This is a genomic window from Alienimonas sp. DA493 (assembly GCF_043951915.1).
GTDB lineage: Bacteria > Planctomycetota > Planctomycetia > Planctomycetales > Planctomycetaceae > Alienimonas.
This window is the reverse complement of the sequence record NZ_JBINJD010000013.1, coordinates 1-57671: the sequence shown is the minus strand read 5'-3', so window position 1 is coordinate 57671 and position 57671 is coordinate 1. Positions and strand designations below refer to the sequence as shown.

The following is a 57671-nucleotide window of genomic DNA, read 5'->3' as shown; positions in this document are numbered from 1 at the left end:
AGGGCTGATCGCCGCTCCCTCGGACCCTGTAACGCCGAGGCCCCGCGGGGCCTCGGCGTTCTTTTTATTCGGTCAATCGAAAGGCCCGCAGGACGTTCTCGTCCCGGGCGTAAAGGACGCCCTCGCTGTAGGCCGGCAGGGCGCGGACGATGGAGTCGAACAGCGTGACCCGGCCCAACTCCCGATACCACTGCCGGTCGGCGGCGGCGAGGACGAGTTCGCCGTCCGTCTTGAGAATCACCAATGAGCCGCCGCCCTCGGCGTCCGGTAACGCGATCAACGTGGCGTGGCCGAAGCCGCGTTGGGTCCAGCGGAGTTCGTCGGCGTTCGGTGCGAGACAGACGAGGTTGCTCTCGCCCACGTCCTGTCGGCCGTCCACTCCGTAGAGGTCGGATCCGACCTGCACCGGCGTGGCGTAATGGGCGGCGAGCGTTTCGGAGCCGGCATACGCGACCGTCGCGGATTTGGCAGTCACGTCCAGCAGCGTGGCGCCGACGCCGTAATTCGCTGTGAGGAACACCGATTTCCATTCGCGTACGGACGCCTCGTTCCCGGGCAGCAGGACCGGGTTCGCACCCACCGCCGTCGGACCGCGGGCGCCGAAGGGAACCTCCCAGATCACCCGGCCCGTCAACGGATCGAGGCCGTAGTTCGACAATCGAGTCGGCGTCACGGCGAAGGCCCGTCCGTCGATTTCGGCCAACACCGGCGAACTGTACGCCGCCTTCGCGTCGGTCGCGGTCCACCGCGTCTCGCCCGTTTTCAAGTCGAAGCCGACGACGCCCGCCCCGTCCCGGTCGCCCCCGACGACGGTCAGCACGATCCCGCCGCCGTTCCCGTCCGGCACGACCAGCGGCGTGCTGCCGAAGCCGAAGTAGCCGGGGTCGGCGCCGTAGTCCGCCGCGGCGTCGCGGCGCCACAGCTCCTGGCCGTCCGACTGCTTCACGCACCGCAGCACGCCGGCGGCGCCGAAGATCACGACGCGGCCGCCCAGCAGCGGGGTGACGACCGGCACGCAGCGGGGGCCGGCGTCGCCGATGAAGCCGCCGCCGTAGGTCGCGGGGGCGTCGCTGGTCCACCTCGTCTCCCCCGTGGCGGCGTCGAGGGCTTCCAGTCGCTCGACGTCCTCGCCGTCCGCCGTCGTGGTGCGGTGAAACAGATACACCGTCCCGTCCGCGACCGCCGGGCCGGCGAAGCCTTGGCCGACCGATTTCGACCACCGCGGTTGCAGGTTCTCCGGCAACTCCGTTAGCGGGGCCTCGTCGGCGGCGACGCCGTTGCGGTTCGGACCGAGAATCTGCGGCCAATCGCCCGCCGCGGCGGAGGAGGATGCGATGAACAGCAGGGCGAGGGCGGTTCTCATGCCGCCATCCTAGTGTCCCGAGTTAGAAGTTCGCGGCTACTTTTCCGGCGGCCGGGACGGATAATGGGCGATCGCGAAGACCGAGGAGGTTGCGATGCCGTGGCGTGAACCGATCGAGGTCACGGCGGAAGAACGGGCGGCGTTGGAACGCTGGGCCCGTCGGCCGAAGACTGCCCAGGCGCTGGCGCTGCGGAGCCGGGTCGTGCTGGCCTGCGCGGATCCGGGGCGAATCGGACGCCGGCAGACCGACGTCGCCGTCGCCAAGGATTTGGGCGTGACCAACACGACCGTCCACAAGTGGCGCACGCGGTTCGAGATCGACCGGCTCGACGGCCTCTCCGACGAACCCCGCTGCGGAGCCCCCCGCAGAATCACCGACGAGCAGGTGGAGGCGGTCGTCACGCGGACGCTGGAGTCGACGCCGGAGAACGCCACGCATTGGAGCACCCGCGGCATGGCGGCGGCCTTGGGCCTATCGCAGACGGCGGTCTCGCGGATTTGGCGGGCGTTCGGCCTGAAGCCCCACCTATCGGAGACGTTCAAGCTCTCCAAGGATCCGCAGTTCGTGGAGAAGGTCCGCGACGTCGTCGGCCTGTACCTGGCGCCGCCGCAACACGCGATCGTGCTCTCGGTGGACGAGAAGAGTCAGCGCCAGGCCCTCGAGCGTTCGGCGCCGGTCGAGCCGATGCGGCCCGGACGGCCGGAGTCGCACACGCACGACTACGTCCGGCACGGGACGACGAGCCTGTTCTCGGCGTTGAACGTCGCCACCGGCGAGGTCGTCGGCAAGTGCATGCGACGCCACCGCAGCGCGGAGTTCGTGCGGTTCCTCAATCAGCTCGACGCGGCGATTCCCGCGACGGACGCGAACGGCGAGGCCGTCGAACTGCACGTGATCATGGACAACTACGCCACGCACAAGACCGACCGGGTGCGGCGGTGGTTCGCCAGGCGGCCGCGGTATCACGTGCATTTCACGCCGACGGGGGCCTCGTGGATCAATCAGGTCGAGCGGTTCTTCGCGGAACTGACGACCAGACGACTGCGGCGGGGCGTGTTTAAAAGCGTGCCGGCGTTGGAGCGGGCGATCAACGACTACGTCGCCCAACACAACCGGAACGCCAAGCCATTCGTGTGGACGACCGACGCCGATTTAATCCTCGACCGGGTCCGTCGAAGATGCGAGCGAACTTCCAACTCAGGACACTAGCGGGCGCTACGTGACCGGGACGACGCGGTGGAACCGCAGGGCGACCTCGCCGTCCAGCACGCGGCGGACGCCCTCGGTCAGCACGGCGGGTTCGTGCTCCGTTTCGCCCCGCCGCTTGATCTCCTTCAGCGGGGTGCCGGGCGGGACGGTGAAGGTGGCCTGGTGGACGATCTGCTCGCCGGCGTCCAGTTCGGGGACGATGAAGTGCACCGTCGCCCCGTAGGTCAGCATGTGGCGGGCGTGGGCGTCCTCGTAGGGGCGGAAGCCGGGGAAGGGGGGCAGCAGGCCGTGGTGCAGATTGAGGATGCGACCGCCGGCGTACTTCCAGCAAACCGCCGCCGGCAGGACCCGCATGTAGCGGGCCAGCAGGACGTAATCGACGGCGTGCTCGTCCAGCAGATCGACCAGCCGTTCGTTGTCCGGGGCGCCGCGGTCGTCGCCGATGTCGAAGAAGGGCACGCCGAACTCCTCCGCGACGCCCCGGCAGGTCGGGCGGTTGCCGATCACGCAGGAGACCTCCGCCTTCAGCCGGCCGTCGCGGACGGCTCGCAGCACGGCGGTCGCGGGCTCCGGGCGGTAGGTCGTGCAGATCGCCAGCCGCGGCGGGGTCCGCTCCCCCGGGACCCAGGTCCGCACGCTGAGGCCCCGCTCGGACCCGATCCGGTCCAAGTCCGCCCGCAGCGTGGCGGAGTCGGCGTCGTCCTCCCACTCGGCCCGCACCAGCATCGCGAACAGGTGCTCCTGATCGCGGTCGTACATCTGGATTTCGTGCAGGTTCGCGCCGGCGCTCGTGAGGTGATGGATGATCGGATCGGCGAGCCCGCGGTTGTCCGGGCCGACGGCGGTGACGACGGCGTGCATCTGGTCTCCTCGGTTCCTCCTGGTCGCCCCCGCGAAACTGCCAGCGTACCGCGGCCCGCTTGCGGTTTCGCGGGACCCCCGCCAGAAAACTCCCATGGACGAATCGACCCGCGCCCGCCTGTGGGCCCCTTGGCGGCTGGACTACATCAAGGACCCGAACCGGGCCAAGGCCCCGCGGGTTCCCGACGGGGGAGGGACCGGGTGCTTCCTGTGCGACGCGGCCGCGAACCCGTCCGAGGACGCGGAGCGGCTGGTCGTCGCCCGTCGCGGGCCGGCCGTCGCGGTGCTGAACCGCTTCCCCTACAACAACGGTCACCTGCTGGTCGCCCCGCTGGAGCACCGCGGGGACCTGACGGAGCTGTCGCCGGAGCAGTCCGCCGCCTGCCAGTCGCTGCTGGCCGACGCCGTGGTCGCCATGCGGGAGACGCTGAACGCCCAGGGGTTCAACGTGGGGCTGAACCTCGGGGCGGTCGCCGGGGCGGGGCTGCCGGGGCACCTGCACTGGCACCTCGTACCGCGGTGGCCGGGCGACGGGAACTTCATGACGGTCACGGCGAACGCCAGCGTGATCCCCCAGTCGCTGGGGACTTTGCACGAACTGCTGACCGGTCACGCCCGGCTGCGCGGGGACGCCGGAAGCGGGGATTGAATCGCCGCGCGGGGCCGTGCGGAAAGGAACGCCGTCGGCGGCCGCGGCGGGGGCCGCGGGGCGGAGTCGCCGCTTTACGCCCCGTCGGGCGCCTTTAGAATCGGGGGCTCCCCCGCGGCGCCGTGTCGCATGCCGCCCCGGCGCCGTCCCGTCGCTCGTTCTCCCCGGCGTTCCGCCGGTCAATCTCCATGTTGCTCACAGCGCTGCGGCTCCTGTACATCCTGGCCGCCAGCGGGGCGACCGCGGTGTTCGTCAATTCGTTGTCGACCGACCGCCCGGATCTGGTCAACGCGCACCCGTTTCTCACCTGGCTGACGGTGACGGCGTTGATGTCGGCGTTCGTGGTCGCCGACCTGGTGATCCGCCGCAAACGGATCGAGGACATCTCCGCCGTCTATTTCGGCGTGCTGGTCGGCTCCCTGTTGAGCTACCTGTTGTTGCAGGCGCTCTCCCCCTTCGTGGCGGAGACGAGTTGGGAAGGCCTGGTGGAGATCATCGTGCCGTTGGCGCTGGTATACGTCAGCGTGTCCTTCCTGCTGCAGACGAAGGGGGAGTTCCGATTTATCATCCCCTTCGTGGAGTTCAGCCGGGAGTTGAAGGGCGGCCGCCCGCTGGTGCTGGACGACAGCGCCCTGATCGACGGTCGCATCGTCGGTCTGGCGGAGGCCGGGCTGGCGGACACGCTGCTGGTCGTGCCGGACTTCGTCATCAACCTTGTGCAGTCCGTCGCCGACAGCCCGGAGAAGTCCCGTCGCGCCCGCGGCCGCCGGGGGCTGGACATGCTGCAAAAGCTTCGCGACCTGCCGGGGAACCACGTCCGCGTCGAAGCGACCGGCGAGGAGCTGACCGGCCAGGCGGCCGAGCACCGGCTGCTCTCCCTCGCGGACGAAATGGGCGCCCGATTAGTGACGAACGACCAGAACCTCGCCCGGGCGGCCTCGGCCCGGGGCATCGGCAGCGTGAACCTGAACGTCGTCGCCAACGCCCTCAAGCCTCGGCACCTGCCGGGCGATCGCTTCAACCTGAAGATCCAAAAACGCGGCGAGGCCCCGGGGCAGGGCGTCGGCTATCTGGACGACGGCACGATGGTCGTCTGCGAGGAAGCCGCCCCCAAGCAGGGTTACGAGGTGCAGGTCGAAGTCACCAGCGTGCTGCAGAACAACAGCGGCCGGATGATCTTTTCGAAGCTGGCCGTGTAGGGCTCGCTGCGCTGGAAACTCCAAGATCAAGAAATCAAGAACCCAAGGTGCCGAGCCCCGGCGCCCCTTTGGTTCTTGATTTCTTGGTCTCGGAGCTTCCCCCTACATTCGTTCGAGCACGCGGATGCCCAGCAGGCCGAGCCCCGCGGCCATCACGCGGGCGGTCGTGTCGGCGAGGATGAGTCGACTCGTCTTCAACTCCTCGGTCTCCGCCTTGACGATCGGGCAGGCGTCGTAGAAGGCGCTGAAGGCTTTGGCGGTGTCGAACAGATAGTCCGTCAGCACGTTCGGCCGGTGGTCGCGTGAGGCCTCCCGCACCGCCTCGGCGAAGCGGTTCAGTTGCAGGGCCATCGCCCGCTCCGAGGGGTCGGTGAGCAGCACGGCGCCGTCGTCGGCGACGAACTCGGCCCGCAGGGCCTCTCGGTCGACCGCGCCCTTGCGGAAGATGCCGCAGACCCGGGCGTGGGCGTACTGCATATAGGTCGCCGTGTTGCCGGTCGTGGACAGCATCTTGTCCCAACTGAACACGTAGTCGCTTTCACGGTTGTGGGCGAGGTCGGCGTATTTGATTCCGCCCATCCCGACGGCTTCCGCGACGGCCTGACGTTCGGCGGCGTCCAGTTCGGGGCCGTCCGGCTTGGCGTCGTCGTTTTCGGAGACGATCGCCAGCGCCCGCTCGACGGCTTCGTCCAGCAGCGACTCCAGGCCGATCGTGTCCCCGCTGCGGGTTTTAAACGGCTTGCGGTCCTCGCCCATCACCGTGCCGAAGGAGACGTGTTTGAATTCCGTCTCGTCGTAACCCCACCGCCGCGCGGTGGCGGCCACGTTGGCGAAGTGGTCCCCCTGCCGGCTGTCGACGACGTACAGCATCGCGTCGGCGCCGAGTTCGTCGACGTGATGCTTCACCGTGGCGAGGTCGGTGGTGCCGTACAGGAAGGCCCCGTCGCCCTTGCGGATCACGAACGGCCCCGGGATTGCCTTGCCGGCCGGGTCGACGTTCCCCCGCACGACGACCGCCCCGTCGGACTCCTCCGCGATGCCTTTCTGCAATAACTCCTCGACGACGTCGGCGAGCATCGGCTGATAGAAGCTCTCCCCGTAGACGGCGTCGTGTCGCACGCCGAGCCGGTCGTAAATGACCTGCAACGCGGCGAGACAGGGCGGGAGGAACTCCTCCCACAGCCGCTTGTTCTCGGAGTCGCCGGCGTGCAGCTTGGCCGTTTCGTTTCGGGCCGCGGCGGCGATCTCCGGGTGGGCGTCGGCGAGGGCTTTGAGAGACGGGTCGGCCTCGATCGCGGCGATTTTCGCCGTCGCGGACGCCAGAGCGTCCGCGGCGGACGCCGCCTCCTGCTTCAATTTGAACAACTGCTTCTTCGCCGCCTTATCGGCCGGCGGGGGGAAGTCCGTGACCGCCTGCCGCGTCTTCTCGACGGCGGCTTCCAGCTTCGGCCGCTTTTTCTTCGCGGCCTGATAATCGCCGAGGGCGTTCACCGTACGGTAGAGCCGGGCCAATTCCGTGACGGCGTCGGCTTGATACGCCGCTTCGTCGCGGAAGTTTTTATAACCGTACAGCAGCATGCCGAACTGGGTGCCCCAGTCGCCGAGGTGGTTGTCCCCGATGACGTGGTGCCCCTGGAACTTCAGGATGCGCACCACCGCGTCGCCGATGACCGTCGTCCGCAGGTGGCCGACGTGCATCGGCTTGGCGACGTTCGGGCTGGAGAAGTCGACGGTGATCGTCCGCGGGTCCGCCGCGACCGGCACGCCCAGCCGTTCGTCGGCGGCCAGTTGCGCGGTCTCCGCGGCGAGCACGTCGTCTTTCACCCGCAGGTTGATGAACCCCGGGCCGGCGACCTCCGGCTCCTCGAACAGGTCCGTCAACTCCGCGGCGGCGGCGATCTCCGCGGCCAACTCCCGGGGCGGCTTCTTCGCCCGCTTGGCCAGCGGCATGGCGAAGTTCGCCTGGAAGTCGCCGAATCGCGGGTCGTTCGCCGGGCGGATCAGGTCGAGGAAGGTCTCGACCGACGCCCCCTCCGGCAGATGCGGGGCGAGGGCGGGGGCGAAACGGGTCCGGGCGGCGTCGAGAAAGTCCATGCCGGCAATCTATCAGACCGGCGTCGATTCGCCCCCTCCCGCGGCCGCCCGGCGGCGATTCGTCGGCCGGGGCGACTCGTCCTCGCGACTACTCTTCCTCGGAGGCGGCCGGGCTCTCGTCCTCGACGGCGGCCTCCTCCGCCGGCAAGCCGAGTTCGGCCCGCCAGTCAACGTGTTCCGCGTCGCCCCAGAGCCCTTCCAGGTCGTACAAATCGCGGCTGTCGTCGGTGAGGACGTGCAGCACGACGTCGCCGTAGTCCCGCAGGATCCACAGGCCGCTCTCGTCGCCCTCGCCGCCGAGCTTCGGGGCGCCGGACCGCTTCATCACGAGGTCCGCCTCCTCGGCCAGCGCCACCATCTGCCGCTTGCTGGAGCCGGTGGTCAGTACGAAGTAGTCGAACACCGGCGTGACCGCGGTAAGGTCGAGCACCTTCGTGTCCCGGCCGCGGAACTTCAGGCACAACTCCGCCAGCTTCAGGGCCGTGGGGCGGCCGCGTTCGCTGCGGGGCCCGGCGTCCGGGGCCGGCGTGCGCGGCTGCGGCTCGGCGGCGGCCCGCTCGGGCGCGGCCTCCTCGGGGGCGTCGGTGTCGGTTTGCGGCGGGAGCGTTTGCGGCATCGGCAGGGCGGCGGGGTGATCGTCGAATGAAGGACGCTTCATTATCACCCCGAGCGCGGCCGCCCGCCACCGGCAAGAACGCCCGCCGCCCCCGCGGGGGGACCTCCGCGGGGGGACCTCCGCGGGGGCGAACCGGGGCGCTCAGCCGCGAATGATGTTGTTGCGGCGTTCGTACTCGAACTCATCGATCGCCTCCTCGCGGGCCGACGCGTCGGAGTTGTTCCACAGGTCGTACAGCGGGGCGTCCTCCGGCAGCTCGGCGGCGCCGGTGGTGAACTGCAGGGCGTCGCGGAGGTACACGAGGTCCACCATCCGCTCCGACAGCCCCAACACGTCCTCGGTCCCCAGCGGGCTTTCGGTGAGGACCTTCTCCCACAGTTCGAGGCCTTCCCAGAGCTTCTCCGCGGCGATCTTCTGGGCGCCGGGTTCGTCGCTGACCAGCGCCAGCTTGCCCTCGTAGACCAGCTGGCGGGCCTTCACCGTCTCCGGACGGGCCTCGAGCGTCGCCTTCTCCTTCCAGAAGTCGTAGTTGAGGGAGTTCCGCTTGCGGGCGATCTCGGCCCGGACCTCGTCCTCCGTGAAGCGGCGTTCGATGCCGTATTCCGCGAGGCGGGCGTTGACCTCCTCGGTCATCTGCCGGACGTCCTCCTCGTCCGCCTCCACGAAGACCGTCGCCCCGATGAAGGTGGGCAGCCGACGCTTGCCGAGCCCCTCGACCCAGTCGCGGCGGGCGTCGGACCAGGCGGCGGGGGCGTCGGCGAACTCGCCGGCCTCCTCGATCGCCTCGGCGTACTGCCGCTGCGCCTCGGCCGGCTTGGAGACGAACAGCTCCTCGATCATCTGCGATTGCCGGGGGAACTTCGGATTGTCGTTCGCCTCGACGCTGTACTGGTACCAGGACTTACTGGCGAGGTGGTGATGCGGGAAGCTGCGGGTCTCCGCCGGGTCCCGGTTCAGTTCCGGGTCGGTCTGGCCGCCGAAGGCGGCGACGTCCGGATCCTCGTTCCAGTACTCGCGGTAGTAGTTCTTCTCGTCGGCATTGCCGATCTTCTGACCGAGGATCTGGCCGACCTTGAACCGCAGGTCCGGGCTCTGGCTATTCCGGTCCACGCCGTCCATCACGAACTTCGTGCCTTCCTTCACCCAGTACCAGCGGTCCGGCACGCCGTCCCACTCCGCGGCGACGTTGTAGGCGAGGTTCCAGCCCTGGAAGTCCCACACCTTTTCGTAGTGGGGCTGGAGCAGGGTGATGCTGTCCACGTCGCTGCGGAGGCGGGCCCAGTCCTTTTTCTCCTTGGCGTCCATCGCGTCCTGCCAGAGGACGTTCGTCGCCACGCCCCGCAGGCCGAACAGCACGAGGTTCATCGTGCTGCTGGACGGGTCCACGTTGCCCAGGCTCGCCTCGCCGAGGGTGAAGGCGTCCCGCTTCTGGGACAGCATGCCGCCGGCGTCGTCGCCCTCCGCGCGGTCGGCGCTGGCCACGGAGGCCGGACGACCGAGCCAGATGATCGGGATCGACAACAACAGCAGGGCCACCGCGTAGGTGATCTTCCGCTGCCGGGGGGTGAACTCGTTCATCAGGGGGCGGGGTGGAATGGTCGGGGTCCGCCGAGATTACGACGGACGGCGGCGAAGCGTGGGACGGCGGGCGAGGTTTGCACGGAACCGGCGGGGCGATCCGCGGAACGGGCGGTCACTTCGCCTCCAGCTCCCGCGACCGCAGGCTGAGGGAGCCGACGATGTAGCAGGGGATCAGGAAGCCGAGCGTCACCAGCGCGGCCCAGGCGAGGTCGCTGCTCGGGATGGCGAAGCCCTCCGCGGTGCGGGCGGCGGTGTCGAAGGCGCTGAAGTCCGGAATGACCTGCGAGAGCGCCCACATCAGGTACAGGATGCCCTGGTCCAGCGTCTGGATGACCGTGGTGCCGACGCCCTCCGGCAGATCCTTGACGGTGTTCATGTGCGTGAGGATGCGGTAGGCGGCTTCGATCGGCCCGCCCTGGTCGCTGCCGTCGAGGTTCGTCGGGTCGAACACCCCCACGACCAGCTCGTTCATCAGCGCGTGGGCCTGCTGGCCGACAATCAGCAGGGTGAAGACCAACAGCGTGGCCACCGGCCCCTTCACGAACGTCCCCGCCGTCACCCCGAGGGCGACCAGCAGAATCATTTTGAGCCAGAGCGCGACGATGCTGCCGAGGTAGCTCAGCTCGAACGGGCCGTCGGGCGGGCGGATGAACAGGTCGGCCCGGCCCATGCCGAGGAGTTGCTGCGGGTCCAGCGACCGCACCTCGACGGTCAGCCGGCCGTCGTCGGTGACGAAGTCCCGCATCAGGTCGTAGTTCGCCAACTCGCCGGTCTCCGGGTCGCGGGAGGCGAACTGGACCGGCAGGTTGTGGACGTTGCCGTCGAACTCCTGCAGCTCGATCAGCTTCGGATCGGGCGCCGTCAGGCCGGTTTCCGGGTTCACGTAGGTGAACTGGATCAGCAGGCCCCGGTTCATGTTCCCCTTGATCGTCCGGAAGCCCTCGAAGTCGCTTTCGAACTGAAGCACCTGGCCCTCGGTCCGCTCGCCGGTGGCGGCGTCCTCCAGGGTGACGTCGCGGAAGACGTCCTCGGTGACGCCGTCGAAGGTGTAGGCGGCGAACATGCGGGAGGCGCCGTCGATATAGCCGCGGTACTCCCAGATGTTGCCGACGTTCAGCCCCTTGTCCGTCGGGCGGCCCTCGCGGTCCCAGAACTGCAGGCCGCGCTGCACCAGGACCTGCCGGCCGGTCTCCGGGTCGACGGCGTACTGATCCTCCATGGCGAACACCGGGCGGCGGGCCACCAGGGCGCCCTCCACGTCCGCCCCGTCGGCCTGGCGAACGATCCACACGTAGCCCACCAGGCCCATCACGGCGAGGATCACCGTGCCGATCAGCGAGTAGCCCAGCATCCGCCCCAGCACGACCTCGCTCCGCCGGGCCGGCTTCGTGACGACGGTGTGCAGGCTGCGGCGGCGGATGTCCTCCGGGATGCCCCAGCAGGACAGCAGGAGCATCACGAGTAGCGTGAGCCAGCCGACGACCGTCAGCACGAAGCTCACGTAGACCTTCACCTGGTCCGCGGGGCGGTTGCCGGAGTCCGACAGGAACCACCCGGCGAACATAAACAGCACGCCGAACAGGGCGAACACGTACAGCGCCCGCCGCCGCAGGGCTTCCCGCCAGGTGAGCTGGGCGATCGCCCAAACGTGCCCGCCGGAGACCTTCACCAGGTCCGCCGCCCCGGCGGCGAGGCCGCGGAAGAAGTTCTTGGCCCCGCGGCCGCCCCCGGCGATCACCGCGGCGATCAGGGCGATCGCCAACACGAGCAGCGTCAGCGAACCGAACACCTGCACCCAGGTGAGGACCGAGCCGGTCGGGTCGAAGAGGCGGGGGGTCAGGTCCATGCGGGGGACGCGAACGTCAGGGGTGAGTGCGGGCGGGCGGGGCGGGCGGCGGCGTCGGTCCGGGGGGACGAACCGGCGGGGCCGCGGTCAGGCCTTCTCGGCGGTCTCCGGCGAACCGTCCGCCGAGGCGGTCGCGGGCGGGCCGGCGTCGGCCGGCGGGGCCTCGCCCGGCAGGTCCTCGGCGCTGAAGGTCCGACCCGGACGGGCCTCCGCCTCGGAGACCGTCCGCAGGAACAGGTCTTCCAGCGTCTTCTTCGGTTGGGTCACGCCGGCGCTCACGTGGTGCTTGGCCAGCACGGCCTGCACCTCGGCGAGGGCCTCCGGCGACAGCACCGGCGTGACGATCTGCGTCTCGCCGCGGCTGCGGAGCAGCTCGTCCACGGTGCCCAGCAGCTTCAGTTCGCCGCCGGAGAGGATCGCGATCCGGTCGCAGACGTCCTCGATCTCCGCCAGCAGGTGGGAGCACATCACGACCGTCTTGCCCTGCTCCTTCAGGCTGAGGATCAGGTCCTTGACGTCCGCCCGGCCGTTCGGGTCCAGGCCGGAGGTCGGTTCGTCGAGGAACACGATCTCCGGGTCGTTGATCAGCGCCTGGGCCAGCCCGATCCGGCGGGTCATGCCCTTGGAATACTCCTTGAGCTGCCGTTTGCGGGCGTGCTCGATCTTGACCAGCTTGAGTAATTCGTCCGTCTTGGCCCGCCGCTGGGCCTTGGTCATCTTGAACAGGCGGCCGTAGAAGTCGAGCGTCTCCTCCGCGTTCAGGAAGCGGTAGAGGTAGCTCTCCTCCGGCAGGTAGCCGATCCGCTCGTTCTTGGAGACGTCGGTCGCGGACTTGCCGAGGATGCGAATCGAGCCCTCCGTCGGGAACAGCAGCCCGAGCAGCATTTTGAGGGTCGTCGTTTTGCCGGAGCCGTTCGGGCCCAGCAGGCCGAACACCTCGCCCCGCTTCACGTCCAGGCTGAGGGCGTTGAGGGCCCGCACTTTTTTGCGGCCCCAGAAGTCGCGGTAAACCTTCGAGAGGTTTCGCACCTCGATCACCGTCTCGCCCGGCGGGTGGGCCGGGCCGAGGGCGGCCTCGTCGGCGGCCGTCGGTGCGGCGGGGGCGGACTCGGCGGGCGGGGCGGTGAGAGTGTCGGCCACGGGGGGAACGGCTCGGGGTCGGCGGAGCGGGCGGCGCTGACGCTACGCGTCCGGCACGCGGCGCGTTGGGCGCGGACGGACAAAATCTTCAGCAGCGCGGATCGTACGGTCCGACGCGGCGATCCGCGACAACGCCGCCGCCCCGGGCGGCTCCCCCCGGCGGATCCGCCCCTGGCCCGCCGTTCGCCCCGTCAGAACCGCGCCTCGCGGTGCGACAGGTATTCCAGCAGCGCCTTGTCGAACTGCAGCCCGGTGTGCAGCGGCACGAAGTCCGCCCCCATTTTGCGGCACTCGGTCTGCAGGTCGTCTCGAAACTCTCGCACGGCGTCGCCGTATTCCGCCCGCATGCCGGCGGCGTCGAGAATCAAATTCTCGCCGGTTTCCGGGTCCGTCAGATCGACGGTGCCGGAGAAGGGGAACTCCACCTCGGCCGCGTCGAGGACGTGAAACACGATCACGTCGTGCCCGGCGTGCCGCAGGCGTCGCAGGCCCTCCAGCGTCGGTTCGCGGTCGGTCAGCAGATCGCTGAACAGCATCATCAGGCCGCGATGCTTGGCCATCGCGGAGACCTTCTTCAGCGCCCCGCCGACGTCCGTCCCGCCGGACGGTTTGGCCGCCGCGAGCAACGCCAGCATGTCGCCGAGCTGCTTTCGCTTGCTGCGGGCCGGCAAACTGGCCCGCAGTTCGTCGCCGAACGTCACCAGTCCGACCGGGTCCTGCTGGTGGACCATCAGGTAGCCCATCGCCGCCGCCAGACAGATGCAGTAATCCAGCTTGGTGAGCTTCTGGCTGTGCGTGTAGCCCATGGACTCCGACAGGTCCATCAGCAGCCAGCCGGTGATGTTCGTCTCGGCCTGATACTTTTTGACGTACAGCCGATCGGTCTTGGCGAAGGCCATCCAGTCGATGTCCTTCGGATCGTCCCCCTGGGCGTAGCGGCGGTGCTCCGAGAACTCGACGGAGAACCCGTGAAACGGACTGGCGTGCAGCCCCGCCATGAACCCCTCCACGATAAACCGGGCCCGCAGGTCCAGCCGGCTGACGGTCTGGATGACCTCCGGTTTGAGATAGCGCTCGGTGGGCGTGGGCATGGGGCGATGATAGGGGAGAATCTCCCGCGAAACCGCAAACGGTCAGCGAGGTCGCTTGCGGTTTCGCGGGTCGCGTCGGTGAGGACTCAGCCCCGGCAGCCACCCGTCGTAGTCCGTGACCCCGTCCCACTGCTGCGGGGGCCAGCCAATTTTGGCCGGGTTCAGTTCGACGTACCGAATCACCCGACGGATGTCCGCGGGCGTTTCGAGGAACACGACCCAACCGGGCCCGCCCCAAACCGGGTGTTCCTCGTCACGATGGCCGCGTTCCCGGAGCAGATCCCGAGAGGCGTTCTGCAGGTTGGCGATCATCGTTTCGCCGCGGTCCCGATGTTTGCGGATCAGCACGTGCACGTGATCCGGCATCGCCGCGGCGGCGTAGCAGGTGTACCCGTACCGGCGGACCGCTTCGCCCATCGCCTCCGCGACACATCCGCACTGAGCGGGCGAGAACGTCAACAGGTCGTATCGCAGCTTCTCGGCGGCTCGTTCGTAGAACTCCCGAATTTCCCGGCCCCGCGGCTGAACCGTCTTCCGCCCGTGATGCAGGGGGCCGAGTTCCCTCAACGAATGAACGGAGATCGTGTGCGACATGCTCCCCCGCGGGTCATTCGGAAGCCACCACCCGTACGCCGTCCAGATGAGGTGGTATGCGGCGACCATCGCTCGTCCCTGCAGGGGAAGTCACCCGCGAAACCGCAAGCGGGCCAGCCGTACGCTTGCGGTTTCGCGGGTCCGTCACAACCGACGACTCACTCCGGAAACCGGTCGAACTTGCCCAGCACCGTCAGCCCGCCCTCGGTGACGGTGAAGCCGCGGGCCCGGTCGGCGTCGGGGTCGACGCCGACGCTGGCGCCCTCCGGGACGGTCACGCCCTTATCCAGAATCGCCCGGCGGACCACCGCCTTGCGGCCGACGGTCACGCCGTCCAGCAGCACGCTGTCGGTCACGTGGGCGTAGCTGTTCACCCGCACGCCGGGGCTCAGCACGCTGCGTTCGACCCGCCCCCCGCTGACGATGCACCCGGTGCACACCAGGCTGTCCAGCGCCACCCCGCTGCGGGGCGGGTGCTCGCCGTCGGACTCCTCCTCGGCGAACACGAACTTCGGCGGCGGGTAGTTCTCCCGCCAGGTGCGGATCGGCCAGTCCGGGTCGTACAGGTTCAGGTTCGGGCTGACCGAGACGAGGTCCATGTTCGCCTCGTACAGGGCGTCCAGCGTGCCGACGTCCCGCCAGTAGCCGGTGCCCTGGCCGCTCGCCCCGCGGTCGCCGTCGCCGAACGGATACGCCCGAACGTGGGACCGCGTGATGATGTCCGGCAAAATGTCCTTGCCGAAGTCGTGCGAGCTGTCCGGTACGGTGGCGTCGCGGCAGAGCTCCTCGAACAGGAACGCCGCGTCGAAGGCGTAAATGCCCATCGAGGCCAGGCAGGTGTCCGGTCGGCCAGGCATCGGGGCGGGCTCGGCGGGCTTCTCGGCGAACTGAACGACCCGGCGATCCTCGTCGATTCCCATCACCCCAAACGCCCTGCCCTCCTCCAGCGAGACCGGCAGGCAGCCCACCGTTGCGGCGGCCCCGGCGTTGAGGTGATCGCGGATCAGCGCCGCGTAATCCATCTTGTAGATGTGATCCCCGGAGAGGATCAGCACCACGTCCGGCCGGCTCTGCTCGATCGTGTAGATGTTCTGGTACACCGCGTCGGCGGTGCCCTGATACCACTCCTCGCTGAGCCGCTGTTGGGGGGGCAGCACGTCCACCCACTCGTCCAGCTCCCGACTGAGGAACCGCCACCCCTGGTTGATGTGCCGGTCGAGGCTGGCCGCCTTGTACTGGGTGAGCACCAGCGCCCGCCGCAGGCCGCTGTTCAGGCAGTTCGAGAGGGCGAAGTCGATGATGCGGTAGCACCCGCCGAAGGGCACCGCCGGCTTGGCCCGGTCGCGGGAGAGCGGTTCGAGTCGACTGCCCTTGCCGCCGGCGAGAATCAGCACGGTGACCCGCGGCAACGAGGCCGGAGCGGCGACGCCGGCGCCGGGCGGCACGGTGGGCAGGCCGGGGACGGGGGGCGAAGAAACAGTCACCGGGCGGGTCCGTGCCGCTGGGGGAAGGGGGCGATTCGCTGCGGGCGCCCCGTCAGCCTACCGCCGGCCGCTCCGACCGGCGACGGGCGGTCCCCCTATCTTGCCGGCCCCACGGCGGATCGCGCCCGCCCCGGCGTCGGCCTCGAGACCGACGCCGCGAACCGACGGCGGGCGGGGCGTGTCCGTCGGTCGTCCCGCCGCGACCGGAGACGATCGGACCGTTTCGGCTTGACCGTCCGCCGCGGCGTGATACCCTCCCCGGCCCGATCGCTCGCCCGGTGCGAGTCGTCGGCCAAGCGCCCCTAGCTCAATTGGATAGAGCGTCGGTCTACGGAACCGAAGGTTGCAGGTTCGAGTCCTGCGGGGCGTATTTTTCTTTGTCGGAAGGGACGGGGCGAAGCCCGCCCGCTGCTGGGGGAACGATTCGGGGGCGTGCCGTTCCCCGTCGGTTCGACGCCTCAGATCTTTTGCCCCCGCAGGCGGAGGGCGTTGCCGATCACGCTGACGCTGGACAGGCTCATCGCGGCGGCGGCCAGCATCGGGGAGAGCAGCCAGCCGGTGAACGGGTACAGCAGACCGGCGGCGATCGGCACGCCCAGCGCGTTGTAGACGAACGCGAAGAACAGGTTCTGCTTCACGTTCCGCACCACCGCCCGGCTGAGGCGGACGGCCCGGACGATGCCTCGCAGGTCGCCCTTCACCAGCGTGACCCCGGCGCTCTCGATGGCGACGTCCGTGCCGGCGCCCATCGCGATCCCCACGTCGGCGGCGGCGAGGGCGGGGGCGTCGTTGATCCCGTCGCCCGCCATCGCGACCGACGCCCCCCCGGCCTTCAACTCCGCGACGCGGTCGTGCTTCCGCTGCGGGCTGACGCCCGCCTCCACCTCGTCGATGTTCAACTCCCGCGCCACGGCCCGGGCGGTCGCTTCGTGATCGCCGGTCAGCATCACCAGCCGCAGACCCAACGCGTGCAGGGCGCGGATCGCCTCGGCCGTGGTCTCCTTGATCGGGTCGGCGACCGCCAACAGCCCGGCGGCGGCCGGCTCGGCCTGGGCGGAGGGGGCGACGGCGACGAAGAACGCCGTCCGGCCCTCGGCCCGCAGGCGGTCGGCCTCGTCGGTCAGGGCCGTCGGCAGATCGACGCCGCGGTCGGCCAGCAGCGCCGGGGCGCCGATCAGGACCGCGCGCCCCTCGACCGTCGCCGCGACCCCGCCGCCGGTGATGGATTCGAACTCGTCCGCCTGGGGCGCGGCCGCCCCGCGGGCCTTCGCCCCGTCGACCACCGCCCGGGCGAGCGGGTGCTCGCTGCGGGCCTCGGCCGCGGCGGCGAAGCGGAGCAGGTCGCGCTGCTCAACGCCGTTCGCGGTGCGAACCTCCGTCAGCGTCGGCCGGCCCTCGGTCAGGGTGCCGGTCTTGTCCACGACCAGCACGTCGCAGGACCGCAGCGTTTCCAGGGCGGCGGCGTCCTTGAACAGCACGCCCTCCCGGGCGCCGCGGCCGACGCCGACCATCACGCTCATCGGCGTGGCCAGGCCGAGGGCGCAGGGGCAGGCGACGATCAGCACGGCGACGGCGTTCACCAGCGCGAAGGCGAACGCCGGTTCCGGACCGACCGCCCACCAGGCGACGAACGCCAGCGCCGCCGCGGCGAGCACGAACGGCACGAAATAGCCGGCGGCCCGGTCCGCGACCCGCTGGATCGGGGCGCGACTGCGCTGAGCGGATGCGACGAGGGCCACAATGCGGGAGAGGACGGTGTCCTCGCCGACCTGCTCCGCCTCGATCAGCAGGGCGCCGGCGCCGTTGACGGTTCCGCCGACCACCTCGTCGCCGACCTCCTTATTCACCGGGACGGGTTCGCCCGTGACCATCGATTCGTCCACGGCCCCGCGGCCGTCGATCACTCGGCCGTCGGTCGGCACCTTCTCGCCGGGGCGGACGCGGAGGCGGTCGCCGGTGCGCACGTCGTCCAGCGGGACTTCGCGCTCCGTACCGTCTTCATCGACGACCCGGGCGGTGGGCGGAGCCAACGAGAGCAGTTCCCGCAGCGCCGCCCCGGTCTTGCGGCGGGCCCGCAGTTCCATCACCTGACCGAGCAGCACGAGGACGACGATCATCGCCGCGGCCTCGAAATAGACTCCGATCAGGCCGGTGTGCTCCTCACGGAACGTTTCGGGGAACAGGGCCGGGGCGACGGCGGCCGCGACGCTGTAGACGTACGCCGCGGCCACGCCGATCGCGATCAGGGTGAACATGTTGAGGTGCCGGTTCACGACCGACCGCCACCCCCGCACGAAGAACGGCCAGCCGCACCACAGCACGACGGGCGTCGCCAGGGCGAGTTGGAGCCACTGCGCAACCCGGGCCCCGACCCAGTCGTGAACCGGCAGGCCGATCATCGGCCCCATCGCCAACAGCAGAATCGGCAATCCTAGGGTCAGGCCGATCCAGAACCGGCGGGTCATGTCGACCAACTCCGCGTCCGGCTCGTCCTCCGCCCCGCGGACAGCGACGGTTTTCGGCTCCAGCGCCATCCCGCAGATCGGGCAATCGCCGGGGGCGTCCCGTTCGATCTGCGGGTGCATCGGGCAGGTGAAGACGGTCGTCCCGCCGCCCGGTTTCGCGGGCACGCCGCTCGGTTCCAAGGCCATGCCGCACTTCGGGCAGTCGCCGGGGCCGTCGGCGACCACCTCCGGATGACAGGCGCAGGTGTAGGTCCCCGACGCCCCGCCCCCGGCCGGCGGGCGGGACGGCGGCGCGGAACGGCTCGAACAGCAGGATCCGCCGTCGGCCGCGGGCGGTCGACGCTCCGGAGCCGCTGTTCCCCCGCCGCAACAGCCTCCCGCCGGTTTCTCCCGTCCGTCGGACCCGTCGAGGTATCGTTCCGGGTCGGCGGCGAACCGGTCACGGCAGCCGTCGGAGCAGAACCGGTACGTTTTGCCGTCGTGCTCCGCGACGCGGGGGGCGTCGGCCGGGACGGTCATCCCGCAGACGGGATCGACGACGGCCGCGTCGGACGCCGCGTCGGCGGACGGGGATCGCTCGGAGGCGTCGAGAACCGGGAGGTCGGCGTTCATCGGACCGCTCTGGGAAATGCGGTAACGCTGAGGCCCGGCCGGGCCTCAGCGTTCGAAAGGGCGGAGAGAGACGCGCCTCAGGCGGCCATCGCGGCGCAGGTTTCGGCGCACTTGCGGCACTGGTCCGCGCACTCGGTCATGCCGACCTTCTCGCAGCTGTCCGCGCACTTCTTGCAGACCTCGCTGCACGCCCGGCAGACGTAGCCGTGCAGTTCGCTGCCGCGGATCATGAAGTCGGCGCAGGTCGCGCAGATCTGGATGCAGTCCAGCATCAGCCGCGCGTGCGTTTGCTCGACGTGCTCGCCGCCCTTCTCGAGGCAGACGTTCGAGAAGTGGTCCAGGCAGGTCCGGTGGCACTCCTGGCAGGTGTCGATGCACTGCTGCATGTTGGCGTCGCTCATCGTCAGTCCTCGTCGTCACGGGGGGAACGGGGGAATCGCGCCGGCCGGTCCGCCGACCGGCGAGCGTCCGTTCTAGTGATACCCCGCGAGGGTATGGACCGTGGAAGGCGGAACGCCGGGATGGGGCCGCTCCCGTGCCCGGCCGCGCCGCCGCCGTTCGCCGGCGGAGCTCAGCGGCCGCCGAAGTTGCCGTATTTGGCGAAGACGCTCATCAGCTCGCGGATCTTCTCTTTACGGTCGGCGTCGTCTTCGGCTTTGAAGGCGGCGGCGACGCAGGTGTCCATGTGGTTCTCCAGCACGATGTGCCCCACCTTCCCAAGGGCCGCCATCGCCGCCCGGACCTGCATCAGCACGTCCACGCAGTACTTGTCCTCCTCGATCATCCGCCCCACCGCGGCCACCTGACCTTCGGCCCGGCGGAGACGCTTGCGGAGGGCCTCCTTCTGTTCGTCGTCGAGGTTCACGGATTTCGAGGGCGACCGACGGACGGGGCTCTGGAAAAGATCTGCGCCGACCGCGGGACCGGTCGTTCGGCATTCTAGCGATCGGGGGGATCACCGACGAGGGGAACGTCGCTCGCCGGGGGACTCAGCGGTCCCCCTCCAGGTCCGCGATGAGGCGTTTCATCTCGGCGATCTCCTCCCGCTGGGTCTTGATGATGCGGTCGGCCAGATCGCGGACGCGGGGGTCGTCGATCTCCGCCCGCTCGCTGGTGAGGATCGCAATCGAGTGGTGCGGGATCATCGCCCGCATCCAGGACTCGTCCTGCACGGTCTCCTGGGACCGCACCAGCCACAGCGTGAGGCCGAACACGACCGCGGCCGCGGCGAGAACGCCGAAGTTCGCCTTTTTGTTCTCGTGCATCTTCCACATAAAGCCCATCATGATTACGGCCATCGTCGCTCCCATCAGCAGGGCCATATAAAGTCGCGTCTCGCTGAAGAAGACGTGATCGAGGGCGTAGGTGTTCAGATACATCAGGACGAACATCACCGCGGTGGAGGTGGCGATCATCAGGCCGAAGCGGACGTAGGCGTTCATCAGGTGCGATCAAGCGGGGGCGGGCAGGAAAAGAGGCCGCCCGGGGGTTCCGGACGGCCTCAAACGGCGGGGCGCCGTCTCGAGCGGCGTCTCGCTCAAATATAGGTGCGGCACATCTCCGCGCACTTCCGGCTGGACTTCACGCACTCGGCGACGACGGCGGACTTGTCGGAGGAGTCCTCCAGCGCCTTCGCCGTTTTTTCGCAGCATTCGGCGCTGGCCCGGTGCATCGACTTCGACAGCGGGCTCTCGCGGACCATGAACGCGGCGGTCGTCTGGCAGACCGGCACGCAGTCCATCACGTATTCGTGGTTCTGCGCGTGGTCGGTCACGTCGCCCTGCTTCTCCTTGATTTGCTCCAGGCAGTGCTCGGCGACCCGGTTCAGCAGGACGACGTGCTCGGTCATCTGCTGAACGTCGGCCTTTTTCTTGCCGGTGAGCTTATGGCTGTGGTCGCCGCTCTGCGTCTCGTGATGGTCGGCGCGGGCGGCGGGCAGAGCGGCGAGTCCGGCGGCGCCGGCGGCGGCGGCGGACAGGACGTGGCGGCGGTTCATAAAAAGCTCCTTAGGCGCGGGGAGGGCGGCGAGGGAGCGACGGCGTCCCTCGCCGGGGGAAACACGCTGACGGATCCGGCCGGCGGCCGGCACGGGGACCGGGTCCCTTCGCTCATGGGGATACGCCCCGGGGGTATCTTCGGCGTCGACGCGGTGGGTCTTCCCGTCCCCCGCCGGCGGACGTCGTGTTGGGCTGAGGGGGGCCGCATTCGTCGCCGATCGCGTCGCCGGGTGCGGCGTTCGCCCCTTTTTGCAGGAAGCCCCCATGTTCACGCTGCCCCGCGCCGTCGCGCCGCTGGCGCTCGCCGGCCTCTGTTTCGCCGCGCCCGCCGGCGCCGCCCCGCCGGAGCCCGATCCGGCCGCCGCGGAGACGGCGGAGGGCTACCGGATCGAGGTCTTCGCCCAAGACCTCGACTATCCCACCAGCGTCGAGCCGGACGGCGCCGGCGGACTGTTCGTCGCCCTTTCCGGCGAGGCCCCGGGCGACCCGTCCGCCGAGCCGGCCCTGCTGCATTTCGCCGCCGACGGCGCCCGCCGCCGCGTGCCCGTCGACGGACTCCAGCCGCCCGTCACCGATTTGCTGATGCGGGACGGCGACCTGCTTATCTCTCACAGCACGAAAATCTCTCTTTTAGAAGACCCGCGGGGAGACGCCCCGACGTTGCGAGACCTCGTGACCGGGCTGCCGAGCCTGGGGGACCACGAGAACAACCAACTCACCGTCGGACCCGACGGCGGGCTGTACGTCGGGCAGGGCACGGCGACGAACTCCGGCGTCGTGGGGCTCGATAATAAAAAGTGGCTCAAGAAGCACCCGGACGTCCACGAACTCGCCCCCGCGCCGCTGCGCACCCGCGGCGAAGTCTTCCCGACGAAGGATCCGCTGTCCGAAGGCGCCGCGGACGACACGGCCCGCACCTCCGCCTATCAGCCGTTCGACGTCGCCACGCCGGACGGGGCGACGATTCCGGGAACGGCGAAGGCGAACGGCACGGCGCTTCGCTTCGACGCCGACGGCTCCAACCCGACGGTCTACGCCTGGGGCCTGCGGAACCCCTTCGGCCTGCTGTGGGTCGGCGGCACGCTGTACGTCACGGAGAACGGCTTGGACGTCCGCGGCAGCCGCCCGGTGGCGAACGATTTGGAGGACTTATACGTCGTTAAGGAGGGCGCGTTCTACGGCTGGCCGGACTTCGGCTCCGGCGACCCGGTGACCGACCCGCGGTTCAAGCCCGACGGGAAACCGCAGCCGACGTTTCTGCTGGCGGACCACCCGCCCGTGGAGCGGCCCGTGGCGACCTACCCCAAGCACTCGGCCATCGCCAAGCTGGACGCCTCCCCGGGCGGCGCCTTCGGATTCGAGGGGCAGTTGTTCATCGCCTTCTTCGGCCACATGACCCCCCTCACCGGCACGCCGCCGGAGGAGCACGGCGGTCACCGGGTCGTGCGGTTCGACCCGGCGACCGGCCGGTCGACCACCTTCTTCGGACCGAAATCCCACCACCACGGCGGCCACGCCGAGGGCGGTCAGGCCGAGGGCGGCCACCACGGCGGCGACCAAAAGAACGACGGCCGTCAGGAAAGCGGTCACGGCGAAGGCGCCGGGCACGGCGGGAGCGGTCACGGCGGGCACGCCCCGGGCGGCTCGGCGGGGCCGCGGCGTCCGATGGACGTGCGGTTCGCCGCGGACGGTTCGGCGATGTACGTCGCCGACTTCGGTCTGATGCCGGTCGACGAGAACGGCCCGCACGCGAAGCCGGGGACCGGCGTGATCTGGAAGATCAGCCCCGCGGACTGATCGCGGCCGGACCCGCCCCCGTCAGCCCGGGACGCCGGGGGCGGCGATCGCGTCCCAGTCGTAGCCCATGAACGCGGCGAACCGGCGGACGACGGCGTCCCACTCGGCCCGCTGCGCCGCGTAGCGGGCGAAGCCGGCGTCGTCCGCCCGACAGGCGACGCCCGCCGCCCGCAGCGTCGCCGCGGCCCGGTCGTAGTGGGCGCGCCACCGGTCGCGATCGGATTCGTCCGTCGCTCCGTCGGACGCCCGGTCCGGCAGGAACAGCGGCGCGAGTTCGTGAACCGGCCGCAACCCCGCCCGCCACAGCGCCTCGACCGCCGCGGACTCCGCCAGGGTCTCGGCGTCCGGCCCGTCGGGGGCGGAGCGGATCAGCGAGGCGGCGTCGAGCGTGACGAACAGGATTCGCGCCATCGCGTACCGCGGCTTCGGCAGGCGGAAGTAATGCAGGACCGGGTAAAAGTGGTGGGCCTCGAAGAGCCGCGCGAGCCCCGTGGAGAGCGTCGTCAGATCCTGCGAGGTCGCCGCCGTCGGTCCGGGCAGCGTTCCGGCGAGATAGGCCGCGGCGTCGCCGGAATCGCCGGTTCGCTGGTGCAGGCCGAGGGCGAACGCGTTCCGCCGGTGCAGGGCGTCGTACACGGACATCACGTAGGTCAGCGCCAGCGTGAGATAGCTGAAGCCGACCGCCGCCTCCGCGATCATCAGCACGCGGTAGGCGTCCGTGCGGGGGACGAGGTCCCCGGTGCCGAGCGTCGTGAGGTTAAATCCGGAATAGTAGAGGGCGGCGAGGAAGTCGGTGGGCGTGTCGGCGTCGCCGCTGGCCGTCACCCCCTCCCCCAACGCCGGCCAGGTCGCCAGGGCGAATCCGACGACCAGGAGGGCTCCCCAGGCCGCCACGCCGAGAACGACCGTCAGCGGGCCGGCGTGGGCCATCAGGCGGTCCCCGCCGCGCGAGGCGCCCCCCCACACCCCGCGGCAGACGCCGCGCGTGACCGGCCCGCCGCGGCCCCGCGGCAGGAGCACGGTGCGATACAGGTCGTACGCCGCCAACAGGACCAGGGCCCCGCCGGCGACTCGCAGCAGCGCCTCGCTCATCGCGTCCGCTGGTCGCCGTTTCCGCCGCCGCCGTTCATCCCCGGCATCGGCGCCCAGTCGTAGCGCTCATAGTCGCCGAAGCGGCGGACGATCTCGGCGAACACGGCCCCCTTCTCGACCGGTTCGTCAGTCTCCATCACGAGGCGATACAGGTCGTCCGGCAGCACCCGGACCGCGGTGAACAGGCCGTGCAACGTCTTGGGAGCGGTCGCCCGCATCCCTTTCATCTCGCGCCGGTTCCAGACTTTTTCCATCTGCTGCGGGGTCATTTTCATGCCCTGCATCATCTGCGGATAGCCGGGCGGAACCTCGCCGAGGGCCTTGGAGTTCAGGTCCACCGCGGGGCGAGTGTCTAAATTCGCGGTGTATCGATCCGTATCGGCCTGCCCCCGCAGCCGCGGGCCGACGTGCTGGACCATATGGTTCATCATGTGATGCACCATGTGGCAGTGCAGGGCCCAGTCGCCGGGGTTGTTGGCGATGAACTCCAACGACGAGGCCTGAGCCACGGCGATCAATTCCGTGTTCCGCGGGATCCAGGCAGTCTTGGGGATGCGGGCCCCCTCGTGCCCCGTCACCCAAAAGGTGTGCCCGTGCAGGTGGATCGGGTGATGCTGGATCGGGCTGAAGTCCATGATGCGAATCCGCACCCGCTCCCCGTGCCGGCAGACCAGCGGGGTCGTATACGGCCCGCTGCGGCCGTTGATCGTGTGCCAGTTGAAATCCATCCCCCAGCTGTCGACCACCGTCGTCATCGGGTCGATACGGAAGTTCTGAAAGATCAGCCCGAAATCCCGGTCGACCGGCGGGTCGAACGGTTTGCGGGGGTGAATAATAAACCACCCCACCATCCCGAACGCCTCCTGCATCGGGACGTGGGAGTGATAAAAGAACGTACCCTCCTCGTGCGGGCGGAGTTCGTAGACGAACTCCGCGCCCGGCTCGATCATGTTCTGGGTCAGATGCGCGGCCCCGTCGTACTGCACGCTGAGCTCCAGCCCGTGCCAGTGGACGGCGGTCGGTTCGGGCAGATCGTTCTTCACGATCACCCGGATTTTATCCCCCTGCGTCGCCTCGATCGTCGGGCCGGGCATCGACCCGTTGAACCCGTAGACGTTGATGTAGTAACCCGGCAGAAACTCCCGCGAGACCGGCTCGCAGGTGAGGCGGAAGACCTTCCACCCGTTCTCCATCGTGTACGGCAGCTTCTCCACGTCCGGGGCGATAAAGGGGGCGGGGCCCTCCTCGCCTTTGCGGAAGCCCGGCACTTCCTTGCCGAGATACCACTTGCTGTCCGGGTCGTGGCCGCGGCTGGGCTGATAACGGGAGAAGCCGTCGTAATCGGCCCGCACCTCGTTATCGTCCCGCGGCTGCGATCCGCCGGGGGGATCGGTCGGGGCGCCGGGGGCGGGCGTGGGGTCCTGCCGCGGGTTCTCCTGGGCGCCGGCCCGGGCGGCGAACGCGCCGGCCGCGGCCGCGGTCCCGGCTTTGAGGAAAGAGCGACGAGCTTCGGATGCGGACATCACGCGGTGCGGCAGGGGGGAAGCGAGGGGGAGCAGTGTACCCCGCAGGGGTATGCGGGGGTTCACTGATTCCGGCGCGAGAGCCGGATCACCGCGGCTGGGCGGTCACGTCCAGGTGCCCGGGCGGCAGCGGCGCCGGCACGGCCAGGCCGTCCCGGAGCAGGTAGCCGCGGATCAGCGTTTCGCTGGTCCGCAGGGCGACGAGGTGCCCGACGTAGCGCTGCCGCAGGTCGAAATAGCTGCTCTGCACGGTCAACACCTCGGGCCACTGCTGGCGGTCTTCAGCGTAGGCGTCGAGCTGGTTTTTATACGCCGAACGCGCCTCGGGCAGGATCACTGCGGCGAACTGCTCGACGTGCTGCCGGGCGGTGAGGTAGCGGCGGTACTGCATCGCCAGGTCGCGGCGGAGCAGCATCTCCGTCCGCTGGATCTCCCGGCGCTGCCGGACAAGGTCCGCCTCGGCCCGGCGAATGTTCCCCTGATTGCGATCGAACAGCGGAACCTGCAACCGCACGCTGGCCACCGCGGTGGTCTCCAGCGCCTCGAAGTTATAGCCGCTGCCCGCCTCGACGACGACGTTGGGGATCGGCTCGACCAACTCCCGCTTCAACGCGATCTGATCTTCGCGCAGCTTCTGCTTGGCCATGACGACCTGCGGCGCCTCGTCCAGGTATTCTTGGAAGACCTGCTCGAAGTCGATTTCGGCCGCTTCGCCGTCCAATTCGCCGACGACCGCTCCCGTCTCCAGCGGCAGCCCGATCAGGGAGGCGAGGGTCTGGAACTGCTCCAGATAGTCGTTCTCCGCCATCAGGAGGTTCAGCCGGGCCTCCTGCAGCGCGACGTTGGCCAGGTGCAGGTCGGACCGCGTCGCCTGGCCGAGGTTCCACTGCTCCCGGGCGGTCACGACCGCGTCCTCGGCGGCTTTGAGCAGGTCCTCGCGGATCGCAACGGTCTCCTTCGCCCCCAGCGCCTGATAGAAGTGGATTCGCACGTCGTTGCAGACCCGCCACTGCTGCGCGACGGCGGCCCACTCCGCGACCTTGGTGCGCTGCAGGAACTTCGCCCGGCTGATGTCCCGCTTGTCCGCGGTGACGAACTCCTGCGTGATCGTCGCGCCCTGGAACTCGCCGGGGGTGTCGGTTTCCCCCTCGCGGTCCACGCCGATCTGCTCGCCGACGTAGCGGAAAACGGGGTTCGGCCACAGCCCGGCCTCGACGGCCAGCCCCAGCGTGCCCTGCACCTGGGCCCGGGCCTGCACGAGCGTGGGGTTGTTGGCGGCGGCCAGTTCCAGCGCCTGATCGAGCGTCAGCGGGGCCCCGGCGAACGCGACGTTCGTCTCCCGGTCCACCGTCGTCCCCAACCCCGGCGGGGCGTTCGGCACCGGCGGAGGCTCTACGAAAGAACGCCCGACCGGATCGTCGTCGTCCGGCCGGAGTTCCGGAATGTCCGCCGGCACGGGAAGGTCGCCCCGACTGGGCAGCGGCGGCGGGGCGGCGAGCGGGCCGTCCAGGGGCGCCCGGCCGGACTCCTGTGCCCAAGCCGGCGTCGCGAGCAGTCCGGCGGCGACGGCCGAGGCGGCCAGGCGGAGAAGCGGGGGGCGGGGCATGGGGACGTCCGTGTCCGGGGAAGGGCCGCGGCGGGCGACCGCGAGAAAATCGCCGGGGAACGGCGGGCAGCGGCGGAGCGGTCTCAGCGGGTCCAGGGCAGCCAGCCGCGGCGGCCGCGGGGGGCCGCCTCGTGGCGCCGGGCGTGGCGGGCGACCTTGGCGGCGCCGGGCTCGCCCTCGCCGGCCACGCAGGTCGTCCAGGTGTGGTTCAGGCTGTCGTCGTCGCAGGCCGGCGTGCCGTAGTAGAGAAAGCCGGAGTACGGCAGGCCGACGCACCGGTCCGCCGGCCCTACTCCGCACGCCGGCGGCGGCCCGAACGGCAGGCAGGTTCCGCCCGCCATCCCGTACCGCGACCGCAGCGCCGCGTCCGACGGGCGATCGCCGCCGGCAAGCGGCCGCGGCAGCGGAAGCGACCGGTCGGCCGTCGGCTCCTGCGAGACGAACGGCGGCGCCGCCTCCTCGGCGTTCATGCCGCCCCCCGACATATCGCCTCCCGACATGCCGCCGGCGTCGGCGGGACGCTCCGGCAGATCCGGCAGCGGGGGCTGGGCCGCCCCGTCCTGACCGGACGCCGCCCCGGCCGTCAACGGCAGCAGGACGGCGACGGCGACCGCTTCCCGGCGGACGCGGCGGAATGAACGGGCGAGCGGGCGAGGCATCGGGGCGGCCGGCGGGGGGAATGTATAAGGAACTATCGGGTCGTACGGCGGGGGGGTATGACCTCGATTCCGCCGCGGCGGTCGTTTCGCCGCCATCCGTCTTCGGTCGTCCCGGCCAGACCGGGACCCGCTGGACCGGGACCCGCCGCGGCGGCCGGGAGCGTCGGCACGTTCCCGTCCGCAGGAGGCACGGCGGCGGGGCGCTGCGAGGCAGTGGGTTCCGCGGCGTCGTCCTCCGGCAGCGATTCCGGGGCTTGCGGGGCGTCCGCCGCGGGCTGCGGCATGGGGGCGGGCTGCGGCTCCGGCGCCGCCGCGGCCGGCGGGGGCGCGAGGGCCGCCACATCGCAGCCGACGGCCCGCTCCAGTTCCGCCAGCGCCGAGCCGACGTCCGCCCGCAACCGGGCCCGCTGGAGTTCCACCCGCAACAGGTCCGCGTAGCTGTTGGAGACCTCGGTGAAGCCGACGCGTTTGCCCCGGTAGTCCGCCAGGCTCACGTCTAACGTCTGCTCCGCCCGCGGCAGGATGCGGTCGTCCAGCAGCGTGAGTTGGTCCGCGAGGGTCTCCAGCCGGAAGGCCAACCGCCGGATCTGCCGGAGGGTGTCGTCCCGCTCGGCGTCGAGGGCCCGGGAGTCCGCGGCGATGCGGCGGTCCGCCTCCGCCACGCCGGCCCGAATCTTGTCGCGGTAGATCGGCAGGGTGAGGCCGAACGCGACCGAGACGTTGTCCCGCCCGTTGGCGTTGCCGGCGAGGGCGTCCTCCTCCGTGACGACGGCGTAGCCGAGGCCCGCGGTGAAGTCCGGCTTCGCGGCCAGGCAGGCGACCCGCCGCTGAGCCCGGTCGCGGGCGATCTCCCAACCGATCCGCTGCAACTCCGGCCGGCACTGCTGGGCCGCGGCGAACAGGGCGTCCACCTCCGCGGCGGCGTCGAGCGACGGCAGGTTCTCTGCGGCCGTGGGCAGCTTCGACCCCGGCGGCAACCGGAGCGTCGCGGCGAGGTCCGCCCGCGCCAGGTCCCGTTGCCGACGGAACGTCAGCAGGCGGTCGTCTAGGCGGTCGATTTCGAGCTGCGTCCGCAACACGTCCGTCTGCCCGCCCCCCGTCCGCACCCGGGCGACGGCGACGTCGAGGAGCTGTTCGAGCAACTCCCGGTTTCGCAGCGTGACCTCCACGGCCCGATCGGCGAACCAGGCGTCGAACCAGGCGGTTCGGGCGGCGAGGGCGGCGTCCAGTTCGGCGCTCGTCGCCTCCGTCTGTGCGGCGAGCGCCTCCCGCCGCACCACCTCGCCCCGAGCGCCGAGCTTTTCCGGCCACGGGATGCGCTGCGTGACCTGCACGCCGGTCTGCACGCGACCGGCGGCGGTTTGGAGGGCCTGATCGCGGAGCGGGTAACTGGTGCTCATCAGCGCCGGGTCGTCCAGCGCCGTCACCTGCGGGATCCGGGCGGCGGTCGCCGTGGCCCGGTCCCGTGCCGCCTGCGCCCGCGGCGACCGGGCGACGGCGAGGGCGACGGCCTCGGCCAACGCGATCGTGGGGGCGTCGGCCGGGACGGGGGCCGCCCCGTCCGGCCCCGCGGCGTTCGGTCCGTCGGCCACCGGTTCGGACGCTGGTGCGTCCAGCAGCGGGTCGGCGAACTCCTCGCCCGGCCCGTCGTCGTCGGGGCTCCGACGGTCGTCGGAGGCGCCCGCCGGCGCGTCCAGCAGCGGGTCGAAGAAGGCGTCGCCGTCCTGCCCGGCGGGCTCGTCCTGGTGGGAGGCCAGCCGGATCGCGGAGCCGCGGGATTGCGAGGCCTCCGCGACCGTCGGCGCTCCCGAAACCGCCGGGGGCGCCGCCGTTTGGCGGCAGCAATCGCCGTCGGCGACGCACCCGCCGGCGAAGGAAACGAGGCCGGCGAACGGCAAGGACGCCGCCAGCGCCAGCGACGGGCGACGGCGGAACTGATCTTGCATTCGGTGGCCGGTCTGCAAAACTCGAAGATACCCTCTGCGGGTACTTCGACCCCGGCCGACCGTCGCATTGAGCGCCCTCCGCACCGCCGTTACAGCTTGCCTGACGCTGGCGGTCTGCATTGCCGGCGGTCCGGCGACGGCCGCGCCCTTCGGCCCCTGCGAGGCGGAAACCGTCCGTCCGACGGCCCCCGCCGATCCGACTCCGCACGCCTGCTGCGGGGCGGAGTCCGTCTCCGTCGCGCCGGCCGCCCCCGCCCGCGGATGCTGCGGCGAGAACTGCACGTGCGGCGCTGCCGAGACGGCCGCCGAACGCTCGGTTCATCTGTGCGGCTGCGGCTCACACCGCCCGGCGCCGGTCGCGCCCGAACCTGCCCCGCGTCAGGTCGTGTCGCCCGTCGACGGTCCCCCGGCGGAACGGCCGGAAGAAGCTTCTCGCCCCCGCCGCGCGACGTTCGTCGGCGAGGGCGTCCTTCGCGTGCGGTCGGCCCGCTTCGGCCAACGCGTGTTGAGCGTCTGGCTCACATAGCGCCGCCGCCCCGGGGCTGACGGTCTGCGCCGCCTGTCCCGCGGGGCCCTCTGCTGTCCGCGTCGCGTGAGGCGACGCCCTCTTCCACGCTGCGGCCCGGACCGGGGTCGCCGCGCCTTCCGGAACGGCCCCCGCCGGGCGGCCGTTCGTTCCCGACTGCTTTCTGCCGCCCGTTTGAAGGATCGTTCGATGACCTTGCGCACGCTGCTGTCCCTTCCCGTCGCCGCCCTCGCCGCTCTCGCGGTCGGATGTGCGGTCGAATCCGCTCCCGACGCCGTCGACGAGGTGACGGCGACCGACGCCCCCGCCGCGACCCCCGTGGCGATCGTCAACGAAACCTGCCCGCTGATGGGCGGCGACGTCGACCCCGCGGTCACGACCGAGTGGAACGGCCGAACCGTCGGCTTCTGCTGCGCCCAGTGCATCCCCGAGTGGAAGGAACTGAGCGAGGAGCAGAAGGCCGCAAACCTCGCCGCCGCCCAGGCCGGCGAGACGGAGAACGAGATGTCCGGCGACGACGCCGGCGAGGCCTGATTCGCTCCCGTTCCTCGCCCCCCCGTTTCCTGATGAGGAGCCGCGCGATGCTGGCCGCCCTCCGCCGCCGACTGTCCCGATCCGCCGCGTCGACTCCGGGTTCGCCGGAGTCGTCGCAGGAGTCCCCCGCGTCCGATACCGCCGCGCCCGCTCCGTCTGAAACGGCGGGGGCGGGGCGGTCCGGCGGGCGGCGGTGGGTCGGCACGGCGGTGCGGACGGCGGCGTTTCTGCTGGGCGTCGTCGTGTTGCTGGCTGGGCTGGGGCTCGCCCAGCGGGCGGGGTGGATCCCGACCGCGGAAGTCTCCGCCGCGACGCAGGGGGACGGCGAAGCTCGGTACATCTGCCCGATGATGTGCACCCCGCCGTCTTCGGAGCCCGGCCGCTGCCCGGTCTGCGGAATGGAACTGGTGAAGTCGGCCGACGGGAGCGGGGCGGGGGACGGCGTCTCCGTGATGCTCACCCCGGCGGCCCGCCGGCTGGCGGGGATCGAAACCGCCGAGGCCACGCTGGAACCGCTCACCCGGCAGATCCGCACCGTCGGCGAACTGTCCTTTGATGAAGGCCGCGACGCCACGATCGCCGCCTACGTCGACGGCCGTTTGGAACGGCTGTTCGCCGATTACGTCGGCGTGCCGGTGCGGGAGGGCGACGACCTGGCCGTGCTCTACAGCCCGGATCTCTACACGGCTCAGCGGGAATACCTCGCGGCCCGGCAGGCGGTCGCCGCGGGGGCGAACGCGAACGATCAAATCGCCCGGGAACTGGCTCTCGCCGCCCGCGACAAGCTGATCGAACTCGGCATGACGGCCGACCAAATCGAAGCCCTGCGGGAGCGGGGGACGGCCGAGACGCGACTCCGCATTCGCTCTCCGCTCGGCGGCACAGTGGTGGAGAAACTCAAAACCGAGGGCCAGTACGTCGCCCGGGGCGAGCCGATTCTGAAGATCGCCGATCTGTCCGCGGTCTGGTTGATGCTCGAACTCTTCCCGGAGGACGCCGCCGCGGTGCGGTTCGGCACGAAGGTCCGGGCGACGCTGCGGAGTCTGCCGGGCGAGGAGTTCGTCGGGCGGGTCGCCTTCGTGGACCCTGTCGTCGACCCGCAGACCCGCACCGTGGGCGTCCGGGTGGAGATGCTGAACCCGGACGGCCGCCTCCGCCCCGGCGACTTCGCGACGGCGGTCGTCGAAACGCCGGCCGTTCCGCCGCCGCCGGGCGAGCCCGTCTACGACCCGGACCTCGCCATGAAATGGGTCAGCCCGATGCACCCGCAGATCGTGCGGGACGAGCCAGGAGAGTGCCCGGTCTGCGGCATGGACCTTGTCCCCGCGAGCGAACTGGGCTTCGCCGAGAGCCGCACCGCCGACCGCCGCGTCCTCACCGTCCCCCGCGACGCCGTCCTGCGGGCCGGCGGGAACAGCGTGGTGTACGTCGAGACCGACCCCGGCCGATTCGAGATCCGCAACGTGGAGCTCGGCCCCACGGCGAGCGGCCGCACGGCGATCCTCGGCGGCCTGGAGGCGGGCGAGAAGGTGGCGACCGGCGGGAATTTCCTGATCGATTCCCAGATGCAGCTCGCCGGGAACCCCTCGCTGATCGACCCCGTTCGGGCGAACGCCTCGGCCCCGACGAAGGCGGAGGGCCCGCTCACGTTGCCGGAGGAGCCGGTGTTGATCGTGGAGGGCGAAACGGGCGAGGCGTTGGACGCCCTGTTCGCCGCGTATTTCGACGTGCAGACGGCGCTGGCCGCGGACGAACCGCCGCCGGCGGACGCGGTCGCGGCCCTCGACGCGGCCGCCGACCGGCTGGACGCCGCGGACCTCGCCGCCGCGGCGGACCAGATCGCCGTGGTGGAGCGGCACGTGCCGGAATTAAAAACGCAGGATCTGGACGCCGCCCGCGTCGCGTTCAAACCGATCAGCCATGCCGTGCTGCGGCTCTCGGCGGCGGTGCGGGGGCCGGATTCGCAGGCGGAGTTCACCCACTTCTTCTGCCCGATGGTCGAAGGGGGCGGGGGCGACTGGCTCCAGCCCGGCGGCCTGCCGCGGGACGCCCTGCGGAACCCCTATTGGGGGTCGCAGATGCTCAAGTGCGGGAAGAAAGTCCGCGAGGTCGCCGCCCGAACCGCGGGGGACGGCGCGAACGCGGGGACGAATTGATGCTCGCCGCCCTTGTCCGCTTCTGCGTCCGCGAACCGTTGATCGTCCTGCTGGTCACGGCGGGGCTGATCGGGTTCGGCGTCTACAGCGTGAACACCGTTCCGATCGACGCGATCCCCGACGTCGGCGAGAACCAGGTGATCGTCCTGACCGACTGGCCCGGCCGGTCGCCGAAGGACGTGGAGGACCAGATCACCTACCCGCTGAGCGTCAACTTATTGGCCGTCCCCGGGGCGGAGAGCGTGCGGGGGAAGAGCCTGTTCGGCGTGAGCTTCGTGCAGGTGACCTTCGACGACTCGATTGACTTTTACTGGGCCCGCAGCCGGGTCAGCGAGCAGCTCGGCGTGGCCGCGGCGAGTCTGCCGGACGGCGTAACCCCCCGCATGGGCCCGGACGCCACCGGGCTGGGGCAGATTTACTACTACGTGCTGCGTCCCCCGCCGGGCGGCGGCGTGAATCTGGCCGAATTACGATCGTTGCAGGACTTCGTCGTCCGCTACGAACTGCAGGCCGTCGAGGGGGTAAGCGAGGTCGCCTCGATCGGCGGGTACGTCCGCCAATATCAAGTCGACGTGGACCCGGACCGGCTGCGGTTCCACGACCTGCCGTTGGAGGCGGTCGTCACCGCGGTGAAAGGCAGCGGCCGGGACGTGGGGGCGAAGACCGTCGAAAGCGGCGGGATGGAATATATCGTTCGCGGCCGCGGTTTTATCGGCGGCGGGGAGGACGGCGACGCCGTCCGCGATCTGGAGGAAACCGTCGTCGCCGACCGCGAGGGCGTGCCGGTGCGGCTGGGGGACGTCGCCGACGTTCAGCTCGGCCCGGACTTCCGCCGCGGGGCGCTGGACCTCAACGGCGCCGAGGCCGTCGGCGGGGTTGTCGTGATGCGGTACGGCGAGAATCCACGGGCCGTTATCGACCGGATCAAGGCGAAGATCCGCCAGATCGAGCCGTCGCTCGGCGGGGTGACGATCCGCGGCGTCTACGACCGCAGCGGATTGATCGACGAAACCGTCGCCACGCTGACCGAGGCGCTGTGGCAGGAGATCGTCATCACGGCCGCCGTGATTTTATTGTTCCTGCTCCACGTCCGCAGCAGTTTGACGGTGGCCGGCACGCTGCCGGTCGCCGTGCTGCTGGCCTTCGGGGCGATGCGGCTCGGCGGGGTGGACGCCAACATTATGTCGCTGGCCGGGATCGCGATCGCGATCGGGACGATGGTCGATATGGGCATTATCGTCTCGGAGAACGTTTATCAGCACCTCGCCGAGCGGGCGGCGACGCCGGACGATCGCTCCAGCGTCGAGGTGATCGAAGATGCCGCCGCGGAGGTCGCCCCGGCGGTGTTCACGGCCGTGGCGACGACCGTCGTCAGCTTTTTGCCGGTCTTCTTCCTCACCGGGCGGGATCACAAATTGTTCGTCCCGCTGGCCTGGACCAAAACCTTTTCCATCGTGGCGGCCCTGATCGTCGCGGTGTGCCTCGTCCCCCCGATCTGTCGGCTGCTGCTCGGCGGTCGGCGGCGGTCGCGGTGGACCGCCGCGTTCGCCGGGCTGGCCGGGGCGACCGTTTTTGCGGGGTCGGCGGTCCTGTGGGCCGACCGGGCCGCCGGGTGGCTCACGGCGGAGCTCTTCCCGGGCGGCGGGTACGCCGTCTTTCCAATTCATCTCGCCCTCGCCGCCGCGGCGATTGGGTTCGCCGTGGGCTACCAAATGGCCCGGGAACGACTCAAACCAATCGAGGAGAATCCGGTCAGCCGGATCGTCGTGGGGATCTATGAACCGACGCTGCGATTTTTCCTGCGGCATAAAGGCGCCTTCCTGCTGGCTCCGGCGTCGATCGTGCTGCTCGGCCTGGGGGCGTGGTTCGGTCTCGGCTCCGTATTGAAACCGGTCGAGCGGGGGGCGAACGTCCTCGGCGCCGACCTCAACGCCGTTCCCGGTTATCTGAACGCGAAAAGTCGGTTCATGGGGGTGCCCAGCGACGACTGGATCGCGCTGGACGAGGGTTCGTGGTTCTATATGCCGACGCTGTACCCCGCCGCCAGCTTCTCCGAAGCGATGCGGGTTTTGCAGACGCAGGACGTGCTGATCGGTCGGATTCCCGAGGTCGCCGACGTACTCGGCAAGATCGGCCGGGTGGAGAGCGCCCTGGACCCGGCCCCCGCGGCGATGGTCGAAACCTACGTGATGCTCAAACCCCGCGAGCAGTGGCGGCCGGGCGTGACCAGCCGGGACGTCTGGGAGGAAATCAATTCCGTCGCCACGCTGCCGGGCGTCACGCCCGCCTCGCCCCTGCAACCGATCGAGGGCCGCGTCGTGATGCTGCAAAGCGGCATTAAGGCGCCGACGGCGGTCCGCATTTACGGCGACGACCTCGGGGAACTGGCGCAGGCCGCCCGAGCCGTCGCGGCGAAATTAAAAGGGAGTCCCTACGTCAACGCCGGCACGGTGAATCCGGACATCGTGCTCGGCAAACCGTACGTCGAGTTCGACGTCGATCGCGAGGCCGCCGCCCGCTACGGCCTGTCGGTCGAGAGGGTGAATCGCGTGATCGAAACCGCCCTGGGCGGAATGAACGTCGACCGCACCGTCGAGGGCCGGGAGCGCTACCCCGTCCGCGTCCGCTACCGCCGCGATCTGCGGGAGGACGTGACCGCCCTGGGCGAGCTGCCGGTCGTCGCGCCCGACGGCGAAACGGTGCCGCTGTCCGAACTGGCGACGCTGACGACGACCTGGGGGCCGGGGGCGATCAGCAGCGAGAACGCCCGGTTGGTCGCCCACGTGGCCTTCGCGGTGAGGGACGGAATCGGCGACCTGGAGGCGGTCGCCGCCGTCGAGGAGGCCCTGCGGGACGCCGCCGCCCTGCCGGAGGGCGATCCCGACCGGCTGGACCTGCCGGCGGGTTATTCGTTCGAGCTGGTCGGCAGTTTTCGCAATCAGATCGAAGCGAACCGCCGGCTCATGTGGCTCGTTCCGCTGGTCATCGGCATTAATCTGCTGCTCATTTATTTTCAGTTCCGGGCCGTGCCGCTGACGTTGGCGGTGTTCGCCGGCATCCCGGTGGCGTTCGGCGGGGGGATGATCTGCCTGGCGCTGGCCGGGACCGAGATGAACACCGCGGTGTGGGTCGGATTCATCGCCCTGTTCGGCATCGCCGTGGACGACGGGGTCGTGATCGCAACCTACCTCGATCAGGTCTTCACCCGCCGCCGCTTGCGGACGGTGGAGGACGTGCGGGCCGCGACCGTCGTCGCCGGGGCCCGCCGTATTCGGCCCTGCCTGATGACGACCGCGACCACGGTGCTGGCCCTGGCGCCCGTGCTGCTGGCCGACGGCCGCGGGGCGGACGTGGCCCGGGCGATGGCGTTGCCGGTGTTCGGCGGGATGACCGTCGAACTGGTGACGCTGTTCGTCGTGCCGGTGCTGTTCTGCGGGTTCAAGGAGTTCAAGCTGCGAGCGGGCCTCGCCGACCGCCACTGGGACGGGATTGAGGACGCAAGCGGTCAGGCCGTCTGAGCGTTCCGAGGCCGAGGCCCGCCCGATCCGCAGGCGGGAGACGGTTCCCCGGGACGTGAGGGGCAACGACCCGCCCCCGATGCGGGGGCGTCCTTCGGAACCGCTTCCCGAAACGATGTGGATCGCGTGGTAACGCCGAAAGCGGTCTGCCCGACCGTCGATTCGGCGGCGCTGGACTTCCTCTTCGTGGGGCTGGCCTTCCTCTTCGTGGAGAACGTGTCCGTGGGGTTGGGGGCAACCTCGTCTGCCCGGCGACGTGCGACCTGGGCGAGGAGCTGCGGGCGGCGCCGTTCTCCGCCGCCGCGGCCGAGTTCGCCGTCCCCCCGCCCACCGCGGCGTTCAGACGGTTCGCCCCGGGATCGAGGCGCTGGAGGTCTCCGCGCAGACGGGCGCCGGGATGGACGTCTGGCCGGCGAAACTCCAAACGTTCCCGACGGCTCCGAATTGAACGCCGACGCTCGGCTCAAGGCGTCGCGCCGGAGCGGAGGTAGAGCAGGACCAGGCCCGACAGGTAGGCGACGAGGGCGCAGGCCGAGTCGATTCCGAGGTTCAGCACGGTTCGGTTTCGCCGCTCCAGCAATCCCCACAGGTAGATCGCCGTCAACACGATCGCCAGCCCGGCGGTGAGGAGGGCGGAGGCGTCCGCGGCGTCGACGATCGGCCCGGCGGTGTAGGTCAGATCGCTGGGCAACAGCAGGGCGATCTCCAGCGTGTTCGTGCCGAAGATGTTGGCGATCGCCATGGTGTACCGCCCGGCCCGCACGGCCGCGGCGGTGGTGCTGATCTCCGGCAGGGAGGTCGTCAGCGCCACGAGCGTCGCCCCGACGAAGCCGCCGCCGAGGCCGGTCTGCTCCGAGAGGGCGTCGGAGGCGGAGGCCACCGTCCAGCCCGCGACCAGCACCAACGCCGCCGCGACCGTGAACTGCACCCCGGCCGACCAGAGGGACGGCTCCCTCTCCTCCGCGTCGTCGCTCTCGTCGTCCTCCGGCCCCCGGGCGTCGGCCGGTTCGTCCCGGTCCGAGTCGCGGTCGGGCAGGACCTTGGGAGTCCACACGTCGCGCTTGGCGTAGCGGTCCATGAAGTACAACGAGGCAACGTACAGCCCGCCCAGCAGGAACGGCCAGGCGCCGACGTGGGCGAACAGCGTCACGTCGCCGGCGGCCACGGCGACGATCGAGACGGCGACCTGCAGGACCAGCAACACGCCCCCCAGCAGCAGGGTCGAGTCCGGGGAGAAGTAGGTCAGCGCCCCGCGGACGAACCAGAAGTCGATCAGGGCCAGCACCGCCATCTGCATCGCCACGCCGCCGAACAGGTTGTTGACCGCGAGGGCCGCATTGCCGAGCAACCCGGCCGAGACCGTCGTGGCGATCTCCGGCAGGGAGGTCGCCACGCCCAGCAGCAGGGCGCCGGCGACGGCCTCGGACATGCCGGTCGCTTCGCCGATGCGGTCGGCGTTGTCGGCCAGGCGCCCGCCGGCCCGCCAGACGACGAGGCCCGCCCCCGCCAGCAGCAACGCGTTGCCCCAGAGGGGGAGGGCGGTGAAGTCCATGAGCGGAGCCGTGGGCGGCGGGATTGCGGCGACGGATGATTGTGCGGACCGTCGGCGCCCGCTCATGGGACGAACCCGCGCCCCGGGACGGGGCGATCGACCGCCTGCCCCGCCGGCTGTCTCCGCCGGCCCGCCCTGTCGCTCGTGAACGGCCGACGGACGCGGACCGATCGCGGGGCCGTCACTCGGCCGGCACGGCGGCGTAGTAGGCGGCGACGTCGGCCATCTGGTCCTCCGTCAGCGTGTCGGCGACCTCGTGCATCAGGTTCGCCCGCTCGGTCCCGGCCCGGGCCCCGCTGGCGAACAGCTCCAACTGCGTGACGAGGTACCACGCCGGCTGCCCGGCGAGCCGCGGGTACTCCTCGTTCTCCACCGCCTTCCCGGGGCCGTGACAGTCTATGCAGGAGGGAACGTGGCGTGCGGGAACCCCCTCCCGGGCGATGAGCGCCCCGCGGGCGATCGCCTGCCCATCCGGCGACCGGGGCTCAGAGGGCCGGGGCGTCTGGGCGGCGAAGTACTCGGCGAGGGCGTCGACCTCCGCGGCGGTCAATTCGGCGGCGATCGGCTCCATCATCCCGCTCGGCCGCCCGCCGGAGGCGTACGCCCGCAGGGACGCGGCGAGGTACTCCCGGCTCTGCCCGGCCAGCAGGGGGAAGGCTCCCGCGCCGCGGCCGTTGCCGTCGACGCCGTGGCACCGCACGCAGGTCTGCACGTGGGCCCGCTCGATCCCCGCCGCGGACAGCGCCGCCCGGCCCTCTTCAAGATCGCCCCAGACCAGTTCCCGGTACTCCGACTCCGACAGCCCCGGGAACGCCCGCAGAAAGGCGACGACGGCCCAGACCTCGTCCTCCCGGGCGTCCCGAGCCTCCGTGGGCCAGGCGGGCATGCCGGCCATCTTCACGCCGTGCTTGACGATGGTGAACAGCTCCTCCGGCTCCCACTGGGCCGTCACGTCCGGCAGGTAGGGCGGCGGCGGGAGCATCGCGGCGGCCACCCGCGGGTGGGGCGTGGTCGGGTTGCCGTGACAGGCATAGCAGCCGGTCTGGTAGTGCCCGGCGCCGCGGAGGATCATCGCCGGGTCGTCCAGCGTCTCCGGGACCGTCACGTCGAGGCTGTCCGTCGACACGGACCGGGCCATGGAAAAGCTGAGGAACCACCGGGTGATCGCCCAGTGTCCGCTGCTCGCCCGCACCGACACGACCCCGGAGACCGCCACGAGCGCTCCGATCATGGCGAGCCCCGCGGCGACGATCGCCACCGGCGTGAGAAAGCGTTTGACGGACGGCGGCATCACGGCGAACGGCGGGGCGGGCGGGAAGCGTGCGGGGGCGGGGAGCGAGGTTCAGGCGGGCCGTTCGGTCGGCCGCGGCGGGGCTCTGAGCAGGTCGGCGGACAACGCCAGCCCGCCGGCGAGGTAGGCCGCCCCGCCGACGATCAACATCACCGCCCCGCCGAGGTGCTGATCCTGCAACGCCGTCAGCCGCCCCCACCCGGGCAGCACGAAGCCGTCGTGGTGCGGGTAGACCGCCCGCGGGGCCAGCCCCAGCAGGGCGCCCAGCAGGGTCATGTGCATCGAGGTGAGCAACAGCCCGATCACCCCCGCGGCGCTGCGGCCCCGGTCGCGGGCCCCTCCCCCCGTCCGCCCGCCGAACGCCGAGAGCCAGACCCACAGGCCGGACAGCAGGAACGTCGCCTGCTCGGCGACCAGCCCCCAGGCAGATGTCCGGGCGAGGTGATGCGGAGCGGGAGCGTGCCAGGCCCAGACGATCAGCAGTTCCGCGACCGACGCCGGGATTACCGCGAACAGCCACGGCGCCGCCGGCACCGGATCGCACCGCGTGCCGGCGATCCCCAGCGCCAGCAGCGGGGCGGCGATCGCCACATTCAGCATGTGCATCGTCATGTGCGCGGTGAACGCCCCCTCCGCGGCTCGCGGCAGCGGCCCGATCCAGGCAACCGCCAGGGCGCCCAGCCCGGCGGCGATCAGCAGCGGGGGAGCGAACGCGTTTCTCAATCGCAGACCCCCGCCAGCAGGAACGCCGCCGCGGTGAACAGCGTGGCGAACGCCGACAGTCCCGACAGCAGGGCCGTGGCGAAGCCGAGGAAGCGGTGCCGGTCGATCGGGGCGTCGAAGTCGTGCGGGACGGCGCCGGTCGTCCCGGTCCGGTGCCGCCGCCACCCGCCCCAGCCGGTCCACCCGATCGCCGCCAGGGCCAGCGCCGTCACGACGGCGATATAAACCGGCAGCCGGCCCAGCGTGCCGAACTTCGCGCACCAGATCGCCGCCGGCACGTAGCAGGCCAGAAAGTGAAGCGACCAGATTGTCGGGGAGAGCGCCAACCCCCAGAGCAGGGCGGGCCGCTCCGGCAGATCGGCGTCGAGGTTCGGTTCCCCGGTGCGTTCGTCCGCTGGTTCGGGGGGCGGGGCGTTCACGGCAACTCTCCGGCGAGCAGCGGGAACCCGGCGAGCGTCGCCGCGGTGAGGGCGACGGTGAGGGCGAGGAAGTGCCAATACAGCGTGACGTTGCACAGGTCCGCGTCGTACCGGGCCGTCATGCGTCCCGCCAGCCGCCGGGCCACGCAGTACAGCTGCATGATCACGCCGACGACGGCGTGCAGCCCGGTCCAGCCGACGAGCACCCAGACCATCGCCGGGTAGACGTGCTCCGTCGGGTCGAGCCCCGCCCGCCACGGCGCCGCCCACAACGCCGCGGCCCCGCCGAGGGCCAGCGCCGCCGCGGTCCCGGCGGCGGCGTAGAAGGCGCCGGCCCGGTCCCCGCGGTTCCAGCGGCGGGCGAGGATCGTCGCCCCCCAACTGCCCAGCAGCGCCCCGCCGCCGACCAGCAACAGGACCCGGTCGGGGTCGGCGATCCCCGGCGGGGGGAACTCGGGATGCACGGTCCAATAAAAGAGATAGCCGAACACCAGCGACACGAACGCCGTCATGTCGCCGATCATCGTGATCGTCATCGCCCACCAGCCCACTGCCCGGGGGCCGGAAACGTAAATCGGCAGCGACAGGCCCAGCCCGACGTCCTTCTCGTCCTTCTCCGGAATGCGGGCGGCGCCGGTCCACAGCCAGACGAGGATCGTGCCCACGCCCAACAGTCCGCTGCCGCCCGCCCACCACCACCATTTATAGGTCGCGAAGATAAAAAATCCGCCGGTGAACAGCGCCGCCAGCGCCGGCAGGAACGACGGGCCGGGCACGCGGAGGCACTGTTGCGGTTGGGCGTCGACGACGGAGGTGACCAGCGTTTCCCGCAGTTCTTCCTCGGCGTCCGGCAGATAGAAGCGTCCCTCGTCCACGTCCCGGACGAAGTTCGGCTGATCCCACAGCGGATACCGGCTGTCGATCTCCGGAATCGATCGCACGCCCCAGGGGCGGCCCTCCGCCTCGGCCAGCCACTCCAGCGTGCCGGCCTGCCACAGGTTCCGCGGGGCCGTCGGTTGCTTCCCCTTCGGCCGCAGCACGTCCCACACGAACACCAAAAAGCCCGCCGCCAGCAACGCCGCCCCGCAGGAGGAGATCAGGTTCAATAGGTCCACGCCCATCCCGGCGGGGTAGGTGTAAACCCGCCGCGGCATGCCCCGCAGACCGCTCCAGTGCATCGGCAGGAAGGTGACGTTGAAGCCGACGAGCAACAGCCAGAAGGCGATCCGCCCCAGCCGCTCCGAAAGCCGTTTCCCGCCGCTGGCCAGGGGGAAGAAATAATAAAACGCCCCGACGATCGGGAAGATCGTGCCGCCCACCAGGACGTAATGCAGGTGCCCGACCACGAAATAGGTGTCGTGGGCCTGAAAGTCGAACGGGGCCACGGCGACCATCACCCCGGTCAACCCGCCGGCGACGAACGTCACGAGGCTGGCGAGGATGAACAGCATCGCCGCCGAACGGGCCGTCCTGCCGACCAGCAGCGTGGCCAGGAAGCAAAACAACTGCACCCCCGTCGGCACGGCGATCGCCATCGAAGCCGCGGAGAATATGGCGATCGAGACTCCCGGCAGGCCGATCGTGAACATGTGGTGCACCCACAGCCCGAAGCTGAGAAAGCCCGTCCCCACCGCGGCCAGCACGATCCAGCTATAACCGACGACCGGCGTGCGGGCGAAGGTGGGCACGATCGTCGCCATCAGGGCCACCGACGGCAGGAAGACGATATAGACCTCCGGGTGTCCGAAGATCCAAAACAGGTGTTGCCACAACACCGGGTCCCCGCCGCGGGCCGGGTCGAAGAACGGCCAGTCGAAGGCCCGCTCCATCTCCAACAACACGTCCCCCGCGATGAGCGGCGGGAAGGCGAACAGAATCATCGCCCCCACCACGAGGATATACCAGGCGTACAACGGCATGAGGTTCGCCCGCATCCCCGGCGGCCGGCACTTCAGCGCCCCGACGATCAACTCTACCGCCGCCGCGATCGAGGCGATCTCGATGAAGGACAGCCCCAGCAGCCAAATGTCCGCCCCCACGCCGGGCTGATAGTCGGTCGTCATCGGCGGGTACATAAACCACCCGCCCTTGGGGGCCGCGTCGAAGAAGATCGACCCGCAGACAAAGATTCCGCCGATTAAATAACACCAGAACCCGAACGCCGAGAGCCGCGGGAAGGGCAGGTCCCGGGCCCCCAGCATCTGGGGCAGAATCAAAATTGAGAACGCCTCGAAGATCGGCACGGCGAACAGAAACATCATCACCGAGCCGTGCAGGGTGAAGACCTGGTTGTATCGGTCCGCCGAGAGGAAGTCGTTCTCCGGAAAGGCGAGCTGCACGCGCATCAGCAGGGCCAGGACCCCGCCGAATAAAAAGAAGGCGAACGCCGCCAGCGTGTACCACAGGCCGACCTCGGTGTTGTTCACCGCGGACCAGTAGCGGAGCCCTTTGGGGGCCCGCCAGACCTTCATCAGGCGCTCCTCTTGTGCGTCGCGAACCTCTTTCGGCGGGGCCTGCGGCAGCGGGTCGATGTCGCCGGGGCGCTCCCGCTCGGGCCGCACGCGGTCCCGCTCCGGCACGCCGCCGCCCTCGCTGCGGGGGTCGTCCTCGGGGCGGGGCCCGTCGACCGGTTGGTCGGGCGTCTCGTTCACTTCAGGCTTTTCAGATACACCGCGAGCGCCCGCAGTTCGGCTTTGGGGAGGTGATCGAAAGCGGGCATTTCGGCGCCAGGCTTCAATCCGTCGGGCCGGGCGATCCAGCGGACCAGGTTCGCTTCGTTGTTGGGGAGCAGGCCGGCGCCGATCGTGGGGCGGCCGCCGACGTGCGTGAGGTCCGGCCCGACGACGCCGTCGGCCGGAGTCCCGCGGATTGCGTGGCAGGCCCCGCAGCCGGAGCGGAGGAACACGCGGGCTCCGAGCGCCGCGGTCTCCGACGTCGGCTCCGCGGCGGGGGCGGCCTGAGCGGCGAGCCAGGCGTCGAACTCCTCCCGCGGCTGCGTCGTCACGTCGAAGTTCATCAGGGCGTGGGAGGCCCCGCAGTACTCCGCGCAGGCGCCGCGGAACGTGCCGGCCCGGTCGGCCTCCAAGGCCAGGCGGTTCTCCCGGCCGGGAATCATGTCCACCTTCCCGCCGAGGGGCGGGATCCAGAAGGAGTGGATCACGTCCTCGCTGCGGAGCAGGAACTGCACCGGTTCGTCGGTCGGCAGATGCAGTTCGTTCGCCGTCTCGACGGGGCCGTCGGGGGTTCGGTAGCGGAATCGCCACCACCAGCGGACGCCGTCCGCCTCGACCGTCAGGCTGCCCGGCGGGGCGTCGCGGACCAGCGGGGGGATCAGGCCGAGGCCGTAGATCAGCAGGACCGTCAGGATAACGGTGGGGGCGACGACCCCGCCGCCGATCACCCACCAGCGGGTCGGGTCGAGTTCGTACTTCGGCCGTTCGATCACGATGGCGTAGACGGCCAGGGCCGCGACCGTCGCCCAGATCAGCACGCCGCCGCCGAGCATCCACCAGAACAGCGTGAGCACCCGCTCCGCGGCGGGGCCGGCGGGGGCCAGCGCCGACTGCGTCCCGTCGCACCCGGTCGCCGCGACGACCGCGACCGCTCCGCCGACGAACGGCGCCACGAACCGGCCCGCCGGGGGAGGTGCGGCGCCTGGGCGATCCGACATGGGGGCGGCGATCGGCACGGGGGGATCGACGGAACGGGACCGCGTGGCGCTTTGATTCGAGGACCGTCCGTCGGAGACGCGGCGGCGTCAACCGGCGGGGCGGGTCGGCGGGAATTCGCGGCATTCCCCCCATCGCCGCTCCGGGGCCGCCTCCCTCGACGGGAGCGACGCGCGACGGCAGGGTGCCGCGTCGACCGGGCGGCGGCGCGCGTCTCCCGCGTCGACACTCCGTACCCGCGACAGGGGCCGTCCTTGGAAGACTTCATCACCTCGACCCTGCAGTCGTGGGGTTACGCCGGCGCCGCGGCGTTGATGTTCTTCGAAAACGTCTTCCCGCCGATCCCCTCGGAGGTCGTGATGCCCGGCGCCGGGGCGGCGGCGAAGTCCGGCGGGTACTCGCTGACGCTGATGATCCTCGCCGGCACCGTCGGGTCGATCCTCGGCCAATTGGGGTGGTACGCCGCGGCCCGGTACGTCGGCACGGAGCGGTTCCGCCGCTGGGTCGAACGGCACGGGCACTGGTTGGGCGCCACCCCCGGCGACGTGGAGCGGGCGGACCGCTGGTTCGACCGCTACGGCCTGTGGGCCGTCACGATCGGCCGCCTGGTGCCCGGCGTGCGGACGCTCATCAGCGTGCCGGCCGGCCTGTCGGAGATGGGGCTGGTCCGCTTTCTGATCGGCACCTCGATCGGCACGACGATCTGGACGGCCCTGCTGGCGGGCGTCGGATACTGGCTCGCCGGGCAGCGGGAGTCGATCACGAACGTGCTGAACTACGTCGGCATGGCCGTCGTCGGCGTGCTGCTGGCGGCGTTCGTCTGGCGGGTGATCCGGCGTCGGCGGGAGCTCCGTCGGGCCGACGCCGCCTGAGGCCGAATCGCCGTTTCGCCCGCCGCCGCGTCGCAGCGGCGGCCTGGGGCGTCAGAACGGATCGCCGAGGGCTACTGCGAGGGTTCCGAGGCGGCGGACGGTTCGCCGAACGTGGCCTGAAAGGTCGATCCCTCGCCCACCCGGGAACGCACCGACATGCCGCCGCCGTACCGCTGCACGATGCGACGGCACAGCGCCAACCCCACGCCGGTGCCGGGGACGTCCTCCGCGGGGTCGGCCCGATAGAAGACGTCGAACAGCTTCGGGAGGTGTGTCTCCGCAATGCCCACGCCGTTGTCGGAGACGGCGACGCCCGGCAGCTCCGCGTCGGCCGGGACGATGCGAATCCGCAGGTCCCGCTCCGGGCTGCGGTACTTGATCGCGTTGGCGATGAGGTTCTGAAACAGCAGGCTCAGCTGGGCCCAGTGCGCGGTGACGGTCGGCAGGGGCTCGCGCTCGACGGTTCCGCCCACGGAAGCCAGTTCGCCCTGGAAGCGGGCGAGGACGTGATCCACCACGCTATCCAACGCGATCGCCTTGGCCGGGGCGGAGGCGTTTTCGATCTCGGCAAAGTTCAGCAGTTCCCGCACCAGGTCCGAGAGCGTGCGGAGGGATTCCTCCGCCATCCCGACCATTTCCTTGCCCTGCTCGGACAGCGGCTCCATCCGCACGCAGCTGAGCGCCAACAGGGCCGCCGCCGCGGGATTCCGCACCTCGTGAGCGACGGTGTGGGCGAAGTTCCGCAACTCCTGGTTCGTCTTCTCCAGACCCAGCGATTTCTGCTTCCGCTCGATCGCGTACCGCAACGACCGCACCACCCGGTCCCGCGAGAGCTGCGATTTGACGAGGAAGTCCTGCGCCCCGTGGGAGACCGCCTCGGCGGCGAAGTCGAGATCGTCCAGGGAGGTCAGCACGACCACGGCCAGCTCGGGCCGGGCCCGTTTGAAGCGGCTGAGCGTGTCCGTGACGGCGCTGTCCGGCAGGCCGAGGTCCAGTAGGACCACGTCGATTTCGTGCGCGTCCAGAAACGCCAGCCCGTCGGCGAGGCTCGCCTGGCGATACAGCTCCACGCCGGACTGCCCGTCCGCCATGACCCGCCTGCGCAGCAGTTCGTAATGATCGTCCGAATCCTCGACGACCAGCACGCGCATCAGGTGCGAGAAAGACATAAACCGCGGCGGTGCGGGGTCATTGTGAGAGGGCGGGCCCGTCGCGGAGACCGGGGACGCGCAGCGGCGCCTGTCCGGTCGGGGGAAGTGTAACGCAGCCGACGCCCCTCTGCCCGCAATCCAATGCGGACTTCCGCCCGCCGGACCCGCCGCCGTGAAGCCGCTCAGGGCCTTCCCCTTCCAGGCGTCAGGGCTTCTCCCGGCGAGGGGCGAGGGTTTCCCCAGCCTAGACGGGGCGGGTCGGCGGCAGGTGAGCGTCCCAGCCGGTCCAGTAGTCGCACACGTCCCGGATCAACTGCTGAAAGTGCGAGAAGTTCAGCGGCTTCACGACGTAGCTGTTCACGTACCGCTGATACGCCCGCAGACGATCCCCGCGGTCCTCGGAGGAGGTCAGCACGACCACCGGGATCAGCCGCAGCTCGTCGTCCGCCTTCATCGCCGAGAGCACCTCGTGCCCGGAGAGCCGCGGGAGGTTGAGGTCCAGCAGGACCACCTCCGGCCGCTCGACCCGCTCGAAGGGCGCCTGACGGTTCAGGTACCGCAGCGCCGCCTCGCCGTCGTTCACCCGGTCCAGCACGTGGGCGGGCTGCCGGCGGGCGAAGGTCCGGATGACCAGTTCCGCATGATCGTCGTCGTCTTCGGCGAGCAGGAAGCGCGTCGGCCGAACGGTCGGGGGAGGCATGGGAGGGCGAACCTGGGCGATCAGAACGAGAAACCGGGAGCCGGCGCGGGACGAGACGGGGCGGGAAGATCTTAGGGGTCGGCGGGCAGATCGTGGGGGAGGGCGAGGCGGACGGCGAGGCCCCCGTCGGGCGGGTTTTCCAACCAGACGCGGCCGCCGATCAGCTCCACGATCTTGGCGACGCTCGCCAGGCCGATGCCGGTGCCCTCCTTTTGCATGTGCACGCGTTGGAACAGCTGCATCGCCTTGGCGTGGTACTCCTCCGGAATGCCGACCCCCCAGTCTCGGACGGTCACGACGTGTTCGATCGGCTGGGAGCGGCAACCGATCTCGATGCGGCGGATCTCGCCGTCGCAGCCGTACTTCAGGGCGTTGCGGAGCAGGTTGTCGAACACGCGGGACACGTCCTGCGGCCGGCAAAGGAGCGTCGGTAGACGGTCGACGACCTCCACCGTCGCCCCCCGCTCCGCGATCAGCGGGGCCAGCCCGTCGATCACCTCCGCCGCAACGTCGTTCCAGTCCACAAGACTCGGCTCCGACTCGCCGGTCCGGCCGATCTGGCTGAAGGCGAGCAGGTCGCGGATGAACGAACCCATCGTCTCCGTGGCCCGTTCGATCCGCCCGATCGAGTCCCGCAGTTCGTCGTACCGGCCCGCGGCGAGGTCCTCCTGGAGCACCCCCAGGAAGCCCTGCGCAGTGACCAGCGGGGACTTCAGGTCGTGCGAGGCGGAGTAGACGAACTGTTCGATCTCGTCCGTTTTTTGCCGCAGCCGCCGGTTGAGCTCCTTCATCTCCCGGGTGCGGCGGAGCACGAACACGGCCAGCGCCTTCTGGAAGTCGTCCGCGGTTTTGCGGTCCACCTCGGTCCACGGGCGGGAGAGCCCCTCCACCCGTTCGACCCACTCCGCGAAAGAGGCCCGCGGCCGCAGCCGGCCGGCCGCGTCGCGGGAGACGGCCTTGTGCGGGTTGCCCCCCCAGCGGATCGACCGGGCCTGTGCCTCCCGGAAGAAGACGATGAAGTCCCGCTCGCGGAATTGCAGCGCCGCCGCCCCGGCGACGCCGGCGTCGGCGATGGAGACGTCCGGCAGGTCCTGGCGGAGCGACTCCGTGAAGTACAGCCCGTCCCGGCTGCGATCCCCGAGGCGGTCCACCAGCCGGTCCACCTCCTCCCGCTGCGGCGCCAGGCCGGCGGTCCACACGTCGTCCCCGAACCGCACCGCCAGCCCGTCGGCCCGCATCATCTCCATCAGGCTCTCCGCGGACCCGGCGAGCTCCTCGATCAGGTCGTCCGCGGAGTGCAGCCGGTCCAGGATCTCGTTGCGATTGGCGAAGCGGGCCGCGAGCAGCCGGCGCAGCTGCCGTTCTTCGAGCATCTGCACCCGGATCGAGATCATCTCGCTGACCAGCGCCATCGAGTGCACCGCGTCCAGCGAGACCGTCCGCGGCTCGGCGTGGTGGCAGGCGATCAGGCCCCAGAGGCGGTCGTCGCACACGATCGACAGCACCAGGCTGGCGGAGACCCCCATGTTCCGCAGGTAGGTGCGGTGGATCGGCGACATGCTCCGCAGTCGGCAGGCGGACATGTCCAGCGGGGGGCGCTCCGATCCGTCGGGGAGCCGATCCGCGATCAGCTCCGCCGGTTCGTACCCCACGTCCGCCATCGCCCGGACGTGCGTGGTCAGGTACAGGGCCCGCGCCTGTTCGGGGATGTCGCTGGCCGGATAGCGCAGCCCCAGATACGGGCCGAGCGTTCCGCCGCGGCTCTCCGCGACGACTTCGCCGTTGAACTCCTCGTCGAACCGGTAGGCCATCACGTGGTCGAACCCGGTTTGCGACCGCACGACGTCCGTGACGATCGCGCACAGCTCCTCGACCGCCGTCACGCCCCGGGTGCGCTCCATCAGCCGTCCGGCGAGGCCGAACGACTCGTCCCAGCGGTGGCCGTCCTCCGTGTCGGGACGGGGCTCGCCGGCGGGGGCGAATTCGACGATCGTCTCCCCCCCGGCCCGGTGCAGGGCGGCCCGCAGCACGCGGTCCTCGCCCGCTGCGGGACGAGCTTTCACCATCGTCGCCCCCCGCCGCGGCTGCGTCGGGTCGAACCGGAAGCCCTCCGGCAGCCGCAGCGCCGCGTCCAGCGGCTTCCCGACGGCCTCCTCCGCCGCGACGCCGGCGAACTCCGCCAGGTTGCGGCTGGCCCGGGTGATGCGGAGGTCGTGGTCGACCGCCAGCAGCGCCCCGTGGGGCTGGATCGAGCCGGGGGTGCGAATCGGCTCGGAGGCGCACTCGGCCATCAGCGCTTCCAGCTCGGACTTGCCGGGCAGTTCCCCCGGAAGGGCGCCGGGGGGGCGGGCGGTGCGTTCGTCGATCGGGGCGGGGGAGGTCAACGCGGGGGGCTCAGCGGGGAATCAGCAGGGAAGGGGACGGGCCGACGGCGCGGGCTGGCGGAGGAACTGATCGAAGGCGGCGCGGGCCGCGGCGACGGCGGCGTCGCGGTCGGCCGCCGTCCGCACCCGGGCGTTCAGCCGCTGCTTGAAGGCGTTCCAGGGGCCGAGCGGGTCGGCGGCGTTGCGGAGGAAGAAGGAGGCCCCGGTCGTCGCCGTCGTTCCCAACGCCCGCCGGGCCTGCTTGGCGATCGTCAGCCCCCCCAGGGCGGAGCCCTCCAGCACGTACAGCACGCCCAGCAGATGGGCCTCCGTCGGGCCGTCGAGCAGAAAGAGCGGGTCGGCGGCCGGCGCCGCGGCGTCGGCCCCGAGCGCCCGCAGGTCGTCCCGCAACAGCGGCGTGCCGGGGCGGAACAGGCCGGCGGGCAGGGCGTCGGCCCGCGGATGGGCCGCGACCCACGCCTCCACCGGCGCCAGCGAGGCCGCGAAGTACCCCAGCAGGGCGGCGTAGCCCGCCGGGGACGCCAGCAGTTCGGCGAGATCCAGCCGCGCCTCGACCGCCGCGTGCCGCTCCCGGGTCGCCTCGCGCAGCAGGGCGGCGGCCCCCTCGGGCGGGGCGGTCGGCGTCGCGGGCTCCTTCGGCGACACGGGGCGGGGGCGCTGCGGCGGGGGCGGAACGGGGGGCGATCCTACCGCGGCGACCCCGTTTGGCCGCCTCGCCTCTGCCCGACGCCCGGTTCGGGGACCGCATGGGGCGCGAAAGTGCGACGAGCGGACGCGGGGATTTCCGGATGAGGAGGCGTTCACGTGCGGCGCCGGGGTTGCGGCGTTCGGGGCGGCCGTCACAATCACGCCGCCCCACGCCCCGTCCGCGCGGCCCCCGTCGCTTCTCGCGCCCGGGGTCCGTTCCGGATCGGGGTCCGTCCGCGACCGGCGACGACGCCCGAACTGCCCCCCGCATGATTCGCTCCGCACAACAGACGTCCGGCGACCGAGGACGGCTCATCCGGGTTCCCCGGGGGCTCGATCTGCCGATCGCCGGCGCCCCGGATCAGGCGCGGATCGATTCGAAGCCCGCCGCCCGCGTCGCCCTATTGGGCGACGACTACATCGGCATGAAGCCGACGATGCTCGTCGCCGAGGGCGACCGCGTGAAGCGCGGCCAGCCGGTGTTTGAGGACAAGAAGACCGAAGGCGTCGTCTTCACCGCCCCGGCGTCCGGCACGGTCTCGGCGGTGAATCGGGGGGCGAAGCGGAAGTTTCTGTCGCTGGTCATCGACGTTGAGGGCGACGACGCCGAGGAGTTTCCGGCCCACACCGGCGATCTGTCGGCCCTCACTCGTGATCAGGTTCGCGACGGGCTGGTGAGCAGTGGGTTGTGGCCGGCGTTCCGCGCTCGGCCGTTCGGCAAAACGCCGCCGCCGCGGTCCGTGCCGCACAGCATCTTCGTGACGGCGATCGACACGAATCCGCTCGCCCCGGATCCCGCGGTGGCGATCGCGGAGAAGGCGGACTTCTTCCGCTTCGGTCTCCAGTTGCTCCCGCATCTGACCGGCGGCCCGGTGTTCCTCTGCACCGCCCCCGGGGCGAACCTGCCCGGCAGCGATCTGCCGAAGATCGAAGTCCGCGAGTTCGCCGGTCCGCATCCCGCCGGGCTGCCCGGCACGCACATCCACGTGCTCGATCCGGTGCACCGCGGCAAGACGGTGTGGCACGTTGGCTATCAGGACGTGATCGCCTTCGGCGAGCTGTTCGCCACCGGGCGGCTCTCCAGCGAGCGGATCGTTTCGCTGGCCGGTCCGCAGGTGAAAGAGCCCCGGCTCATTCGCACCAGCGTCGGGGCCGATCTCGCGGCGCTGACCGAGGGCGAACTGAAGGCTGGGTTGAACCGGGTGATCTCCGGCAGCGTGTTCGCCGGGCACACGGCGCTGGGGCTGCACGCCTCCGAGCACGTCGGCTTCCTGTCGCGGTACGCCAACCAGGTCAGCGTGCTGCTGGAGGGGAACGAGCGGGAGTTCCTCGGCTGGCAGAAGCCCGGGTTCGACAAGTTCAGCGTGCGGCGGATCTTCGCCTCCGCGGTCTCGCCGGGGCGGAGCATGAACTTCACCACCTCGACCGGCGGCTCCCGCCGGGCGATGGTGCCGCTGGGGATGTACGAGCAGGTGATGCCGCTCGACATCGAGCCCACCTTCCTGTTGCGGGCGCTCGTCACCGACGACACCGAGAACGCCCAGTTGCTCGGGGCGCTGGAGTTGATCGAGGAGGACATCGCCCTGTGCACGTTCGTCTGCCCCGGCAAGACGGACTACGGGCCGATCCTGCGGGATCAGCTCGACACCATTGAGGAGGAGGGCTGAGTCGCAGGCGGGAGGGTGAAGGCGGGAGGCGGAAGTGACGCGCTTCCGGCCGACGCAGTTGACCCTTCCGCCCCGGTCCTGATCGTGCCGGCGTCGACCTCGTCCGTTCCCTCCGCCTTCCGCCTTCGCCCGTCCGCCTTCTTCAATGAAGCTGCTCCGAAGCTCCCTCGATAAATTCGCCCCCCTGTTCGAGAAGGGCGGGAAGCTGGAAAAGTTGTACCCCGCCTACGAGGCGGCGGACACCTTTCTCTACACCCCCGGCGAGGTGACCGAGGGGCCTAGCCACGTGCGCGACGGCATGGACCTGAAGCGGATGATGACGTTGGTCATCGTCGCGCTGATCCCGGCCATCTTCATGGCCTGCTACAATACGGGCTATCAGGCGAACCGGGCGCTGGTCACGGAGTTGGCCGCCGACGCCGCCGAGAACCGGCAGGCGTTCGCCGTTGAGGCGGAGCAGGCCCTCGACGCGCTGCCCGCCGGCGTGCTGGCGGACCTGCGGGCGGAGGAATTCGCCGAGTTGTCCGCCGCGACGCTGGTGCTCGAGCCGGCCGCGGAGATTGAGGCGGCCGCCGCGCCGATCGTGGAGACCACGCCGGAGGAATTGGAGAACGCGATCCTCGGCGACGGCGAGCCGACCGCGGAGCAGGAGGAGGAGTTCGAAGCCGCCCTCGCCGCCCGGGCCGCCGTGGACAAGCTCGTCCAGGCCCGCGTGCTGGAGGATCCGCATGTCGAAGGCTGGCGGGGCTGGGTTCTGGGCTCTCTGGGGTTGGGGCCGGACCCGGACAACTTCGCCGCCAACTTCCTACACGGTCTGCTGTGGTTCTTGCCGCTGTACATCGTGACGGTCGCCGTCGGCGGTACGGCGGAGGCGATCTTCAGCGTGGTGCGGGGGCACGAGATCAACGAGGGCTTCCTCGTCACCAGCATGCTGTTTCCCCTCACGCTGCCGGCGACCACTCCGCTGTGGCAGGCGGCGCTGGGCATCCTGTTCGGCGTGGTGATCGGCAAAGAGGTGTTCGGCGGCACCGGCAAGAACTTCCTGAACCCGGCGATGACCAGTCGGGCGTTCCTGTACTTCGCCTACCCGGCGGAGATCACCGGCGACAAAGTCTGGAACGCCGCCACCGGCGCCAGCGAGGCGGCTTACGACGCCTACACCAGCGCCACGACCCTCAACACGATGTCCACGATGCCGCGCGGCAGCAGCATGGCGGACCTGATCGAGAACAAAACGGCCGTCGACTGGTGGGACGCCTTCGTCGGCTTCATTGAAGGCTCGATGGGCGAGACCAGCGCCCTGGCGGCGCTCATCGGCGCCGCGATCCTGATCGGCGTGGGCGTCGGCGCCTGGCGGATCATGGCCGGCTGCGTCGTCGGCCTGCTGGCCTTCGACACGCTGCTCTGGCTGATCGTCGGCGACGGCCTCGCCTGGCTCGGCGTCCGCGAGGTCGCCGGCGTCGGCGATCCGGAAGCGATGTACGCGATGTACAACATTCCGCCTTGGTACCACCTCGTCGTCGGCGGCTTCGCCTTCGGGGCGGTGTTCATGGCGACCGACCCGGTCAGCTCCACGTGGACTAAGGCCGGGCACTGGTGGTACGGCATTCTGATCGGCGTCGTCACCGTGCTGATCCGCGTGGTGAACCCGGCCTACCCGGAGGGCATCATGCTGGCGGTGCTGTTCGGCAACGTGTTCGCTCCGCTGATCGACCACTTCGTCGTGCAGCGGAACATCAACCGCCGGCTGGCCCGGGCCAAGGCAACGACCGCCCGGCCGTCCGAGGACTACAACGTGCCGGCCCCCGCCGCCGCCTGACTCCCGCTGCGTACTTTCGTCGGACGTTCGCGTCCCCCGTCCCCGCTTTTTCACCCCGCCTCAGACGACCCGCCCCGTGGCCTTCAAGCCGAAAAATAAAGACTCGCTGGCCAACGTGCTGACGGTCTCGGTGCTGCTCTGCCTGGTGTGCAGCGCGGTGGTCAGCGTCGCGGCGGTGTCGCTGCGGGACCTGCAAAACGAGAACGAAAAGCTCGCCAAGCAGCGGAACCGCCTCATCGCCGCCGGCCTGATCGAGGTCGACGCCTCCAACGAGGAGGTGGAGCGGGTCTACTCCGAACGCATCCGCGAGCAGTGGATCAATCTGGCCGACGGCGAGCCGACCGTCGCCCCGGAACCCGGCACCAAGGCCTTCGACTTCGAGGCCGCTGCGGACGACGAGGACTACTCCGAACCGATCGCCCCGAAATACGGCGTGCCCGGCCGGCGACCGAACGTCGCCCCGGTCTATCAGGTGCTTTCCGAAGACGGGCAGACCGTCGAGCGGGTCGTGTTGCCGGTTTCCGGCAAGGGCCTGTGGAGCACGCTGCGAGCGTACCTCGCCCTCGAGGTGAACTTCGACGAGGACGTCCCCCGGGACCGCTTCCCGATCGCCGGCGTCACCTTCTACGAGCAGGCCGAAACCGCTGGCCTGGGCGCCGAGGTGGAGAATCCGATCTGGCAGGAGGACTGGCAGGGCCAGTTCGCCTTCGACGAGGAGTGGAGCCCGCAGTTCGAGGTCGCCAAGGTGCCCGCCCCGGAGGGCAGCGAAGCCGCCGCCTACCAGGTGGACGCCCTCGCCGGAGCCACGATCACCGGCAACGGCGTTGAGGCGATGGTGAACTACTGGCTCTCCGAAGACGCCTTCGGAGCCTACCTCCGCAAGGTCACGCCGGAGTTCCTGGAGATCAACCGCGTCAGTCCCGCCGCCGCCGAAGAGATGCTCGAGGAGGAGGCGGAGCGCACCGCGTCCTGATCGACCCGTCGCCGCTCCGTCCCGTTCGTCCGCCGCCCGTTTCCCGCCCCGCACGCCGCCCGGCACGCTATGGCCGCCCCCAAACCGACCTCGGTCCTCTTCGACCCCGTTTTCAACAACAACCCGATCGGGTTGCAGATTCTGGGGATTTGCAGCGCGCTGGCGGTGACCAGCCAGCTCAAGCCCAGCGTGGTGATGAGCTTGTGCGTGATCGCCGTCTGCATGTGCAGCGGCGCCGCGATCGCCCTGATCCGGGACTTCATCCCCAGCTCGATCCGCATCATCGTGCAGATGACGGTGATCGCCTCGCTGGTGATCGTGGTCGACCAGGTGTTGAAGGCCTTCGTCCCGGACGTGGCCCGGGAGCTGAGCGTGTTCGTCGGCCTGATTATCACGAACTGCATCGTGATGGGCCGGGCCGAGGGCTTCGCGATGAAGAACAGCGTGGGCCTGTCCGCCCTGGACGGCATCGGCAACGGGCTGGGGTACGGGTTGGTGCTGGTGCTCGTGGGCTTCTTCCGAGAGCTGTTCGGCGCCGGCAAGCTGTGGGGCTACGACATCTTCCCGGCCAGCTACAACGCCAACGGCCTGATGCTGTTGCCGCCGAGCGCCTTCTTCCTGATCGGGGCGTTTATCTGGATCGTCCGCACCTGGAAGCCGGAGCAGGTCGAGGAGGGGCACTGACCCGCTTGGGTTTTCGCTCCGCCGCCGTCCGCCACGCCTGACCGCACCCCGCCGCACCCCGCTCCGCCGCCATGACTGAAGCCTACCTCGGACTGTTCCTCAAAAGCGTTTTCGTCGAGAACCTCGCGCTCGCCTTCTTCCTGGGCATGTGCACGTTCCTGGCGGTCTCCAAGAACGTCAAAACGGCGATCGGCCTGGGCATCGCGGTGATCGTGATCCAGTCGATCACCGTGCCGGCCAACAACCTCATCTTCCAGCACCTCCTCCGCCCCGGGGCGCTGGTCTGGCTGGACCAGCTCGCCGGCACGGCGGAGTCGACGGACCCGGACCAGTTCAAGTTCGCCTCGCTGGACCTCAGCTTCCTGGGATTTATCAGCTACATCGGCGTGATCGCGGCGATGGTTCAGATCCTGGAGATGACCCTCGATCGCTACGTGCCGGCCCTCTACAACGCGCTGGGCATCTTTCTGCCGCTGATCACGGTGAACTGCGCCATCCTCGGCGGCAGCCTGTTCATGGTGGAGCGGAAATACGACTTCACGCAGAGCGTGATCTACGGCTTCGGCAGCGGCGTCGGCTGGGCCCTGGCGATCGTGGCCCTCGCCGGGATCCGCGAGAAGCTGAAATACTCCGACGTGCCGGACGGGCTGAAGGGCCTGGGCATCACGTTCATCACCGTCGGCCTGATGGCGCTGGCCTTCATGGGCCTCGGCGGCATCTAGTCGCGGGGAGCCCGTTCGCCGGGAGGCCGGGCGAGGGGCGAGGGATCCGAGTTGAAAGCGCCGCCGGCCGGCGGTTCGTCGTACAAGCCACCGATTTTCAAAGAGTCCGATGGACGCGTTTTATCCGATCCTGCTCGGCATCACCTTCTTCACGCTGATCGTGATGGGGCTGGTGACGGTCATCCTGCTGGCCCGCAAGCAGCTGGTGGCCAGCGGCGACGTGGAGATCAACGTCAACGATCAGAAAACCCTGCACGTGCCCGCCGGCGGCAAGCTGCTGGGGGCCCTGGCGAACAACGGCATCTTCGTCAGCAGCGCCTGCGGCGGCGGCGGCACCTGCGCCCAGTGCAAGGTGCGGGTGCTCGAAGGCGGCGGCGACCTGCTGCCCACCGAGGCCGGCCACATCAACAAGAAGCAGGCCCGCGAGGGCGAACGGCTTTCCTGCCAGGTCGCCGTCAAGCAGGACATGAAAATCGAGGTCCCGCCGGAGGTCTTCGAGACCAAAAAGTGGGAGTGCACCGTCCGCAGCAACGAGAACGTCGCCACCTTCATCAAGGACCTCATCCTCGAGCTGCCCGAGGGCGAGGAGGTGAAGTTCAAGTCCGGCGGCTTTATCCAGATCGAAGTCCCGCCTCACGAGGTGCACTACAAGGACTTCGACATTGAGGAACGCTTCCGCGAGGACTGGGACAAATTCGATCTGTGGCGGTACAAGTCCGTCGTCGAAGAGCCGGTGTTCCGGGCCTACTCAATGGCCAACTGGCCCGGCGAGGAAGGCATCATTCGCCTGAACGTCCGGATCGCCAGCCCGCCGCCGCGGGCGCCGGAAGGCACGCCGCCGGGGAAGGTGTCCAGCTACATCTTCAACCTGAAGCCGGGCGACAAGTGCACCATCTCCGGCCCCTACGGCGAGTTCTTCATTAAGGATACGAACGCCGAGATGGTTTACATCGGCGGCGGCGCCGGCATGGCCCCGCTCCGCAGCCACATCTTCCAGCTGTTCAAGGGCCTCAAGACCGACCGGAAGGTCTCCTACTGGTACGGCGGCCGGAGCAAGCGGGAACTGTTCTACATCGACGAGTTTCGGCAGATCGAAAAGGACTTCCCGAACTTCCAGTTCAACATCGCCCTGTCGGACCCGCTGCCGGAGGACAACTGGGACGGCTACACTGGATTTATTCACCAGGTGCTCCACGATAACTATCTGAAGGACCACCCGGCGCCGGAGGACATCGAGTACTACATCTGCGGCCCGCCGATGATGTTGCAGGCCGTGCTGAAGACGTTGGACGATCTCGGCGTAGAGCCGGAGAACATCATGTTCGACGACTTCGGCGGATGAGCGCCTCTGGTCGCCGGAACGCCGAGGCCCTGCAGGGCCTCGGCGTTCCGTTTTTATTGGCGCTCGCGCTGTGCGGCTGCGGCGCGGACCCGGCCCCGGCTCCCGTCCGTTGGGGCGGGCAGACGATGGGCACGACGTACTCCGTCGCCGTCACGGCGCTGCCGGAGGGCGTGACGAAGGAGGCGTTGGTCGCCGCGACGGAGGAGGAACTCGCGGCGGTGAACCGGCAGATGTCGACGTGGGACCCGGACAGCGAACTGAGCCGGTTCAACGTCGCGAACTCGACCGACTGGTTCCCCGTCTCGCCGGCGACCGCCGCGGTGACGGCCCTGGCGCTGGAGATCGCCGCGGAGAGCGACGGGGCGTTCGACCCGACGGTCGGACCGCTGGTCGATCTGTGGGGCTTCGGCGACGGAACCCGCCCGGTGCAGGCGCCGTCCGACGAGGCGCTGGCGGCCGCCCGGGAGGTCGTCGGCTTCGACAAGCTGGCCGTGCGGTTCGACCCGCCGGCGTTGCGAAAGGCGCTGCCGGGCGTGCGGGTGAACCTGTCGGCGATCGCCAAGGGGCACGGCGTGGATCGCGTCGCGGAGCGGCTGGTCGCCGCGGGCGTGACGGACTTTCTCGTCGAGGTCGGCGGGGAGGTGCGGGCGGCCGGGGCGAAGGCCGGCGGAGCGCCTTGGACGGTAGGCGTCGAAACGCCGATCCGAGATCCCACCGGCCGCCGGCGGGCGGTGCAGCGGGGCGTCGCCCTCTCCGGCGACCCGGCGTCCCGGGCCCTCGCCACCAGCGGGAACTATCGGAACTTCTACGAACTCGACGGCGAAACGGTCGTCCACACGATCGACCCTCGCACCGGCC

General features: G+C 70.2%; 46 protein-coding genes and 1 tRNA gene (1 of these 47 running past the window's edge). 17 read left to right on the top strand and 30 right to left on the bottom strand.

Annotated elements, in window-relative coordinates; translation table 11 throughout:
- Positions 1-8, top strand: the 3' portion of a protein-coding gene (locus tag ACG2DA_RS03545; RefSeq protein WP_395254088.1) for an aldehyde dehydrogenase family protein. Its footprint begins 1453 nt before the window's first position; only the last 8 of its 1461 coding nucleotides appear in the window; the start codon falls outside the window, past its left edge; its stop codon occupies positions 6-8.
- Positions 9-64: 56 nt separating this feature from the next.
- Here the strand turns inward: ACG2DA_RS03545 and ACG2DA_RS03540 are convergent, their stop codons facing one another.
- A complete protein-coding gene (locus ACG2DA_RS03540; protein WP_395254087.1) occupies positions 65-1363 on the bottom strand; it encodes a PQQ-binding-like beta-propeller repeat protein in 1299 nt (432 codons plus the stop codon).
- A 94-nt stretch (positions 1364-1457) separates the two neighbouring features.
- Between ACG2DA_RS03540 and ACG2DA_RS03535 the strand changes: the two genes are divergently transcribed.
- Positions 1458-2573 carry an IS630 family transposase gene (locus tag ACG2DA_RS03535; protein ID WP_395254086.1) on the top strand — a complete coding sequence of 372 codons (1116 nt, stop codon included), beginning with the start codon at positions 1458-1460 and terminating at the stop codon, positions 2571-2573.
- A gap of 6 nt (positions 2574-2579) precedes the next feature.
- Here ACG2DA_RS03535 and ACG2DA_RS03530 read toward each other — a convergent pair whose 3' ends face one another.
- Complete coding sequence (locus ACG2DA_RS03530) at positions 2580-3434, bottom strand: formyltransferase family protein (RefSeq protein WP_395254085.1); 855 nt, start codon at positions 3432-3434, stop codon at positions 2580-2582.
- Between the two features lie 94 nt (positions 3435-3528).
- On the opposite strand from ACG2DA_RS03530, the gene ACG2DA_RS03525 reads away from it, so the two are divergent.
- Both ACG2DA_RS03525 and ACG2DA_RS03520 read left to right on the top strand, forming a co-directional pair.
- Entirely contained in the window at positions 3529-4083 is a 555-nt protein-coding gene (locus tag ACG2DA_RS03525) for an HIT family protein (RefSeq protein WP_395254084.1), read from the top strand.
- A 188-nt stretch (positions 4084-4271) separates the two neighbouring features.
- Positions 4272-5282, top strand: coding sequence for a PIN/TRAM domain-containing protein (locus ACG2DA_RS03520; protein WP_395254083.1), 1011 nt, complete (start codon positions 4272-4274; stop codon positions 5280-5282).
- Between the two features lie 102 nt (positions 5283-5384).
- On the opposite strand, the gene argS is transcribed toward ACG2DA_RS03520, so the two are convergent.
- From argS to glgC, 8 genes are all read right to left on the bottom strand, one after another.
- Complete coding sequence (gene argS / locus ACG2DA_RS03515) at positions 5385-7376, bottom strand: arginine--tRNA ligase (RefSeq protein ID WP_395254082.1); 1992 nt, start codon at positions 7374-7376, stop codon at positions 5385-5387.
- Between the two features lie 88 nt (positions 7377-7464).
- Positions 7465-8034 carry a ribosome silencing factor gene (gene rsfS, locus ACG2DA_RS03510; protein ID WP_395254081.1) on the bottom strand — a complete coding sequence of 190 codons (570 nt, stop codon included), beginning with the start codon at positions 8032-8034 and terminating at the stop codon, positions 7465-7467.
- A 99-nt stretch (positions 8035-8133) separates the two neighbouring features.
- Positions 8134-9570 carry a hypothetical protein gene (locus ACG2DA_RS03505; protein WP_395254080.1) on the bottom strand — a complete coding sequence of 479 codons (1437 nt, stop codon included), beginning with the start codon at positions 9568-9570 and terminating at the stop codon, positions 8134-8136.
- A 115-nt stretch (positions 9571-9685) separates the two neighbouring features.
- On the bottom strand, positions 9686-11419 hold the full coding sequence (locus ACG2DA_RS03500; RefSeq protein ID WP_395254079.1) for an ABC transporter permease: 1734 nt from the start codon (positions 11417-11419) through the stop codon (positions 9686-9688).
- A gap of 87 nt (positions 11420-11506) precedes the next feature.
- Positions 11507-12559: an ABC transporter ATP-binding protein gene (locus ACG2DA_RS03495; RefSeq protein ID WP_395254078.1), complete on the bottom strand. Its 1053-nt coding sequence runs from the start codon at positions 12557-12559 to the stop codon at positions 11507-11509.
- Positions 12560-12750: 191 nt separating this feature from the next.
- Entirely contained in the window at positions 12751-13650 is a 900-nt protein-coding gene (locus ACG2DA_RS03490) for a DUF58 domain-containing protein (protein WP_395254077.1), read from the bottom strand.
- A 42-nt stretch (positions 13651-13692) separates the two neighbouring features.
- Positions 13693-14313 (bottom strand): hypothetical protein, encoded by a 621-nt coding sequence (locus ACG2DA_RS03485; RefSeq protein WP_395254076.1) that lies wholly within the window; start codon positions 14311-14313, stop codon positions 13693-13695.
- An 89-nt stretch (positions 14314-14402) separates the two neighbouring features.
- Positions 14403-15653, bottom strand: coding sequence for a glucose-1-phosphate adenylyltransferase (gene glgC, locus ACG2DA_RS03480; protein WP_395254091.1), 1251 nt, complete (start codon positions 15651-15653; stop codon positions 14403-14405).
- A gap of 371 nt (positions 15654-16024) precedes the next feature.
- On the opposite strand from glgC, the gene ACG2DA_RS03475 reads away from it, so the two are divergent.
- A tRNA-Arg gene (locus ACG2DA_RS03475) sits at positions 16025-16098 on the top strand.
- A gap of 88 nt (positions 16099-16186) precedes the next feature.
- Here the strand turns inward: ACG2DA_RS03475 and ACG2DA_RS03470 are convergent.
- The 5 genes from ACG2DA_RS03470 to ACG2DA_RS03450 form a co-directional block, all read right to left on the bottom strand.
- Complete coding sequence (locus ACG2DA_RS03470) at positions 16187-18805, bottom strand: heavy metal translocating P-type ATPase (protein ID WP_395254075.1); 2619 nt, start codon at positions 18803-18805, stop codon at positions 16187-16189.
- Between the two features lie 77 nt (positions 18806-18882).
- Positions 18883-19206, bottom strand: a complete 324-nt coding sequence (locus ACG2DA_RS03465) for a four-helix bundle copper-binding protein (RefSeq protein ID WP_395254074.1) — start codon at positions 19204-19206, stop codon at positions 18883-18885.
- A 170-nt stretch (positions 19207-19376) separates the two neighbouring features.
- Entirely contained in the window at positions 19377-19670 is a 294-nt protein-coding gene (locus ACG2DA_RS03460) for a metal-sensitive transcriptional regulator (protein ID WP_395254073.1), read from the bottom strand.
- A gap of 124 nt (positions 19671-19794) precedes the next feature.
- Positions 19795-20247 (bottom strand): DUF305 domain-containing protein, encoded by a 453-nt coding sequence (locus ACG2DA_RS03455; RefSeq protein WP_395254072.1) that lies wholly within the window; start codon positions 20245-20247, stop codon positions 19795-19797.
- A gap of 95 nt (positions 20248-20342) precedes the next feature.
- Positions 20343-20801 carry a hypothetical protein gene (locus ACG2DA_RS03450; RefSeq protein WP_395254071.1) on the bottom strand — a complete coding sequence of 153 codons (459 nt, stop codon included), beginning with the start codon at positions 20799-20801 and terminating at the stop codon, positions 20343-20345.
- A 265-nt stretch (positions 20802-21066) separates the two neighbouring features.
- Between ACG2DA_RS03450 and ACG2DA_RS03445 the strand changes: the two genes are divergently transcribed.
- Positions 21067-22599, top strand: a complete 1533-nt coding sequence (locus ACG2DA_RS03445; protein ID WP_395254070.1) for a PQQ-dependent sugar dehydrogenase — start codon at positions 21067-21069, stop codon at positions 22597-22599.
- A 21-nt stretch (positions 22600-22620) separates the two neighbouring features.
- On the opposite strand, the gene ACG2DA_RS03440 is transcribed toward ACG2DA_RS03445, so the two are convergent.
- From ACG2DA_RS03440 to ACG2DA_RS03420, 5 genes are all read right to left on the bottom strand, one after another.
- Positions 22621-23691 carry a potassium channel family protein gene (locus ACG2DA_RS03440; RefSeq protein WP_395254069.1) on the bottom strand — a complete coding sequence of 357 codons (1071 nt, stop codon included), beginning with the start codon at positions 23689-23691 and terminating at the stop codon, positions 22621-22623.
- Positions 23688-25214: a multicopper oxidase domain-containing protein gene (locus ACG2DA_RS03435; protein ID WP_395254068.1), complete on the bottom strand. Its 1527-nt coding sequence runs from the start codon at positions 25212-25214 to the stop codon at positions 23688-23690. Before ACG2DA_RS03435 ends, ACG2DA_RS03440 begins: the two co-directional genes overlap by 4 nt.
- Positions 25215-25302: 88 nt before the next feature.
- Positions 25303-26820, bottom strand: coding sequence for a TolC family protein (locus ACG2DA_RS03430; protein ID WP_395254067.1), 1518 nt, complete (start codon positions 26818-26820; stop codon positions 25303-25305).
- Between the two features lie 83 nt (positions 26821-26903).
- On the bottom strand, positions 26904-27479 hold the full coding sequence (locus tag ACG2DA_RS03425; protein WP_395254066.1) for a hypothetical protein: 576 nt from the start codon (positions 27477-27479) through the stop codon (positions 26904-26906).
- A gap of 32 nt (positions 27480-27511) precedes the next feature.
- Complete coding sequence (locus tag ACG2DA_RS03420; RefSeq protein ID WP_395254065.1) at positions 27512-29425, bottom strand: TolC family protein; 1914 nt, start codon at positions 29423-29425, stop codon at positions 27512-27514.
- A gap of 715 nt (positions 29426-30140) precedes the next feature.
- Here ACG2DA_RS03420 and ACG2DA_RS03415 point away from each other — a divergent pair.
- From ACG2DA_RS03415 to ACG2DA_RS03405, 3 genes are read left to right on the top strand one after another with little or no spacing between them, the layout of a single operon-like run.
- The gene (locus ACG2DA_RS03415; protein WP_395254064.1) at positions 30141-30485 is read left to right on the top strand and encodes a hypothetical protein; all 345 of its coding nucleotides are present in this window, start codon (positions 30141-30143) and stop codon (positions 30483-30485) included.
- Between the two features lie 47 nt (positions 30486-30532).
- On the top strand, positions 30533-32641 hold the full coding sequence (locus tag ACG2DA_RS03410) for an efflux RND transporter periplasmic adaptor subunit (protein ID WP_395254063.1): 2109 nt from the start codon (positions 30533-30535) through the stop codon (positions 32639-32641).
- Complete coding sequence (locus ACG2DA_RS03405; protein WP_395254062.1) at positions 32641-36159, top strand: efflux RND transporter permease subunit; 3519 nt, start codon at positions 32641-32643, stop codon at positions 36157-36159. The genes ACG2DA_RS03410 and ACG2DA_RS03405 overlap by 1 nt, the downstream gene beginning before the upstream one ends.
- Before the next feature lie 463 nt (positions 36160-36622).
- On the opposite strand, the gene ACG2DA_RS03400 is transcribed toward ACG2DA_RS03405, so the two are convergent.
- From ACG2DA_RS03400 to coxB, 6 genes are all read right to left on the bottom strand, one after another.
- Positions 36623-37711 carry a sodium:calcium antiporter gene (locus tag ACG2DA_RS03400; protein WP_395254061.1) on the bottom strand — a complete coding sequence of 363 codons (1089 nt, stop codon included), beginning with the start codon at positions 37709-37711 and terminating at the stop codon, positions 36623-36625.
- Between the two features lie 181 nt (positions 37712-37892).
- Entirely contained in the window at positions 37893-39002 is a 1110-nt protein-coding gene (locus tag ACG2DA_RS03395) for a c-type cytochrome (protein ID WP_395254060.1), read from the bottom strand.
- A 51-nt stretch (positions 39003-39053) separates the two neighbouring features.
- Positions 39054-39725: a cytochrome c oxidase assembly protein gene (locus ACG2DA_RS03390; RefSeq protein ID WP_395254059.1), complete on the bottom strand. Its 672-nt coding sequence runs from the start codon at positions 39723-39725 to the stop codon at positions 39054-39056.
- Positions 39722-40144 (bottom strand): hypothetical protein, encoded by a 423-nt coding sequence (locus ACG2DA_RS03385; protein WP_395254058.1) that lies wholly within the window; start codon positions 40142-40144, stop codon positions 39722-39724. Before ACG2DA_RS03385 ends, ACG2DA_RS03390 begins: the two co-directional genes overlap by 4 nt.
- Positions 40141-42615, bottom strand: coding sequence for a cytochrome c oxidase subunit I (gene ctaD, locus ACG2DA_RS03380; RefSeq protein WP_395254090.1), 2475 nt, complete (start codon positions 42613-42615; stop codon positions 40141-40143). Before ctaD ends, ACG2DA_RS03385 begins: the two co-directional genes overlap by 4 nt.
- A 176-nt stretch (positions 42616-42791) precedes the next feature.
- A complete protein-coding gene (coxB, locus tag ACG2DA_RS03375) occupies positions 42792-43814 on the bottom strand; it encodes a cytochrome c oxidase subunit II (RefSeq protein WP_395254057.1) in 1023 nt (340 codons plus the stop codon).
- Positions 43815-44066: 252 nt separating this feature from the next.
- Between coxB and ACG2DA_RS03370 the strand changes: the two genes are divergently transcribed.
- Positions 44067-44684, top strand: a complete 618-nt coding sequence (locus tag ACG2DA_RS03370) for a DedA family protein (protein ID WP_395254056.1) — start codon at positions 44067-44069, stop codon at positions 44682-44684.
- A gap of 71 nt (positions 44685-44755) precedes the next feature.
- Here ACG2DA_RS03370 and ACG2DA_RS03365 read toward each other — a convergent pair whose 3' ends face one another.
- From ACG2DA_RS03365 to ACG2DA_RS03350, 4 genes are all read right to left on the bottom strand, one after another.
- The gene (locus tag ACG2DA_RS03365; protein WP_395254055.1) at positions 44756-45853 is read right to left on the bottom strand and encodes an ATP-binding protein; all 1098 of its coding nucleotides are present in this window, start codon (positions 45851-45853) and stop codon (positions 44756-44758) included.
- Positions 45854-46079: 226 nt separating this feature from the next.
- On the bottom strand, positions 46080-46535 hold the full coding sequence (locus ACG2DA_RS03360) for a response regulator (RefSeq protein WP_395254054.1): 456 nt from the start codon (positions 46533-46535) through the stop codon (positions 46080-46082).
- A 71-nt stretch (positions 46536-46606) separates the two neighbouring features.
- Entirely contained in the window at positions 46607-48919 is a 2313-nt protein-coding gene (locus ACG2DA_RS03355; RefSeq protein WP_395254053.1) for an ATP-binding protein, read from the bottom strand.
- A 21-nt stretch (positions 48920-48940) separates the two neighbouring features.
- A complete protein-coding gene (locus tag ACG2DA_RS03350) occupies positions 48941-49564 on the bottom strand; it encodes a biliverdin-producing heme oxygenase (RefSeq protein ID WP_395254052.1) in 624 nt (207 codons plus the stop codon).
- A 311-nt stretch (positions 49565-49875) separates the two neighbouring features.
- Between ACG2DA_RS03350 and ACG2DA_RS03345 the strand changes: the two genes are divergently transcribed.
- The 7 genes from ACG2DA_RS03345 to ACG2DA_RS03315 all read left to right on the top strand — a co-directional run.
- Positions 49876-51273, top strand: coding sequence for a Na(+)-translocating NADH-quinone reductase subunit A (locus tag ACG2DA_RS03345; protein WP_395254051.1), 1398 nt, complete (start codon positions 49876-49878; stop codon positions 51271-51273).
- A 145-nt stretch (positions 51274-51418) separates the two neighbouring features.
- Complete coding sequence (locus tag ACG2DA_RS03340; protein ID WP_395254050.1) at positions 51419-53092, top strand: NADH:ubiquinone reductase (Na(+)-transporting) subunit B; 1674 nt, start codon at positions 51419-51421, stop codon at positions 53090-53092.
- Between the two features lie 76 nt (positions 53093-53168).
- Positions 53169-54065, top strand: a complete 897-nt coding sequence (gene nqrC / locus ACG2DA_RS03335; RefSeq protein ID WP_395254049.1) for an NADH:ubiquinone reductase (Na(+)-transporting) subunit C — start codon at positions 53169-53171, stop codon at positions 54063-54065.
- A gap of 69 nt (positions 54066-54134) precedes the next feature.
- The gene (locus tag ACG2DA_RS03330) at positions 54135-54749 is read left to right on the top strand and encodes an NADH:ubiquinone reductase (Na(+)-transporting) subunit D (protein WP_395254048.1); all 615 of its coding nucleotides are present in this window, start codon (positions 54135-54137) and stop codon (positions 54747-54749) included.
- A 71-nt stretch (positions 54750-54820) separates the two neighbouring features.
- Positions 54821-55471, top strand: coding sequence for an NADH:ubiquinone reductase (Na(+)-transporting) subunit E (gene nqrE / locus ACG2DA_RS03325; RefSeq protein ID WP_395254047.1), 651 nt, complete (start codon positions 54821-54823; stop codon positions 55469-55471).
- Between the two features lie 109 nt (positions 55472-55580).
- On the top strand, positions 55581-56813 hold the full coding sequence (gene nqrF / locus ACG2DA_RS03320) for an NADH:ubiquinone reductase (Na(+)-transporting) subunit F (RefSeq protein WP_395254046.1): 1233 nt from the start codon (positions 55581-55583) through the stop codon (positions 56811-56813).
- A partial coding sequence (locus ACG2DA_RS03315; RefSeq protein ID WP_395254045.1) for an FAD:protein FMN transferase occupies positions 56810-57671 on the top strand: 862 nt, incomplete at its 3' end. The genes nqrF and ACG2DA_RS03315, both read left to right, overlap by 4 nt.

What these genes read in the sequence shown, in the direction of transcription:
- ctaD (WP_395254090.1), bottom strand. Translation starts at nt 42,615, where the DNA reads ATGAAGGTCTGGCGGGCCCCCAAAGGGCTCCGCTACTGGTCCGCGGTG.
- ACG2DA_RS03440 (WP_395254069.1), bottom strand. Translation starts at nt 23,691, where the DNA reads ATGAGCGAGGCGCTGCTGCGAGTCGCCGGCGGGGCCCTGGTCCTGTTG.
- ACG2DA_RS03425 (WP_395254066.1), bottom strand. Translation starts at nt 27,479, where the DNA reads ATGCCTCGCCCGCTCGCCCGTTCATTCCGCCGCGTCCGCCGGGAAGCG.
- ACG2DA_RS03485 (WP_395254076.1), bottom strand. Translation starts at nt 14,313, where the DNA reads ATGGTCGCCGCATACCACCTCATCTGGACGGCGTACGGGTGGTGGCTT.
- nqrF (WP_395254046.1), top strand. Translation starts at nt 55,581, where the DNA reads ATGGACGCGTTTTATCCGATCCTGCTCGGCATCACCTTCTTCACGCTG.
- ACG2DA_RS03435 (WP_395254068.1), bottom strand. Translation starts at nt 25,214, where the DNA reads ATGTCCGCATCCGAAGCTCGTCGCTCTTTCCTCAAAGCCGGGACCGCG.
- ACG2DA_RS03430 (WP_395254067.1), bottom strand. Translation starts at nt 26,820, where the DNA reads ATGCCCCGCCCCCCGCTTCTCCGCCTGGCCGCCTCGGCCGTCGCCGCC.
- coxB (WP_395254057.1), bottom strand. Translation starts at nt 43,814, where the DNA reads ATGTCGGATCGCCCAGGCGCCGCACCTCCCCCGGCGGGCCGGTTCGTG.
- ACG2DA_RS03525 (WP_395254084.1), top strand. Translation starts at nt 3,529, where the DNA reads ATGGACGAATCGACCCGCGCCCGCCTGTGGGCCCCTTGGCGGCTGGAC.
- ACG2DA_RS03540 (WP_395254087.1), bottom strand. Translation starts at nt 1,363, where the DNA reads ATGAGAACCGCCCTCGCCCTGCTGTTCATCGCATCCTCCTCCGCCGCG.
- ACG2DA_RS03395 (WP_395254060.1), bottom strand. Translation starts at nt 39,002, where the DNA reads ATGCCGCCGTCCGTCAAACGCTTTCTCACGCCGGTGGCGATCGTCGCC.
- ACG2DA_RS03415 (WP_395254064.1), top strand. Translation starts at nt 30,141, where the DNA reads ATGACCTTGCGCACGCTGCTGTCCCTTCCCGTCGCCGCCCTCGCCGCT.
- ACG2DA_RS03470 (WP_395254075.1), bottom strand. Translation starts at nt 18,805, where the DNA reads ATGAACGCCGACCTCCCGGTTCTCGACGCCTCCGAGCGATCCCCGTCC.
- ACG2DA_RS03450 (WP_395254071.1), bottom strand. Translation starts at nt 20,801, where the DNA reads ATGAACCGCCGCCACGTCCTGTCCGCCGCCGCCGCCGGCGCCGCCGGA.
- ACG2DA_RS03400 (WP_395254061.1), bottom strand. Translation starts at nt 37,711, where the DNA reads ATGGACTTCACCGCCCTCCCCCTCTGGGGCAACGCGTTGCTGCTGGCG.
- ACG2DA_RS03455 (WP_395254072.1), bottom strand. Translation starts at nt 20,247, where the DNA reads ATGAACGCCTACGTCCGCTTCGGCCTGATGATCGCCACCTCCACCGCG.
- ACG2DA_RS03535 (WP_395254086.1), top strand. Translation starts at nt 1,458, where the DNA reads ATGCCGTGGCGTGAACCGATCGAGGTCACGGCGGAAGAACGGGCGGCG.
- ACG2DA_RS03330 (WP_395254048.1), top strand. Translation starts at nt 54,135, where the DNA reads ATGGCCGCCCCCAAACCGACCTCGGTCCTCTTCGACCCCGTTTTCAAC.
- argS (WP_395254082.1), bottom strand. Translation starts at nt 7,376, where the DNA reads ATGGACTTTCTCGACGCCGCCCGGACCCGTTTCGCCCCCGCCCTCGCC.
- ACG2DA_RS03420 (WP_395254065.1), bottom strand. Translation starts at nt 29,425, where the DNA reads ATGCAAGATCAGTTCCGCCGTCGCCCGTCGCTGGCGCTGGCGGCGTCC.
- ACG2DA_RS03520 (WP_395254083.1), top strand. Translation starts at nt 4,272, where the DNA reads ATGTTGCTCACAGCGCTGCGGCTCCTGTACATCCTGGCCGCCAGCGGG.
- ACG2DA_RS03405 (WP_395254062.1), top strand. Translation starts at nt 32,641, where the DNA reads ATGCTCGCCGCCCTTGTCCGCTTCTGCGTCCGCGAACCGTTGATCGTC.
- ACG2DA_RS03500 (WP_395254079.1), bottom strand. Translation starts at nt 11,419, where the DNA reads ATGGACCTGACCCCCCGCCTCTTCGACCCGACCGGCTCGGTCCTCACC.
- ACG2DA_RS03365 (WP_395254055.1), bottom strand. Translation starts at nt 45,853, where the DNA reads ATGTCTTTCTCGCACCTGATGCGCGTGCTGGTCGTCGAGGATTCGGAC.
- ACG2DA_RS03340 (WP_395254050.1), top strand. Translation starts at nt 51,419, where the DNA reads ATGAAGCTGCTCCGAAGCTCCCTCGATAAATTCGCCCCCCTGTTCGAG.
- ACG2DA_RS03360 (WP_395254054.1), bottom strand. Translation starts at nt 46,535, where the DNA reads ATGCCTCCCCCGACCGTTCGGCCGACGCGCTTCCTGCTCGCCGAAGAC.
- ACG2DA_RS03530 (WP_395254085.1), bottom strand. Translation starts at nt 3,434, where the DNA reads ATGCACGCCGTCGTCACCGCCGTCGGCCCGGACAACCGCGGGCTCGCC.
- ACG2DA_RS03410 (WP_395254063.1), top strand. Translation starts at nt 30,533, where the DNA reads ATGCTGGCCGCCCTCCGCCGCCGACTGTCCCGATCCGCCGCGTCGACT.
- rsfS (WP_395254081.1), bottom strand. Translation starts at nt 8,034, where the DNA reads ATGAAGCGTCCTTCATTCGACGATCACCCCGCCGCCCTGCCGATGCCG.
- nqrE (WP_395254047.1), top strand. Translation starts at nt 54,821, where the DNA reads ATGACTGAAGCCTACCTCGGACTGTTCCTCAAAAGCGTTTTCGTCGAG.
- ACG2DA_RS03345 (WP_395254051.1), top strand. Translation starts at nt 49,876, where the DNA reads ATGATTCGCTCCGCACAACAGACGTCCGGCGACCGAGGACGGCTCATC.
- ACG2DA_RS03505 (WP_395254080.1), bottom strand. Translation starts at nt 9,570, where the DNA reads ATGAACGAGTTCACCCCCCGGCAGCGGAAGATCACCTACGCGGTGGCC.
- ACG2DA_RS03465 (WP_395254074.1), bottom strand. Translation starts at nt 19,206, where the DNA reads ATGAGCGACGCCAACATGCAGCAGTGCATCGACACCTGCCAGGAGTGC.
- ACG2DA_RS03445 (WP_395254070.1), top strand. Translation starts at nt 21,067, where the DNA reads ATGTTCACGCTGCCCCGCGCCGTCGCGCCGCTGGCGCTCGCCGGCCTC.
- ACG2DA_RS03490 (WP_395254077.1), bottom strand. Translation starts at nt 13,650, where the DNA reads ATGCCCACGCCCACCGAGCGCTATCTCAAACCGGAGGTCATCCAGACC.